The organism is Pseudescherichia sp. AS216, assembly GCF_037152055.1.
Taxonomy (GTDB): domain Bacteria; phylum Pseudomonadota; class Gammaproteobacteria; order Enterobacterales; family Enterobacteriaceae; genus Pseudescherichia.
Genome location: NZ_JBBCMV010000001.1, coordinates 453,672 through 511,342, shown reverse-complemented (window position 1 = coordinate 511,342; position 57,671 = coordinate 453,672). Strand labels below are relative to the sequence as shown.

The 57,671-nt window shown below is 57.4% G+C and carries 51 protein-coding genes (2 of these 51 cut by a window edge); 18 read left to right on the top strand and 33 right to left on the bottom strand.

Annotated features, from left to right (window positions below):
• The 3 genes from potF to rimK all read right to left on the bottom strand — a co-directional run.
• Nucleotides 1-378 carry the 5' end (the start) of a spermidine/putrescine ABC transporter substrate-binding protein PotF gene (gene potF, locus WFN61_RS02500; protein ID WP_222890012.1) on the bottom strand. 732 nt of this gene lie to the left of the window's left edge, so 378 of the gene's 1,110 nt are visible here — the first part of the coding sequence; its start codon is at nt 376-378; its stop codon lies beyond the left edge, outside the window.
• Nucleotides 379-727: 349 nt separating this feature from the next.
• A complete protein-coding gene (locus tag WFN61_RS02495; RefSeq protein WP_144813119.1) occupies nt 728-1,207 on the bottom strand; it encodes a YbjN domain-containing protein in 480 nt (159 codons plus the stop codon).
• Between the two features lie 87 nt (nt 1,208-1,294).
• A complete protein-coding gene (rimK, locus tag WFN61_RS02490) occupies nt 1,295-2,197 on the bottom strand; it encodes a 30S ribosomal protein S6--L-glutamate ligase (protein ID WP_144813123.1) in 903 nt (300 codons plus the stop codon).
• A gap of 209 nt (nt 2,198-2,406) precedes the next feature.
• On the opposite strand from rimK, the gene WFN61_RS02485 reads away from it, so the two are divergent.
• Nucleotides 2,407-2,676 (top strand): GrxA family glutaredoxin, encoded by a 270-nt coding sequence (locus tag WFN61_RS02485; protein ID WP_042395364.1) that lies wholly within the window; start codon nt 2,407-2,409, stop codon nt 2,674-2,676.
• A 15-nt stretch (nt 2,677-2,691) separates the two neighbouring features.
• On the opposite strand, the gene WFN61_RS02480 is transcribed toward WFN61_RS02485, so the two are convergent.
• Entirely contained in the window at nt 2,692-3,063 is a 372-nt protein-coding gene (locus tag WFN61_RS02480; RefSeq protein ID WP_144813126.1) for an inner membrane protein YbjM, read from the bottom strand.
• A 284-nt stretch (nt 3,064-3,347) separates the two neighbouring features.
• Between WFN61_RS02480 and WFN61_RS02475 the strand changes: the two genes are divergently transcribed.
• The 4 genes from WFN61_RS02475 to WFN61_RS02460 all read left to right on the top strand — a co-directional run bounded on the left by WFN61_RS02475 (nt 3,348) and on the right by WFN61_RS02460 (nt 9,238).
• A complete protein-coding gene (locus WFN61_RS02475) occupies nt 3,348-5,033 on the top strand; it encodes an aspartate:alanine antiporter (protein ID WP_144813130.1) in 1,686 nt (561 codons plus the stop codon).
• A gap of 530 nt (nt 5,034-5,563) precedes the next feature.
• Entirely contained in the window at nt 5,564-6,583 is a 1,020-nt protein-coding gene (locus WFN61_RS02470; protein ID WP_257757040.1) for a DUF4917 family protein, read from the top strand.
• A gap of 431 nt (nt 6,584-7,014) precedes the next feature.
• On the top strand, nt 7,015-7,668 hold the full coding sequence (locus WFN61_RS02465; protein WP_257757039.1) for a hypothetical protein: 654 nt from the start codon (nt 7,015-7,017) through the stop codon (nt 7,666-7,668).
• A 349-nt stretch (nt 7,669-8,017) separates the two neighbouring features.
• Complete coding sequence (locus WFN61_RS02460; protein ID WP_257757037.1) at nt 8,018-9,238, top strand: MFS transporter; 1,221 nt, start codon at nt 8,018-8,020, stop codon at nt 9,236-9,238.
• Here WFN61_RS02460 and WFN61_RS02455 read toward each other — a convergent pair.
• Complete coding sequence (locus tag WFN61_RS02455) at nt 9,201-10,433, bottom strand: MFS transporter (protein WP_312174342.1); 1,233 nt, start codon at nt 10,431-10,433, stop codon at nt 9,201-9,203. The two genes, WFN61_RS02460 and WFN61_RS02455, sit on opposite strands and share 38 nt — an antisense overlap.
• 173 nt (nt 10,434-10,606) lie before the next feature.
• On the opposite strand from WFN61_RS02455, the gene ybjG reads away from it, so the two are divergent.
• On the top strand, nt 10,607-11,215 hold the full coding sequence (ybjG, locus tag WFN61_RS02450; protein WP_144813144.1) for an undecaprenyl-diphosphate phosphatase: 609 nt from the start codon (nt 10,607-10,609) through the stop codon (nt 11,213-11,215).
• An 86-nt stretch (nt 11,216-11,301) separates the two neighbouring features.
• Complete coding sequence (deoR, locus tag WFN61_RS02445; RefSeq protein WP_144813146.1) at nt 11,302-12,060, top strand: DNA-binding transcriptional repressor DeoR; 759 nt, start codon at nt 11,302-11,304, stop codon at nt 12,058-12,060.
• Nucleotides 12,061-12,074: 14 nt separating this feature from the next.
• On the opposite strand, the gene dacC is transcribed toward deoR, so the two are convergent.
• A complete protein-coding gene (gene dacC / locus WFN61_RS02440) occupies nt 12,075-13,283 on the bottom strand; it encodes a serine-type D-Ala-D-Ala carboxypeptidase (protein WP_238083985.1) in 1,209 nt (402 codons plus the stop codon).
• A 259-nt stretch (nt 13,284-13,542) separates the two neighbouring features.
• On the opposite strand from dacC, the gene WFN61_RS02435 reads away from it, so the two are divergent.
• Nucleotides 13,543-14,169 carry a glutathione S-transferase family protein gene (locus tag WFN61_RS02435; protein ID WP_238083983.1) on the top strand — a complete coding sequence of 209 codons (627 nt, stop codon included), beginning with the start codon at nt 13,543-13,545 and terminating at the stop codon, nt 14,167-14,169.
• Nucleotides 14,170-14,177: 8 nt separating this feature from the next.
• Here WFN61_RS02435 and WFN61_RS02430 read toward each other — a convergent pair whose 3' ends face one another.
• The 6 genes from WFN61_RS02430 to WFN61_RS02405 form a co-directional block, all read right to left on the bottom strand.
• Nucleotides 14,178-15,299, bottom strand: coding sequence for a PQQ-dependent sugar dehydrogenase (locus WFN61_RS02430; RefSeq protein WP_312466305.1), 1,122 nt, complete (start codon nt 15,297-15,299; stop codon nt 14,178-14,180).
• A gap of 188 nt (nt 15,300-15,487) precedes the next feature.
• A complete protein-coding gene (locus tag WFN61_RS02425; RefSeq protein ID WP_312272651.1) occupies nt 15,488-16,261 on the bottom strand; it encodes a COG4705 family protein in 774 nt (257 codons plus the stop codon).
• Between the two features lie 167 nt (nt 16,262-16,428).
• Entirely contained in the window at nt 16,429-16,854 is a 426-nt protein-coding gene (gene arsC / locus WFN61_RS02420; RefSeq protein ID WP_238083980.1) for a glutaredoxin-dependent arsenate reductase, read from the bottom strand.
• 12 nt (nt 16,855-16,866) lie between these two features.
• Entirely contained in the window at nt 16,867-18,156 is a 1,290-nt protein-coding gene (locus WFN61_RS02415) for an arsenic transporter (protein ID WP_312235792.1), read from the bottom strand.
• A 44-nt stretch (nt 18,157-18,200) separates the two neighbouring features.
• The gene (locus WFN61_RS02410) at nt 18,201-18,521 is read right to left on the bottom strand and encodes a metalloregulator ArsR/SmtB family transcription factor (RefSeq protein WP_312272654.1); all 321 of its coding nucleotides are present in this window, start codon (nt 18,519-18,521) and stop codon (nt 18,201-18,203) included.
• Between the two features lie 161 nt (nt 18,522-18,682).
• Entirely contained in the window at nt 18,683-19,069 is a 387-nt protein-coding gene (locus tag WFN61_RS02405) for a biofilm formation regulator BssR (RefSeq protein ID WP_144813173.1), read from the bottom strand.
• Between the two features lie 211 nt (nt 19,070-19,280).
• Here WFN61_RS02405 and rimO point away from each other — a divergent pair, with 211 nt between their 5' ends.
• Nucleotides 19,281-20,600, top strand: a complete 1,320-nt coding sequence (gene rimO, locus WFN61_RS02400; protein WP_144813176.1) for a 30S ribosomal protein S12 methylthiotransferase RimO — start codon at nt 19,281-19,283, stop codon at nt 20,598-20,600.
• Nucleotides 20,601-20,692: 92 nt separating this feature from the next.
• On the opposite strand, the gene WFN61_RS02395 is transcribed toward rimO, so the two are convergent.
• The 11 genes from WFN61_RS02395 to gsiA all read right to left on the bottom strand — a co-directional run bounded on the left by WFN61_RS02395 (nt 20,693) and on the right by gsiA (nt 33,738).
• A complete protein-coding gene (locus WFN61_RS02395; RefSeq protein ID WP_257757033.1) occupies nt 20,693-21,703 on the bottom strand; it encodes an SIS domain-containing protein in 1,011 nt (336 codons plus the stop codon).
• A gap of 18 nt (nt 21,704-21,721) precedes the next feature.
• On the bottom strand, nt 21,722-22,783 hold the full coding sequence (locus WFN61_RS02390) for an SIS domain-containing protein (RefSeq protein ID WP_337038085.1): 1,062 nt from the start codon (nt 22,781-22,783) through the stop codon (nt 21,722-21,724).
• Nucleotides 22,784-22,810: 27 nt separating this feature from the next.
• Entirely contained in the window at nt 22,811-23,659 is an 849-nt protein-coding gene (locus WFN61_RS02385) for a PTS system mannose/fructose/sorbose family transporter subunit IID (RefSeq protein WP_257757032.1), read from the bottom strand.
• Nucleotides 23,637-24,416, bottom strand: a complete 780-nt coding sequence (locus WFN61_RS02380; protein WP_144813186.1) for a PTS mannose/fructose/sorbose/N-acetylgalactosamine transporter subunit IIC — start codon at nt 24,414-24,416, stop codon at nt 23,637-23,639. Before WFN61_RS02380 ends, WFN61_RS02385 begins: the two co-directional genes overlap by 23 nt.
• A gap of 16 nt (nt 24,417-24,432) precedes the next feature.
• Nucleotides 24,433-24,903, bottom strand: coding sequence for a PTS sugar transporter subunit IIB (locus WFN61_RS02375; RefSeq protein WP_337037468.1), 471 nt, complete (start codon nt 24,901-24,903; stop codon nt 24,433-24,435).
• Between the two features lie 15 nt (nt 24,904-24,918).
• Entirely contained in the window at nt 24,919-25,341 is a 423-nt protein-coding gene (locus WFN61_RS02370) for a PTS sugar transporter subunit IIA (protein ID WP_144813192.1), read from the bottom strand.
• Nucleotides 25,342-25,442: 101 nt separating this feature from the next.
• Nucleotides 25,443-28,205, bottom strand: coding sequence for a sigma 54-interacting transcriptional regulator (locus WFN61_RS02365; protein ID WP_337037465.1), 2,763 nt, complete (start codon nt 28,203-28,205; stop codon nt 25,443-25,445).
• Nucleotides 28,206-28,400: 195 nt separating this feature from the next.
• Nucleotides 28,401-29,312: a glutathione ABC transporter permease GsiD gene (gsiD, locus tag WFN61_RS02360; RefSeq protein WP_144813201.1), complete on the bottom strand. Its 912-nt coding sequence runs from the start codon at nt 29,310-29,312 to the stop codon at nt 28,401-28,403.
• A 2-nt stretch (nt 29,313-29,314) separates the two neighbouring features.
• Nucleotides 29,315-30,235: a glutathione ABC transporter permease GsiC gene (gene gsiC / locus WFN61_RS02355; RefSeq protein WP_144813204.1), complete on the bottom strand. Its 921-nt coding sequence runs from the start codon at nt 30,233-30,235 to the stop codon at nt 29,315-29,317.
• A gap of 50 nt (nt 30,236-30,285) precedes the next feature.
• On the bottom strand, nt 30,286-31,824 hold the full coding sequence (gene gsiB / locus WFN61_RS02350) for a glutathione ABC transporter substrate-binding protein GsiB (protein ID WP_144813208.1): 1,539 nt from the start codon (nt 31,822-31,824) through the stop codon (nt 30,286-30,288).
• A 33-nt stretch (nt 31,825-31,857) separates the two neighbouring features.
• On the bottom strand, nt 31,858-33,738 hold the full coding sequence (gsiA, locus tag WFN61_RS02345) for a glutathione ABC transporter ATP-binding protein GsiA (protein ID WP_312272659.1): 1,881 nt from the start codon (nt 33,736-33,738) through the stop codon (nt 31,858-31,860).
• Between the two features lie 202 nt (nt 33,739-33,940).
• On the opposite strand from gsiA, the gene moeA reads away from it, so the two are divergent.
• The gene (gene moeA, locus WFN61_RS02340; RefSeq protein WP_337037459.1) at nt 33,941-35,176 is read left to right on the top strand and encodes a molybdopterin molybdotransferase MoeA; all 1,236 of its coding nucleotides are present in this window, start codon (nt 33,941-33,943) and stop codon (nt 35,174-35,176) included.
• The gene (gene moeB / locus WFN61_RS02335; RefSeq protein ID WP_257757025.1) at nt 35,176-35,928 is read left to right on the top strand and encodes a molybdopterin-synthase adenylyltransferase MoeB; all 753 of its coding nucleotides are present in this window, start codon (nt 35,176-35,178) and stop codon (nt 35,926-35,928) included. The genes moeA and moeB overlap by 1 nt, the downstream gene beginning before the upstream one ends.
• A 3-nt stretch (nt 35,929-35,931) precedes the next feature.
• On the opposite strand, the gene fsa is transcribed toward moeB, so the two are convergent.
• Nucleotides 35,932-36,594, bottom strand: coding sequence for a fructose-6-phosphate aldolase (gene fsa, locus WFN61_RS02330; protein ID WP_312282230.1), 663 nt, complete (start codon nt 36,592-36,594; stop codon nt 35,932-35,934).
• 133 nt (nt 36,595-36,727) lie between these two features.
• Here fsa and WFN61_RS02325 point away from each other — a divergent pair, with 133 nt between their 5' ends.
• The 4 genes from WFN61_RS02325 (at nt 36,728) to WFN61_RS02310 (ending at nt 42,420) form a co-directional block, all read left to right on the top strand.
• Nucleotides 36,728-37,627, top strand: a complete 900-nt coding sequence (locus WFN61_RS02325; protein ID WP_312282231.1) for a glycyl-radical enzyme activating protein — start codon at nt 36,728-36,730, stop codon at nt 37,625-37,627.
• A 4-nt stretch (nt 37,628-37,631) separates the two neighbouring features.
• Nucleotides 37,632-40,064, top strand: coding sequence for a formate C-acetyltransferase/glycerol dehydratase family glycyl radical enzyme (locus tag WFN61_RS02320; RefSeq protein WP_337037457.1), 2,433 nt, complete (start codon nt 37,632-37,634; stop codon nt 40,062-40,064).
• Nucleotides 40,065-40,190: 126 nt separating this feature from the next.
• Nucleotides 40,191-41,006, top strand: coding sequence for a Cof-type HAD-IIB family hydrolase (locus WFN61_RS02315; protein WP_144813228.1), 816 nt, complete (start codon nt 40,191-40,193; stop codon nt 41,004-41,006).
• A 151-nt stretch (nt 41,007-41,157) separates the two neighbouring features.
• Nucleotides 41,158-42,420 (top strand): DUF1479 domain-containing protein, encoded by a 1,263-nt coding sequence (locus WFN61_RS02310; RefSeq protein WP_337037455.1) that lies wholly within the window; start codon nt 41,158-41,160, stop codon nt 42,418-42,420.
• A gap of 70 nt (nt 42,421-42,490) precedes the next feature.
• Here WFN61_RS02310 and WFN61_RS02305 read toward each other — a convergent pair whose 3' ends face one another.
• Both WFN61_RS02305 and WFN61_RS02300 read right to left on the bottom strand, forming a co-directional pair.
• Complete coding sequence (locus tag WFN61_RS02305) at nt 42,491-42,772, bottom strand: contact-dependent growth inhibition system immunity protein (RefSeq protein ID WP_257757020.1); 282 nt, start codon at nt 42,770-42,772, stop codon at nt 42,491-42,493.
• Nucleotides 42,773-42,836: 64 nt separating this feature from the next.
• On the bottom strand, nt 42,837-43,910 hold the full coding sequence (locus WFN61_RS02300) for a LacI family DNA-binding transcriptional regulator (protein ID WP_257757019.1): 1,074 nt from the start codon (nt 43,908-43,910) through the stop codon (nt 42,837-42,839).
• Between the two features lie 292 nt (nt 43,911-44,202).
• On the opposite strand from WFN61_RS02300, the gene WFN61_RS02295 reads away from it, so the two are divergent.
• Nucleotides 44,203-45,507 (top strand): MFS transporter, encoded by a 1,305-nt coding sequence (locus WFN61_RS02295; protein ID WP_257757018.1) that lies wholly within the window; start codon nt 44,203-44,205, stop codon nt 45,505-45,507.
• 15 nt (nt 45,508-45,522) lie between these two features.
• Complete coding sequence (locus WFN61_RS02290; protein ID WP_337037451.1) at nt 45,523-47,886, top strand: glycoside hydrolase family 31 protein; 2,364 nt, start codon at nt 45,523-45,525, stop codon at nt 47,884-47,886.
• A gap of 220 nt (nt 47,887-48,106) precedes the next feature.
• On the opposite strand, the gene WFN61_RS02285 is transcribed toward WFN61_RS02290, so the two are convergent.
• On the bottom strand, nt 48,107-49,699 hold the full coding sequence (locus WFN61_RS02285; RefSeq protein WP_144813238.1) for an ABC-F family ATPase: 1,593 nt from the start codon (nt 49,697-49,699) through the stop codon (nt 48,107-48,109).
• Nucleotides 49,700-49,915: 216 nt separating this feature from the next.
• Here WFN61_RS02285 and ldtB point away from each other — a divergent pair, with 216 nt between their 5' ends.
• Entirely contained in the window at nt 49,916-50,836 is a 921-nt protein-coding gene (ldtB, locus tag WFN61_RS02280; RefSeq protein WP_222889979.1) for a L,D-transpeptidase, read from the top strand.
• Nucleotides 50,837-50,891: 55 nt separating this feature from the next.
• Here ldtB and WFN61_RS02275 read toward each other — a convergent pair whose 3' ends face one another.
• The 6 genes from WFN61_RS02275 to mntR all read right to left on the bottom strand — a co-directional run.
• Nucleotides 50,892-51,932: an aldo/keto reductase gene (locus WFN61_RS02275; RefSeq protein WP_312282233.1), complete on the bottom strand. Its 1,041-nt coding sequence runs from the start codon at nt 51,930-51,932 to the stop codon at nt 50,892-50,894.
• Nucleotides 51,933-52,035: 103 nt separating this feature from the next.
• Entirely contained in the window at nt 52,036-53,562 is a 1,527-nt protein-coding gene (locus WFN61_RS02270; protein ID WP_222889977.1) for an efflux transporter outer membrane subunit, read from the bottom strand.
• 1 nt (nt 53,563) lies between these two features.
• Complete coding sequence (locus WFN61_RS02265) at nt 53,564-55,135, bottom strand: DHA2 family efflux MFS transporter permease subunit (RefSeq protein WP_042392313.1); 1,572 nt, start codon at nt 55,133-55,135, stop codon at nt 53,564-53,566.
• Complete coding sequence (locus WFN61_RS02260) at nt 55,132-56,274, bottom strand: HlyD family secretion protein (RefSeq protein ID WP_337037445.1); 1,143 nt, start codon at nt 56,272-56,274, stop codon at nt 55,132-55,134. The genes WFN61_RS02265 and WFN61_RS02260 overlap by 4 nt, the downstream gene beginning before the upstream one ends.
• Nucleotides 56,275-56,375: 101 nt before the next feature.
• Nucleotides 56,376-57,485 (bottom strand): anion transporter, encoded by a 1,110-nt coding sequence (locus tag WFN61_RS02255; protein ID WP_144813259.1) that lies wholly within the window; start codon nt 57,483-57,485, stop codon nt 56,376-56,378.
• On the bottom strand, nt 57,482-57,671 hold the 3' portion of the coding sequence (mntR, locus tag WFN61_RS02250; RefSeq protein ID WP_144813263.1) for a manganese-binding transcriptional regulator MntR. It continues 284 nt past the right edge of the window; only the last 190 of its 474 coding nucleotides appear in the window; its start codon lies beyond the right edge, outside the window — the gene reads right to left on this strand; the stop codon is at nt 57,482-57,484. The genes WFN61_RS02255 and mntR overlap by 4 nt, the downstream gene beginning before the upstream one ends.

The window sequence follows — 57,671 nt, the reverse complement described above, 5'->3', positions numbered from 1 at the left end:
CTCAGGATCGTGCTTGGCTACCATCTTCAGCACGTCTGGATCCATGTTTTTCCAGTTCGGCAGCTTGCTCTTATCCAGCGGCTGGAACACGCCTGCGGTCAGCTGGCGCTCCAGGAAGCTGGCGGAGGGGACGACCAGATCGAAGCCGGTGCTGCCCGCCATGAGTTTGCCTTCCAGCACTTCATTGGAGTCAAACACATCGTAAACAACTTTAATACCGGTCTCTTTTTCAAAGTTTGCCACCGTATCCGGGGCAATATAGTCAGACCAGTTATAGACGTGCAGCGTCTTCTGCTCGGCTGCCAGCGTGCCGGCGGAGACCGCCATCAGCGCGCCTGCTACCAGACCGGACAACCATTTTTTATTCAGGGTGGTCATATCTCATTCCTTCTGGAAAGTTCGTGAATAGACGAACTAAATGTACGCATTAAAGATATGCAAGAATCGTGCATACTTTATCACTCTGCACAGCATCGGGTATGAGACGCCACCCGGCAGACGCTGCAAGCTTTTTAAAGCAGCGCAAGAATAACTGTAGCCAGGGTTAGAGGCTATAGGTCAGGTTAAAAACCGGGTTTTATCAATTTTTTATTCACTATTTGTCTATACGATAGCCCGATAGCGCCATCATGGCGGTGAATAAAACTGGTGGGAGGCAGAAAATGCAGAATAAAAGCGGGGAAGAATGCAGCCGCTATGGCAGCGACTGCGCTAATGACGTCAGGCTTTAGTGAAGAAAATTGCGCACCGTTTCACCGACAGCGGCCTCGTCTTCCTCGGTATTAAACAGCAGCTGCTGCGCGCAGGCTTCGAGGATCACCATGGAGACCTGCTCCTCGCTGTGACGCATAAACCAGGCAAACTGCTTCAGATTCACGCCAGGGGCGGCGAACAGCGACTGGCACACTACCAGCTTCGGCAGATTATCATCCTGAATATCGAGGAAGGCTTTGATCGTCAGCGAGCTGGCGTTAATTGCAGAGAGATCGGCCGCCAGCGCCAGCAGCGCCGTGGGCTTGACCTCTGCCATCGCTGAGAAGAGAACAATATCATCAACCAGATCGATTTTGGCGTCGTAGATGCCGTCAAAGTTTTGCATATGCGGCAGGTGTAGCGCCTGGCAGGTGTCACACTCATAAAAACTAATGCCCAGCTCGTCAAGCCAATGACGCAAGGTGTCCAGACTGGGTACGACGAGTGAATCCATAATAGGGGGTGACCTCTGTAAAAAAATTTGCGGGCATAGCTTACGCAAAAAACGCCCTGTATACCATTTATACTGCCGGAAAAGCGCCTAGCCGCCCGTTTTCAGACAAAAGCCGGGGGTGGCCTGCTGCTCGATCCAGGCGATCATCCGCCCGGCGATGTCCACCCCTGTTGCCTTCTCGATGCCCTCCAGGCCCGGCGAGGCGTTCACTTCCATCACCAGCGGCCCGCGATCGGCGCGTAGAATATCGACCCCGGCTACCTCCAGCCCCAGCGTGCGCGCCGCCAGCAGGGCGATCTCCCGCTCGCGTAGGGTGATGTTGGCCTCCGTTGCCACGCCGCCGCGGTGCAGGTTAGAGCGGAAATCCCCCTCTTTCGCCCGCCGCTCGATAGCAGCCACCACCTCATCCCCTACTACGAGACAGCGAATATCGCACCCCTTCGCCTCTTTAATATACTCCTGCACCAGGATGTGAGCATTGAGACCGCGAAAGGCATCGATCACGCTCTCTGCCGCCTGGCGCGTCTCCGCCAGCACGACGCCGATACCCTGGGTTCCCTCGACCAGCTTGACCACCAGCGGCGCGCCGCCGACCATGTCGATAAGATCGCTGGTGTCATCCGGCGAATGGGCAATGCCGGTGATCGGCAGATCGATCCCCTGGCGCGCCAGCAGCTGCAGCGAGCGCAGCTTGTCTCTGGCACGGGTGATGGCTACGGACTCGTTGAGGGGATAGCTGCCGAGCATTTCAAACTGACGCAGCGCCGCCGTGCCGTAGAAGGTAATGGCCGATCCAATGCGCGGGATCACCGCATCAAAATAGGGGAGCTGGCGGCCCTGGTAGTGGATCGAGGAGGCTGCCGGGCTGATGTTCATATAACAGGAGAGCGGATCGAGGATCTCGAGGGTGTGGCCCCGCTGTACCGCCGCGTCACGCAGCCGTTTACACGAATAGAGCGTTCCATCCCGGGACAATATGGCAATTTTCACCCTGCACCTCTCTACAATAACGGTGTCGCAGCCGCATCACTATCATACACGCAGCGAGACGCAGGATGAACGGGATTTATCGCGTCGTCCTGGTTTGGCGAAACATAGCCTTTTGGCATCGAAACGACAGGTAAAACCTTCTTTCTATTACCGGAGGTAATCGGCATCATAGCCCTGGTCGCTGTCTGGTTTAACGTTAAGGAGAGAGTATGTTTGCTGTAATCTTTGGACGCCCCGGCTGTCCCTACTGCGTACGCGCAAAAGAACTTGCAGATAAACTGAGCACCGAGCGTGACGACTTTAGCTATCGCTATGTCGATATTCATGCGGAAGGGATCACCAAAGCCGATCTGGAAAAGACCGTTGGCAAACCGGTTGAAACCGTGCCGCAGATCTTCCTCGATCAGAAGCACATCGGTGGCTGCACCGACTTTGAAGCCTATGCCAAAGCGCATCTGGGCCTCTTTGCCGAGCAGTAAGCACGCCAGGGGGCGTTAGCTGCGCCCCCGTCTTCCCAACAGGCTGCGAATAAAGAGATAGCAGAGCGCCCCCAGCGCGCACCAGAACACCGCGCTAAATAGCCACGCCATCTCCTGCCAGACTGAACGTATCGGCGTGATAAAAAACAGCATCAGCACAAAGCAGACCGTTGCCCCCAGCATCGCCCCGACTACCGGCAGCACCACGCGACGCTTTGTCGAGACAAAGCTGGCTACCGCGCCGGGAATGATAAAAAAGAGCAGCCCCAGCTCAGGATGGCCAGCTTGCTGAAATGCCCCTCTCACGTTCAATATATGTGACAGGTAGACCACAATAAAAAGCAGGAAGCAGCAAAAAGCGCCCGCCCAACCACGTTTAGACTTCAAATAATCCTCCTGACATCGTCTCTATCGAACATTTCTTCGCCCCAAAGGAACGTCCGGTTTGATAAAGCAGTGTGGCAATCCCTGCCCAAAAAGCACCCACGCGAATGCACGATTCTTAGCTAGCCGTTGTTTATCAATACGATTAAACTACCGGCCTGATCTGTTTTGCGATTATTGTTTTGTTTTGCTGCAGCGCGACCTTCAGGCCCGCTGAGTTAAGGAAAACATTAGCGTAAATCACTATTTCTTTCAACAGCTTACTAGTAAACAAGAAGTTAGCCTCCGTGAATATAAACGTCGCAGATTTGTTAAATGGGAATTACATACTGTTATTATTTGTGGTGCTGGCGTTAGGCCTGTGCCTGGGAAAATTACGGTTAGGTTCAGTACAACTCGGTAATTCCATTGGCGTTTTAGTGGTTTCGCTATTATTAGGCCAGCAGCATTTCGCCATTAACACTGACGCCCTCAATCTCGGCTTTATGCTGTTTATTTTTTGCGTCGGCGTAGAAGCCGGGCCGAACTTTTTTTCGATTTTCTTTCGCGACGGCAAAAACTACCTGATGCTGGCGCTGGTGATGGTTGCCAGCGCGCTGCTGATTGCGCTGGGGCTGGGCAAACTGTTTGGCTGGGATATTGGCCTCACCGCCGGGATGCTGGCTGGCTCGATGACCTCTACGCCGGTGCTGGTGGGCGCGGGCGATACCCTGCGCCACTCCGGGATGGCCGGTGACCAGCTAAGTTCCGCTCTCGATAACCTGAGCCTCGGCTACGCCCTGACCTACCTTATTGGCCTGGTTAGCCTGATCTTCGGCGCGCGCTATATGCCGAAGCTACAGCATCAGGATCTACAGACCAGCGCCCAGCAGATTGCCCGCGAGCGCGGCCTCGACACCGACGCTAACCGCAAAGTGTACCTTCCGGTGATCCGCGCCTACCGCGTGGGGCCGGAGCTGGTGGCCTGGGCCGACGGTAAAAACCTGCGCGAGCTGGGCATCTACCGTCAGACCGGATGCTACATCGAGCGTATTCGCCGCAACGGCATTCTGGCCACCCCGGACGGCGATGCGGTTTTACAGATGGGAGATGAGATTTCGCTGGTGGGCTACCCTGACGCCCATGCCCGTCTCGACCCTAGCTTCCGTAACGGCAAAGAGGTGTTTGACCGCGACCTGCTCGACATGCGCATCGTCACCGAAGAGATCGTGGTGAAGAACCACAACGTGGTGGGCCGCCGTCTCGCCCAGCTCAAGCTCACCGACCACGGCTGCTTTTTAAACCGGGTGATCCGCAGCCAGATCGAGATGCCAATCGACGACAGCATCGTGCTCAACAAAGGCGACGTGTTGCAGGTCAGCGGCGACGCGCGACGGGTGAAAACCATCGCCGACCGCATCGGCTTTATCTCGATCCACAGCCAGGTCACCGACCTACTGGCGTTCTGTGCCTTCTTTATCGTCGGCCTGATGATCGGCATGATAACCTTCCAGTTCAGCTCATTTAGTTTTGGCATCGGCAACGCGGCAGGTCTGCTGTTCGCCGGGATCATGCTCGGTTTCCTGCGTGCCAACCACCCGACCTTTGGCTACATCCCGCAGGGGGCGCTGAACATGGTGAAGGAGTTTGGCCTGATGGTCTTTATGGCGGGCGTTGGCCTGAGCGCCGGGAGCGGTATCGGCCACGGTCTGGGCGCGGTGGGCGGACAGATGCTGGTGGCCGGGCTGCTGGTGAGCCTGGTGCCGGTGGTGATCTGCTTCCTGTTCGGCGCGTACGTGCTGCGCATGAACCGCGCTCTGCTCTTCGGCGCGATGATGGGGGCCCGTACCTGTGCCCCGGCAATGGAGATCATCAGCGACACCGCGCGGAGCAACATCCCCGCGCTCGGCTACGCGGGCACCTACGCCATCGCCAACGTGCTGCTTACCCTGGCCGGGACGCTGATCATCATTATCTGGCCTGGCCTCGGATAACTCTGAAGATAGGCGGTTGCGCAAAAAAATTTCTGGCACTACGCGAACTTTTTATAGAAGTGCCAGTCATAACTAGTGCCACTGCTTTTCTTTGATGTCCCCATTTTGTGGAGCCCATCAACCCCGCCATCTTTGGTTCAAGGTTGATGGGTTTTTTGTTTTTTGGGGATGGCGATTCTGACTAAATGTTTACACAGGTATCTTTGTTCTGCTTTGTTAAGCAAAACGTATAGCGGCCTACTAGCGCTAAAGCGATACCCAGTACGACATTGAGCATTTGCTAAAATCTTAAGATAGCCTGATTCATAGCAATGTATGCTATAGATTGTGCTTGTCTCACTACTTGTAACTTTTGACATTCACAAATTTAACAAAGGTAAATCCAATATTTTAACATAACTTATAAATAACTTACTGATATTTGTATTTAATAAGTTCCCTATACATATTGCTAAAAAGCTCGATTAGTGCATTAATGAATCCGTACCACATTAATACTTTTAGGGCAATTAAAATGTTAAGGGATCACGATGACTTTGTTATCATTTCAAGAAGCTATATTAAATTCTAGCAGCCAAAATAAAAGACATTTGTTACTGGGAAACGGATTTAGTATAGCATGCCGCCCAAATATTTTTCTTTATGGCAAATTATTTGAACAGGCTGATTTCTCAAATCTTTCACCGTCAATTACTCAGGTATTCAAAGAGTTAAGAACTGAAGATTTTGAAAAAGTCATTTCGGTTCTCTCTGATTCAGAAGTAGCACTTAGAGCCTATACAAACGATGAAAGTTTATTAGCTACTTTAAGAAATGATGCTTCCTCCTTACGCGAATTACTAGTGCAAACTCTTGCGGTTAGCCATCCTGGCTGGCCAGGTGAACTTACGGAATCAGAATATCAGCACTGTAAATCATTTTTAGAAAACTTTAATACTACATATACGCTTAATTATGACTTATTACTTTATTGGGTTTGTATGCATATATCGGAAGGAGAGCATCCAAGTTCAGATGATGGATTTCGCAAACCTGAAGATAATTATGATGCTTCATACGTCACATGGGAACCTGATAATAATAGAAATCAAAACCTGTGGTTTTTACATGGCGCTTTGCATCTTTATGACGCTGGTTACGAAATGCGGAAATTCACATGGAGCAATACTAGTATAAGATTGATAGAGCAGATTCGAGGTGCTTTGAATAAAAATCTTTTCCCAATATTTGTTTCAGAAGGTAAAAGCTCAGAGAAGCTAGAAAAAATCAGACATAATGATTATCTAGCAAAAGCTCTACGCAGTTTTAGTAGTATAAGTGGTTGTTTATTTATATATGGTCATTCGTTAGCAGACAATGATGAACATATACTTACTAAAATTGAAACTGGAAAATTACGCCAACTCTATATTGGGATTTATGGAGATCCAGGATCTCCGTCTAATATGCAGATAATTAATAGGGCAAAACGAATGAGCCTTAATAGAAGCAAAAAAAACCTTGAGGTTTTTTTCTTTGATGCTCAAAGTGCGAACGTTTGGTCATCTTGAGAAGACAAATTTTCATTTACCTAAAAATGGATTTTAATATAAGAAACAAAGGGGTTGTTAGGGCTCCCCTTATACAATATTGCTCGCAGAATAAATTGTTCATGTTTTATACATTAATCAAATTTTTTCTCTCGGAAAAAACATTCTAAGAACTTTTAATTATTGAATATAGATCTAGATATAATATAGTATTTTCTTCTCATCGCATCTCTTTAAAAATTACCACTTGATAAAGACTGGAACCAAAACTTATCTTTCCGTTAACATGAACATCTAAGATGCTCAATTACTTTACTGATTGTATTAACATTCGCGAATGTATTAATAATATACTTTAAATGCTATTTTTAAATCCGCGCTCTTATATTTGCTTCAACCCTCAATTCTATAGGGGTATGATCCGTTAAAAATTGCACAAGGAACAGTTGTTAATGGATGTATCACTAATAGCGAATGCTGTAGTAAAAGGTGTCGTATCCCTCCCCTGTGACTTTTATTTAGGGCTTGAAAGAACATTTCAGGATCTTAATCTTTCCGATGGAGGCTACCGAATACAGAGGCGTAACTTCAATGATGATAGACGGGTTTTACTAGCTATCAGAGCGTTAATCAGAGATAGAAATACCATCATTCAAGTCGCGAAAATTATTATCAACGACGTTCTAAGCCATCTGCCAGAACCAGCACTAAAAAAGATTCACGAAGCCCTTATTGCTAGCGCAACAACCATGAGCTCACGTACTGCTCTACAAATAAGTATTTCATCTTATCTCGGTGTGAAAGTACTGAGCGGCATGATGGCAACCTTTATGACTCGACTTGCAATAAAGGGCCTAACTGGGGTTATGTTTGGGGGCATTATTACTCAAGGGGTGATAGCACGAGCATGTGATGCTTCGCGAAGATTAAGTCTTGAAAACCCTCGACTTTGGAGGATCCTCTATATACATAATTATGATATGCTCTATTTTCTGCTCGAGAAACCTTTACAACATTTTATTGCAATGGGAGAAGTTTTACGTAAAAATCCAGAAAGAGCAGAGGAACTAGTACATGCTATCGAACATATTGAAATTAATCATTAAATTCACCTCGGAACTCTTCGGCACACTCATCCTAACTGCTACTATTTTTGGTATTTTTTATACTGCTTTCCTTAATGAAGGCATAATGCGAATAATAGGTCCCCTTATCGCATTGGCCGTGGGCATTGCTGCTTATGTTGTCATTATGCTTATTGCACAAAAATTAGCCAAAAATAGTGATAGCCCAAAATCCGATTGAGTTCAGTAATATGGGCTCGGTTCTAACCCGCCCGGCGGCACTGACGTTTGCCGGGCCTACGGGCTGGAACCTCCGACATCTCCCCTGCAATCCTCGCCAAATCTTGCTACTGTTAACCGACGCCAAAACCATAACGACAGATAAGACGCTATGACCTCCTCTTCTCGCTCTGCCCTTAATCATCGCCTCTGGGCTCTATTTACCTTCTTCTTTATCCCTGGCCTGCTGATGGCCTCCTGGGCATCGCGCACCCCGGCGATCCGCGACCTTCTGTCGGTTTCTACCGCCGAGATGGGCGCGGTGCTGTTTGGCCTCTCCATCGGCTCAATGAGCGGCATTCTCTCTTCCGCGTGGCTGGTCAAACGCTTCGGCACCCGCAACGTTATTCGCGCCTGCATGGCGCTGTCGGTCTGCGGCATGATGGCGCTAAGCCTCGCCCTGTGGTTTGCCTCGCCGTTGCTGTTTGCCATCGGGCTGGCACTGTTCGGCAGCAGCCTCGGGGCAGCCGAAGTGGCAATTAATATTGAAGGCGCGGTGGTGGAGCAGAAGATGAATAAAACCGTGCTGCCTATGATGCACGGCTTCTACAGCCTCGGCACGCTGGTGGGCGCGGGTATCGGTATGACGCTCACCGCCTGGGGTGTGACCGCCACGCTGCACGTTCTGCTGGCCGGGCTGGTGGCCATCGTGCCCATTCTGATCGCCATTACTGCTATCCCCGACGGCACCGGACGCAACGATGCCAGCGATACGCAGAAAAAGCAGAAAGGGCGTCCCTTCTATCGCGATACCCAGCTGCTGCTGATTGGTGTGGTGGTACTGGCTATGGCCTTTGCCGAAGGCTCCGCCAACGACTGGCTGCCGCTGCTGATGGTGGACGGCCACGGCTTTACCCCCACCTCCGGATCGCTGATCTACACCGGCTTCACCCTCGGCATGACCGTCGGACGCTTCACCGGGGGTTGGTTTATCGATCGCTATAGCCGCGTCACGGTGGTGCGGGCCAGTGCGATTATGGGCGGGCTGGGGATCGCGCTGATCATCTTCGTCGACAGCGCGTGGGTAGCTGGCGTCTCTGTTCTGCTGTGGGGGCTGGGGGCGTCCCTTGGCTTCCCGCTGACCATCTCTGCCGCCAGCGATACCGGGCCGGACGCCGCAACCCGCGTAAGCGTGGTGGCGACAACCGGGTACCTGGCGTTTCTGGTGGGGCCGCCGCTGCTGGGCTTCCTGGGCGAGCACTACGGCCTGCGCAGCGCCATGATGGTTGTGCTGGCGTTGATGGTGGTTGCAGTGATAGTGGCCCGGGCGGTTGCGAAACCGGGCCAGGATTGCACTAACCGTTCAGAGAGCGCCCCACCGACCGGTCCTTAAGGAAGATCACCATCAATCCCAGCCAGAGCAGGCCGTTGAGCAGGTTGAAGAGGCTAAACAGCCCTTCGCCACCGCTCAGGTAAGCGTGCTTGCTCAGCTCGATACCAACGGTAAATATCGCCATCTGTAACATGCCCATGGCGGCGGATACCGTTCCTTTGCTGATATCGCTGGCAAACAGCGTCAGGCGTACCAGCCCGGCGTTAGCGAGGCCGATCCCGAACGCGTAGAGGCTCAGTCCGGCGGTCATCCACAGGTAGGCGTGAGAGGAGACCATTGTCGCCACGGCTGCCAGCAGCAGTCCGGCAACAATTGGCCAGCCGCCCATGATGATCAGCGACCGCACGCTGCGCCGCGAAGTCAGCCGGGCCAGCACGAGGTTACCCGCAATCAGCGCGCCGAAGATCGGCACCTGCAGCAGGCCGTACTCATAGCTGCTCATCCCTTCGCCGCTGATAATAATGATCGGCGACTGGGCGATCCACGCCAGCAGCGGCAGGCTGACAAAGCCCGTCGCCAGCGCACCGGCGACGAAGCGACTATTTTTCAGCACCGCTTTATAATCCCGGCCCAGCTCTTTCAGGGAGAGCTTCTCCCCAAGACGGGTAGCGGTCTCCGGCATCGCCCGTTGCAGGCCAAAGAAAGCGATGGCCGCCAGCACTGCGAAAAGCACAAACATCCCCTCCCAGGGGGCAATGTTCACCCACGCGGCTCCCACCAGCGGGCCAAGCAGAGGGGCGATTAGCGCCACGTTCGCCATCAGGGCAGTGATTTTGATGCACACCGCCTCCTCAAACGACTCCTGGATGGCGGCATAGCCCACCGCGCCGATAAAGCAGAGGCTCACGCCCTGCAAGAAGCGCAGGAGAGTGAACTGCTCAATGTTCTGCGCCAGCAGAGTTGCCAGACAGGTGACAATAAACCACACCACCCCAGTGAGCATTACCGGACGGCGGCCAATGCGGTCCGACAGCGGCCCGAGCAGCCACTGTAAAAACATCCCCCCGGCCAGATAGGCGGTCATGGAGGTCGGCACCCACTCGATGCCAGCATGATACTGCGCAACCACGGCCAGCATCCCCGGCTGGATCATGTCGTTGCCGATATAGGTTGAGAACTCGTAGAGCACCAGGCACAGGGGAAACATCAGTGCCTGGCGGCCTAAACGGCCTCTGGAAGATGAACGATTTTGCATGTAGCCTCTTTATCCTTAAGATCGCGCAGAGTGTAGTGAAAACGTCGCCCTGGCGGTAGTGAATTCTCTGTGGCAGCGCACGTTTAATACGCTTTAAATGCTTAAGGTTTGTTTAAGGTACGCGCTGCACAATGGGTGCCCTCTTTTACGGTCAACAGGAGTGACGACACCCCATGCTGGAAAATCTCAACCACACGCTTTTTTACTGGCTGAACGCCACCCCTGATTCCCCGTCCTGGCTGATTGCCTTAGCGATATATATTGCCAAGGATCTGATTACCCTGCTGCCACTGCTGGTGATGGCGCTGTGGCTCTGGGGCCCGCACGCTCGGGTGAGCGCCCAGCGCCAGCTGGTGATCAAAACGGTAATGGCGCTGGTGGTAAGCATGAGCCTCTCCTGGTTGACAGGTCATCTTTTCCCCCACGAAAGACCCTTTGCCCAGAACGCGGGCTATAATTTTTTACATCACGCGGCGAACTACTCCTACCCCAGCGATCACGGTACGGTGGCGTTTACCTTCGCGCTGGCGTTTCTGTTCTGGCATCGGCTCTGGTCTGGCTGCGCGCTGCTGGCCATCGCGTTGAGCATCGCCTGGTCACGCGTCTATTTAGGCATTCACTGGCCGCTGGATATGCTGGGCGGATTATTGATTGCCCTCAGCGGCTGCCTGGCCGCGCAGATGCTCTGGCAGGTTTGCGGGAGGGGCGTGCTGCGGGCCCTGCACCTCGTCTACCGCCGCTGTTTTGCTCTGCCTATCCGTAAAGGCTGGGTGCGTGGGTGACTTAACCTGGCCGCGCAGGTAATATTGGACGCCCTGCCCCAGGCAGGGTTTTACTAATGTGCCAAGGATAATGCGCCAGGGGATTTATGGAAACGAAACGTGACGAAAGGATCGGCCAGCTGCTGCAGGCCCTGAAGCGGAGCGACAAGCTGCATCTGAAAGAGGCAGCAACGTTGCTTGGCGTGTCTGAAATGACCATTCGTCGCGATCTGAACGCCAAAAGCGCACCGGTGGTGCTGCTGGGGGGCTACCTGGTGCTGGAGCCGCGCACCGCCAGCCACTATCTGCTGAGCGATCAGAAAACGCGTCTGGTGGAGGAGAAGCGCCTCGCTGCCCGCCATGCGGCAACGCTGGTGCAGGCCCACCAGATGGTGTTTTTCGACTGCGGCACCACGACGCCGTGGATTATCGACGCCATCAGCGACGAGCTGCCCTTCACTGCCGTCTGCTACGCCCTGAATACCTTTCTCGCGCTCCAGGAGAAGCCGCTCTGCCGGACGATTCTCTGCGGCGGAGAGTTCCACGCCAGCAACGGCATCTTCAACCCGCTCAACTTTAAAGAGACGCTAAACAATCTCTGTCCGGATCTCGCCTTCTATTCCGCGGCGGGCGTCCATCCGGAGATGGGCGCAACCTGCTTTAACCTTGAGGAACTGCCGGTAAAGCACTGGGCGATGAGCCGGGCGCAGTATCACGTGCTGGTGGTCGATCACAGCAAGTTTGGCAAAGTGCGCCCGGCCTGCATGGGCGACCTGAGCCAGTTTGATGCTATCGCCAGCGACGTCCGCCCTGACGATAGCCTCAGCGCGCTGGCAAAAGCCCAGCATATCGCCCTGCTCTACTAAGGCAGGCGGCTGGCCTACGAGAACCAGCTGCCGAACCAGCCGTGGAGTTTCATCAGCACGAAATCCCACATCCGGCTCAAGAATCCGCCCTCTTCTACCGCCTCCATGACGATCAGCGGACGCTGCTCAATGGATTTACCGTTAAGTTGGAAATCGATAGCCCCCACCACCTGGCCTTTTTTCAGCGGCGCGGTGAGCTGCGGATCGTTTAATTTCCAGGTCGCCTTCAGGTTTTTCAGCTGCCCTTTGGGAATGGTGATTGAGCCTGCCTCGCCTGCGCCAAGCTTCGCCTCGCTGCTGTCGCCAAACCAAACGCGGGTAGTGGCGAACGTGGCATCCGGCTTGATAGGGGTCACGGTTTCAAAGAAGCGGAAGCCCCAGGTGAGCAGCTTCTCTGACTCGTTAAAGCGGATACGATCGGTTTTACTGCCCAGCACGACCGAGATGAGCCGCATATCCCCCTGCGTGGCCGAGGCTACCAGGTTGTAGCCCGCCCCTTCGGTGGTGCCGGTCTTCATACCATCGACGTTGATATTGGTGCTCCACAGCAGGCGGTTACGGTTCGGCTGGCGGATCTTGTTGAAGGTAAACTCTTTCTCTTTGTGAATGGCATACTCTTCCGGCACGTCGTGGATCAGCGCCTTGCCCAGCAGAGCCATATCGCGGGCGGTGCTGAACTGCCCCGGCGCGTCGAGGCCGTGCACCGTTTTAAAGGTGGTATTGGTCAGCCCCAGCCGCTGGGCGTAGTTGTTCATCAGGCCGACAAAGGCGTCCTGGCTCCCCGCCACGAAGTCGGCAATGGCGATGCTGGCATCGTTCCCCGACTGGATGATCACCCCTTTATTGAGATCCGCGACCGAGACCTGGTCGCCAGGCTTGAGGAACATCAGCGACGAGCCGCGCAGGGCCGGGTTGCCGGTCGCCCACGCATCTTTACCCACGGTGACCATATCAGTGAGGTGAATTTTTCCCGCCTTCAGCGCCTGGCCGGTGACGTAGCTGGTCATCAGCTTGGTCAAACTGGCCGGATCCAGCTTCTCATCGGCGTTACCTTCCGCCAGCACTTTGCCGCTGGCGTAATCCATCAGGATCCATGCCCGGGCATCAACCGCAGGGGCTGCCGGGGCCGCGACCTGCTCGGCGGCAAACAGCGAGGGAGAAAAAAGAACCACAAGCGCCGAGGCCGTAGCCAGGCTGCGGAGGGAAAGAGAAAAATGCGTCATAAAGGCCACCCGAGTATCCATTCTAAAAAACCGCGTTAGCTCACCGCTACGCGCTAAACGGTGAGTAGTAACGTACAAAAGCCGTGAAGAAAACCGCCAGCTGGTAAAGTTTTTTAAAGTTTACGCAAAATCACATTCCCATGCTGCTGCGAGTGGGATTTTTTTGTTATTCGTTGCCTGAATGTTCACTTTATCTCACTATGTCAGCCATAAGGTGCTGATAACAGCGCCCGGTTGCTGACGAGAAGAAGGAGTTTTTATGATCACGCTGTGGGGCAGAAACAACTCGACTAACGTTAAAAAAGTCTTATGGACCCTGGAAGAGCTGGAGCTGCCGTATACGCAAATTCTGGCGGGCCTGGAGCACGGTCTGAACCACAGCCCGGAGTATCTGGCGCTGAATCCCAATGGGCTGGTGCCGCTGTTCCGCGACGATGAGACCGATAGCGTGCTGTGGGAGTCAAATACCATCGTGCGCTTCCTGGCAGCGCAGTATGGCCTGGGACGACTGTGGATTGAGTCACCCGCCGCCCGTGCGCAAGCAGAGAAGTGGATGGACTGGGCCAATGGCACGCTCTCCCCGGCTCACCGGGTGCTATTGATGAACCTGGTGCGCACACCGGTGGAAAAACGCGATCCGGCAGTGATTGAGGCGGGCATTGCCGCCTGCGAGCCGCTGTTTGAGATTCTGGATAACGCCCTGGCGACCTCACCCTGGCTCTCCGGCGAGGAGTTTGGCCTCGGGGATATCGCCGTTGCGCCTTTCGTCTATAGCCTGTGGAACGTAGGCCTGACGTGGACGCCACGTCCGCATATCCAGCGCTGGTATGACGCCCTTAGCGAGCGCCCCGCCTTCCGCAAAGTCGTGATGATCCCGGTAACCTAACCCGGTCTTTATTGTGCCCCTGCCGGACTCACCTTTAACAGCTCGCCGTCGGACTCGTCGGTGAGCACATAGAGGTAGCCGTCGGGGCCAACCCGCACGTCGCGGATGCGCTGGTTGCGATCGCCCAGAATGCGCCCGTCCTCGGTGACCTTATCTCCGTTCACGCTCATGACAATGACGTCCTTGTCCTTCAGCGCGCCGATAAACAGCTTGTGCTGCCACTGTGGGAAGGTCGATGCGTTATAGAACGCCATGCCGCTGACCGCCGGGGAGTTTTTCCAGTAGAACGCAGGCTGCTCGGTTCCGGCCACAATCTCCCCCTTCGCCTCGGGGATCTTCATCCCGCTGTAGTTAATGCCCCAGGTCGCCAGCGGCCAGCCGTAGTTTTTACCTCTCTGCGGGATATTAATTTCGTCGCCGCCGCGCGGGCCGTGCTCGTTCAGCCATAGCGCGTCGGTCCATGGATTCATCGCCATCCCCTGTGGGTTACGGATGCCGTAGGACCAGATCTCCTTGCGCGCGTTGGCGTTGTTGGCAAAGGGGTTATCATCTGGTACAGCGCCTTCATCGGTCAGGCGCACCACTTTCCCTTGAAGCTTATCGAGATCCTGGGCGGTAGGACGCTGATTATTTTCTCCCAGCGCAATATAGAGGTAGCCCTTGCCGTCAAAGACCAGTCGTCCGCCAAAGTGGTTGCCGGTAGAGAGCTTAGGGGTCTGGCGGAAGACCACCTTAAACGCCTCCAGCCGGGAGAGATCGTCGCTTAAGCGTCCGTAGCCCACCGCCGTCCCGGCCCGGCCGTCATTACCCGCTTCGGCATAGCTCAACCACACCCGGCGCGACTGGGCAAAATCCGGGGCCAGCACAACGTCAAACAGGCCGCCCTGCCCGTTGGCCCACACTTTCGGTACGCCAGAGAGGGGATCGGATAGTCCGCTTCCCGCCTGCCAGTGGCGCAGCTGACCGCCACGCAGGGTGATAAGCATGCCTTTATCGTCGGGCAAAAAGGCCAGCGACCAGGGGTGATCGAGTTTAGTTTGTAGCACCTCGACCGCTACCGGCACAGGCGCGGCAAAAATCGAAGCGGAGAGAAACAGCGCGGGGATAGCAATTATAACGTTGCGACGCATGGGGCACTCCTTTTAGGGTCTCTGGCATAAAGGTTAGCCAGCACGAGGCCGCATGCATCGGGTTTTACAAAAGCTTTAAATTACCTGCCTGACGCTTAAGCAGGTGAATAACCTCAGGAAAGCAGAGCGAACTCTGCTTTCCTGTAAAGGTATTTACGCTGCCCCCGTTAAGGGCGAGCGATTATTGATTAATTCGTTGCCGCAGTTTTCATTGCCGGACGCTGCGGTATGAACCAGATAAACCCAATAATAATAAGCACCAGCGCCAGTGAGGCACCGTAGCGGCTAAGCGCCAGCCCACCCTCCGCCACCGGTTTATCCATAAAATCGCCTACGACCGCGCCCAAAGGACGGGTCAAAACAAAGGCAGCCCAGAAGAGCGCAGTGCGTGAAAGTGAGGTAAAGCGGCTGGCGGCCCAGATAATAGCCAGTGCCCCAACAAACAGCAGAATACCGCCGCCATAGCCCAGCCCTTCGCTATCTGCGGTCCAGTCACCTAATGCAGTTCCCAGCGTCTGTGAAAACATAATGGTGACCCAGTAAAAACTTTCTGTTCGTACGTTGTTTACGGAGCTCACGGCAATAGTGCCGCAGCATACACGCCATATAAGAAGAGAGAGTATCAGTAACGTACTCAGCAGCAACGTTCCGCCGAGGTAACCAATTCCCAATGAGCGATCGGCAAAGTCCGCCAGCGTCGTACCCACGGTAGTGGTGGCAATGACGGTAAACCAGTAGATCCACTTATTAAAACTGTCGCGTTTAATTTGCACCATGACAGCAATGAGAAAGATAACGGCAAAAATCAACGTACCGGTAAGGTAGCCCAGATCCATTGACATGGTCACTGCATCGCCACCGGTTTCACCCAGCGTGGTTGCTGCAATCTTGGTTAACCAAAACGCCAAGGTTACCGCAGGAACTTTACTCAGAGAAGAGGATTCTGTGAATTTATATGGCATAAAAATGCACTCCGCAAAAGCCCGGGATGGGCTAACGTAGCGCTCAGGTTAGTAGAATAGTCTTAAGACGGGATTAAGATACATGTCGATTCTTAATAAATTACGCCCCGTGAATATTTACTTAGCTGAATATACGTTTAGCCGCCGGACAATGTGAAGTGGCTAGATTATTTAACCCGTGTCCCCGTTTCGTTAATGACCTTTTCACCATCCTCTTTGGTAAAAGCGCCTTTCTGGCCTTCAGGCAGAATATCCAGCACCCTTTCTGAGGGGCGACAAAGACGTGTGCCAAGCGGCGTTACGACTATCGGTCGATTAATCAGAATCGGATACTGAAGCATAAAACCGATCAACTGCTCATCAGAAAATGCCTCTTCATCAAGGCCAAGTTGCTCATAAGGCTCAACGTTGGTACGCAATAAAGCACGTACCGTTATCCCCATATCTGAAATAAGGCTAATAAGCTTATCGCGGGTCGGTGGCGTATCAAGGTAGTAAATAATAGTCGGTTCAGTACCGCTGTTACGGATCATCTCCAGCGTGTTACGTGAGGTGCCGCAGGCCGGGTTGTGATAAATGGTAATATTGCTCATATCAGTATCTCATTAAACAGTGACAGAGAGCCGCCACGCCAGCGCGGCCAGCGTGACGAACAGTACGGGCAGGGTCATCATAATGCCGGTGCGGAAGTAATACCCCCAGGCGATGGTCATATTTTTCTGCGCCAGCACGTGCAGCCACAGCAGGGTCGCCAGGCTGCCAATCGGGGTAATTTTGGGGCCTAAATCGCAGCCAATGACGTTAGCGTAAATCATTGCCTCTTTGACGATGCCGGTCGCTGCGCTCCCGTCAATCGACAGGGCGCCAATCAACACCGTCGGCATATTGTTCATCACCGAAGAGAGGAACGCCGTCAGGAAGCCGGTACCGAGCGTAGCTGTCCATAAGCCCCTGTCTGCCATCTGGCTCAGCACGGCGGAGAGTGTAGCGGTGAGTCCCGCATTGCGCAGGCCATAGACCACCAGGTACATACCCAGCGAGAAAATCACGATCTGCCAGGGCGCCCCGCGTAATACTTTTCCTGTATCGATCGCATGCCCTCTTTTCGCCACTACAAACAGCACCGCCGCGCCGGCTGCCGCTATCGCGCTGACAGGGATCCCCAGAGGCTCCAGAACAAAGAAACCGATCAGAAGAAGCACCAGCACAATCCAGCCTGTCCTGAACGTCGCCGGATCCTTTATCGCACTGGCCGGTGCCTTCAGGAGTGAAACGTCATAGGTCGCCGGAATATCTTTCCTGAAAAAGAGATGCAGCATAACCAGCGTGGCCGCAATAGCAGCCAGGTCCACGGGGATCATGACAGAGGCGTACCGGGTGAAGCCCAGACCGAAGAAATCCGCCGAGACAATATTGACCAGATTCGAGACAATCAGCGGCAGACTGGCGGTATCCGCAATAAACCCCGCGGCCATCACAAAGGCCAGCGTGGTCTCTTTGCTGAACCCTAATGCGAGCAGCATCGCAATCACAATCGGCGTCAGGATCAGCGCTGCGCCATCGTTGGCAAACAGCGCGGCGACGGTAGCGCCCAGAAGAACAATCCAGCTAAACAGCAGCCGACCGCGCCCGTTACCCCAGCGGGCAACATGCAGTGCCGCCCATTCAAAGAAACCGGACTCATCCAGCAGCAGGCTGATAACGATCACCGCAATAAATGCCGCCGTCGCGTTCCAGACGATGTTCCAGACGACAGGGATATCATCAATGTGAATGACGCCGGTCGCCAGCGCCAGCGCGGCCCCAATGCTTGCGCTCCAGCCGATACTGAGGCCTCTGGGCTGCCAGATGACCAACACCAGCGTCAGCAAAAAAAGACTCCCTGCCAAAAGCATTCCAGACTCCATTATATATGGTTAGGTATATGTTATTGATGGTGTCAGCAGGCGGTGCAGGCCGATTTGGCCAGCCAGTGACGCACATCTTCCCGCAGACAGTGCCAGGAGGTGGCGATCGTCTCCGCCGCCCACGCCGGCATGTGGGGCGACAGACGATAGTGGATCCATTTGCCTTCACGCCGGTCAAGAACCAGCTCCGCCTCGCGGAGGATCGCCATGTGCCGCGAAATTTTAGGCTGGGACTGCGCGGTAACCGCACAGAGATCGCAGACGCACAGCTCGCCACACTCCCGCAGAAGCATGACAATAGCGAGGCGTGTCTCATCCGACAATATTTTGAAAAGCTGAACAGGCTGTAGCATCGATCGCTCCCTCTCTCGCAGAATACACATATGTTAAATCATATGTGTCGGATTGGAAATACCTCGCCGCCGCCCATTCGTTGACAGAGAAGACCGCGCCTGTTTTTAAAAGAGGTATCTTTAACCAGGGAGATAAGGGGGAGTTGCCTCCCCCCGGGGATTCAGGACTCCATTGCCAGCGGTGCTTGCTCGCTGAGGTTCTGAATACATACGTTGAGGGTTTTAAGACAGCGATCAAGCGTCTCTACGTTTACAGCAATATAGTTCGGGCAGTCATGGTGCCCACTCATTAAGCAGATACCCGCAGCGGAGAGTGCTCCCTCTGCCCGGCACAGCGCTTCACGTTCTCTGGCATCCGGCACGACATACGCATGTCGCTCCAGGCCGCGTATTTGTTTTGATAACTCAAAAAAGCTGTCACGCAGATAGTTGCTTTCGCTGACTGACATGTAACCCTTCGCCTTTCTGAGCTGGACGTACGCTGCAAGATCGATGCTGGCGTTTGCAAGTTTTCTCAGCAGGCTTCGTTTCTGTCTGTCAACGGTCATGCTAGATCCTCCCTTGTCGGCCTAATCACAAATTAAGCATAAGCTCATTTTTTGTGCAAAATTATGAGCTGGGTCAATATTTATCCAGCCTTTAACAATTTTTACAGTGCGACAACCTTCACAAAATCTAACCAATTGAGTTAGCAGTAGAGAGTCGCCGCAAACCCGTGTAAAATCGCCCGGTTTTTTCTTCTGTTTACTTTGTGAGCGTATGAGCATACAACAACCGCGTATTGGCTTTGTCTCCCTGGGCTGCCCGAAAAACCTGGTGGATTCCGAACGCATTCTTACCGAACTGCGCACCGAGGGTTATGATGTGGTGCCGCGTTACGACGATGCCGATATGGTGATCGTTAACACCTGCGGCTTTATCGATAGCGCCGTGCAGGAGTCGCTGGAGGCGATTGGCGAAGCCCTGAATGAGAACGGCAAGGTGATCGTCACCGGCTGTCTGGGGGCAAAAGTGGATCAGATCCGCGAAGTGCACCCGAAGGTGCTGGAGATCACCGGTCCGCACAGCTATGAGCAGGTTCTGGAGCACGTGCATCACTATGTGCCAAAACCAAAGCACAACCCGTTCCTGAGCCTGGTGCCGGAACAGGGCGTCAAGCTGACCCCGCGCCACTACGCCTACCTGAAAATTTCCGAAGGCTGCAACCACCGCTGCACCTTCTGCATTATTCCGTCCATGCGTGGCGATCTCGACAGCCGTCCGATTGGCGACGTGCTGGCCGAGGCCAAGCGTCTGGTTGACGCGGGCGTGAAAGAGCTGCTGGTGATCTCGCAGGACACCTCCGCCTACGGCGTTGACGTTAAGCACCGCACCGGCTTCTACAACGGCTCGCCGGTGAAAACCAGCATGGTCAGCCTGTGCGAAGAGCTGTCTAAGCTCGGCGTCTGGGTGCGTCTGCACTACGTCTACCCTTACCCGCACGTTGACGACGTCATCCCGCTGATGGCCGAAGGCAAGATCCTGCCGTATCTGGATATCCCGATGCAGCACGCCAGTCCGCGCATCCTCAAGTTGATGAAGCGCCCAGGCTCGGTGGATCGCCAGCTGGCCCGCATCAAGCAGTGGCGTGAAGTCTGCCCTGAGCTGACCCTGCGCTCGACCTTTATCGTCGGCTTCCCCGGTGAAACCGAGGAAGATTTCCAGATGCTGCTCGACTTCCTCGTTGAAGCCCGTCTGGACCGCGTGGGCTGCTTCAAATACAGCCCGGTGGAAGGTGCGACCGCTAACGAATTACCGGATCAGGTGCCGGAAGAGATAAAAGAAGAGCGCTGGAACCGCTTTATGCAGCTGCAGCAGCAGATCTCTGCCGAGCGTCTGCAGGAGAAGGTGGGCCGTGAGATCCTGGTGATTATCGATGAAGTCGATGAAGAAGGCGCGATTGGCCGCAGCATGGCCGATGCCCCGGAGATCGACGGCGCGGTCTACCTCAACGGCGAAACCAACGTGAAGCCGGGCGACGTTGTCCGCGTGAAGGTTGAAAACGCCGACGAATACGACCTGTGGGGTACCCGGGTTTAATCGACCCTGTGCATAACGCCTGATGGCGCTACGCTTATCAGGCCTACAAAACTCCAGGCCCGGCAAGCTTGCGCCGCCGGGCGTTCGTTCTATTAATACTCGAACTGCCGGTAGTAGCGGCGAATATCGAGACTGTGGCCGGTGTAGTGCTCAAAATGGGCCGCCAGCCGATCCACCAGCAGCGTCGACGCTACGCAAGGGGCAAGGATCCCGCGAAACGCATCATCAATCCCATCAAGGGCATAGTCACGCGGATCAATCACCACCAGATGGTCCGTGATCTTCGCTGCAAAACGCTCAACCCGCTCATCCAGCGCCCGACATTTCCCCTCCCCCTTCACCAGAAACAGCGGGACCTCTTTCTCCAGCAGCTCCAGCGTGCCGTGGAAAAACTCGGCCGAGGTGACGGATTTGGTGCGTTTCCACTGCATCTCCTCGAGAATACACATTGAGAAGAGATAGACTTCGCCCCACATCTCCGCGCCGCCAATCCACATCATATAGTCGCTGGTGTGGTATTTACGCGCGATGTCATCTGCCTGCGGATCAAACTTTATTTTCGCCTGTAACAGGTTCTCCGGTAATAACTCCAGCTGGCTGGCAAAACGGTCATAGTCTGCAAATTCACCGTTACGGTTAACCAGACGGAAAAAGAACCAGTAGAGCAGCATATACTCATATTCCACGCCGTTTTTGTGGCGCATCGGAATATGCCAGCCTGCCGCGCTGGCCAGCGGCGAGTCGCTGTTTTTGGTAATGGCAACAACGCGGATCCCCTGCGCCTTACACCATTCGGCAAGCTCTACGGACTCTTTGGTATCACCGGATTTAGAGAGCGTGACCACCACCGATTGCTTAGTTAATTTCTTATGCCCGGTATGAATTAACTCTGCGGCCTGCTCAAGGTAAACCGGCAGCGTGGTCATCTCTTTGGCAAAGGCATTAATGGCCATCATTGGTGCCAGAGAGCCCCCGACCGAGGCAAAAAATAGGGCATCATATTCCTGCTGAAATATCTCATCAGCGGCCTGCTCAGCCTGTTTACGCGCAGCAACGATCTCACGAGCACTCGTCAGGTACTCGTCCTGATTAAAACCCAACATATTTTATCTCCTGATTAATTAGATCTTACTTTTTAATACGCGGTCAAAGTCATCAAAAATACGTACCGAAAGATCGATCCCTTTGGCACACGCCGTACGCCAGGCCAGCACCTGCATCGGCACAATCAGCAGCAGCGAGGCGAGGTCGTGCTCAAGCGGGAAGTTAAGGGCCAGCGTCTGGGGATCCTGCGCCTCGCTCAGGGTTACCAGGAAGGCCTGGTTTACCGCCGGAGTCATGTAGTCCCGCAGCGCCCGCAGGCGTCTGTCTGGCGCATCCTCAATAAAAAACATCACGTGCTGGGCATTGGCTTCCAGATAGGGGCCGTGCATGTAGGCCTCCAGCTCAAAGCCGCTGGACGGCACGCGAACCGTTTCGGTGAACTTGGTCTCAAACTCTTTTGCCACGCCGGTCAACGCCCCGTAGCCGATAGCCACAAAACGTGTCCCGTTTTGCAAGGTGGCCTGATGGCGATCGAAAAACGCCTCCGTCTGGGCTATCGCCTGAGGAATGGCGGCGGCGAGCTGGCTTAGCTGATGCAGCGTAACCTGCGCCTCTTCGTCCGCAATCTGCTTTTTCGCCCGGGCGAGGGTAAGCGCAATCAGCAGCAGGTTCAGCACCGTGGCGCTGAAACCCCGGGTGACGAAACCCACCTGCTCGATGCCGGTATTGATATCCAGCACGTAATCGCTGCCCTTGCCGATGGGGCTTTGCGGATCTGAAGTCAGGGCAAATACCGGCAGCCCCGCCGCCTGAACCTTCTCCATCGCCGCCAGCGTCGAGGCACTCTTGCCGCTCTGGGATACAGCAATCACCAGATCGGTGTGCGGATCGACGGTTTCATAGTGGACAAAGTTATACGGCTCTTTGATCTCCACCCGCAGACCGTAGCGCCGCTCGAAAAGATCCCGCGCGCAGACGGCAGCGTTAAACGAGGAGCCGGTCGCCAGCAGCAGCAGGCGCTGCACCGGGCGCTCGCGGGCAAAGGCCTCAATCGCCGCCAGGCTATGCCGATGCTCGCGAAGGATCGTCTCCAGCGCCGTAGGCTCCTCTTCGATATAGGTCATCATGGTTGGTAACATAATGGTAGGTGACATAGGTTTCTCCAGTTAAAACAGGCCAATCCACGAGCCGAAAATGCCCACCAGCGCCATCCCACCGATAATAGTGAGCGGTTTTACCCTACGGCCCAGCAGCCAGTAGACGATGCCAAAGCTGATGAGCGGCAGCAGGCAGGGCATGACGTTGTTGATAATGTCCTGCACCTCGGTCTTTGCCTCTCCCGTGCCAAAGCTGATGGGGATAGTGATGTTGATCATCGAGGCGGTCATCGCCCCCACCACCATCAGCCCCATTATCGATGCGCCGTAGGTCAGGCTCTCCATCATGCCGCTCTGCTGAACGCGCTGAAGCACCCCGGTACCGAGCACGTAGCCCCAGCGGGTAAAGAACCAGCGCACCAGAATGTGCGGGACGTTAAACACCAGCAGAAAGAGGATCGGCCCGAGAATACTGCCCTGCAGCGCCAGGCTGGTGCCGATCCCCGTCGCGATCAGGCGTAGCGTCCCCCAGAAAAAGGAGTCGCCTAATCCCGCCAGCGGTCCCATCAGCGACGCCTTTACGTTATCAATCGCCCCGGCATCGATGGTTTTCTGCTGGCTGTTCTTCTCCTCCATCGCGGTGGTAATGCCCAGCAGCAGGGTGACGATGTGCGGCGTGGTGTTAAAGAACACCAGGTGACGCTTCAGGGCGATCCTGAGATCCTCTTTCTGCGGATAGAGCTTTTTCAGCACCGGAATGAGGGTGTAGACAAAGGCCAGGTTCATCTGCCGCTCGTAGTTCCAGGAGAACTCCATCTGGAAGGAGCGCCAAAAGACGCGGCGCAGATCCCGGGCGGTGATGACCTTCTCATCCTGCAGGTCAGGCAGGGTCTCTTCAGAAATCATCTTCGTCGTCATGGCTGACTCCTTGCTCTGTGGTGGCGCGAGGCGTGGTAAAGGCGGTGACGTTGACCATAATCACGGCCACAATAGCGCCGAGGATCGCAATGCCGGTGACCGGAATTTTCAGATAGGCCATCAGGACAAAGCCGAGGAAAAAGTAAGGCGCAACCTTTTTGTTGATCAGCAGCCGGGCCAGCATGGCAAAGCCCAGCGCCGGAATAATGCCCGTCGCCACGCTCAGGCCGTGCTTAATGAACTCCGGAATGGCGTCCAGCAGGGACTTGACCGCGCTGCTGCCCACCAGGAAGGAGACGGTCACCACCGTGGCCAGCATCAGCGACAGGCCAAACCCGGCGATCAGGTGCATCCGCTCTATGCCACGGGTATTGGCCTCGTCGGCATAGGCATCGGCCTTCTGGTTGAGCATGGGGATAAACATCCCGAGATAGACGTTTTTTAACACCAGCGTCAGGGTGGCGATGGGCAGTCCCAGCAGCAGCGCCGTTTCAGTCCCCGCGCCGGAGGTGATGGCGAACGCCACGCCCAGCACGCCACCGGTCACGACGTCCGGCGGAATGGATGCGCCCACGGAGAAGGAGCCGATAAAGGCCAGCTCCAGCGTCGCGCCCATGATAATGCCTGTCTGGACATCACCCAGCACCAGACCGGTTAATAAGCCGGTGACAATGGGCCGGGATATTAACGAGGTGCCCAGGGCATATTCCGACTGGGCGATAAACGCCACCAGTCCGAGTAAAAGTGCCTCTACCATAGTTAATCCTCAGGAATTACAAACATTCCGTTATGAGCTGCTTGCGATCGTTGGGGACCTGACGGATCTCAATTTCAACCCCCTGCCCCACCAGTTCATTGAGCCTGGTAATTTCGTCAGGCAGCAGATTCACCGCCTTCGAGATATTTCTGCTGCCCTCTTTGGCCTTTATTCCGCCGAGGTTGATACTTTTAATTTCCGGTATCTCGCGGGCCAGGCGCCAGGCATCCTCTATCGACTCCACGACGATAAACAGCGTATATTTGTCGGTAACGCCGCTTTTAATGGCTTCTATCGAGTCAGCGATATTCTTAATTACCAGCTTCACCGACGGCGGCTTCGCCAGCTTGATGGTGGTTTTACGCAGCTCGTCATTAGGGACGCTGTCATTGGCAATCAGAATGCAGTCTGCACCCACGTATTGTGTCCATGAGAACGCCACCTGGCCGTGCAATAAACGATGGTCTACCCGCACTAACGTAATCATCCTGTTTCCTCCCTCTTAGAAATCTTTATCCGCCTGCATTGCGCTGGAGATGGTGTAGTTACAGTATTGAATGCTCTCCCGGGAGCTTATTAACGCCTCCTCGATAAGCTTCCCGGTATCAGGCTCGTCGCTGGAAATAAGCAGATCGATCACCAGCGGCAGATTGAGGCCCGCCACCAGATGGAAACGGGGCCGCTGCAGAAAACGAACAAATTCGTTATTTACGCTGCCAGCGAAGATATCGGTAATGACCACCACTTCGTCTTCATCAGGGATCTGCTGCATTAACTCCGTGACCTGCTCGGTTAAATCCCGCTGCTCCTCAACGTAGGCGCAGAGCGTCGAAATATCCGCCTGTTTACCGAGGATCAGCTCAACAGAGTCGAGCACGCCCCGGGCAAGGGTGCCATGGCTGGCAAATATGTAGTGTCGTTTCATCCTGTCCTCGAAAATGCGTTCCACTACCGGAGGTATTGCAACCGGCGTGCCACGAAAAAGTGGCGCACGATAAAATGCGCCACGACAGGAGAGTGTGAGGGTTAAAACTCTTGATCTTGCTGAATAAATTCCGTTTCCAGCGTGAGAATATTATGGATGTAACAAAGTTCTACTGCGGGGATTTTGACACTATAACTGCTCTCAATGACACTAAAGGCCTGCTTAATATCGGCCAGCTCGCTTTCCGGACACTGCCGTCCCGAATAGCTGGCAGGAGAGGCATTACGGATCAGCCGCTCTATCAGGCAGCTAATGTGTACGTAGAGCGCCACCTTGCGGTCGTTGGGGATCTGGCAGCCAGCCAGATGCTCATAACGCAGGACAAACTGCTCCACCTGGTTGAGCACCTTGCTGGTGTCGAGAATAGTGACCGACTCAATCACCCGTCGCAGGGAGAAGTTCTTCAGCAGCAGGTTGTTGATCTCGTCGATCTGCTCAGGCGTAGCAATATCGCCAAAGATACGCATCAGCTGGCCGTGGCCGTCCCCGGCGATCAGCGAATCCAGCGAGATCCACGGCACGGCGGGCAGGTGCGGATCAAAGGTGCCGACCACGGCCAGCATCTCGTAGCGATTAAACGCCAGCGCGCTCTCCTGCCCGTTGCTGAGCGTGTCGTAGTCGCAGGCGATGACATCAATGCCCAACGTCTCCGGGATACTGGCCTTCAGCAGCGCGCAGAGATTGGTTGCCGCGCCAAGGCCGGTGACGCAGGTGGTGAGGATCACCCGGGGGCGATTGGCCTGCGGCCAGAAGATCTGATGCTCAACCGGCAGATCGCCGCTGACCTCGCGGGCGATATCCTCAATCATATCGCCGCGTAAAATCCGCTCGCCCACGTAGAGCGCCATGCTGGTGGAGACGTTATTGACAATCGCCACCGGCGTTGCGACCCGGCGCTGGAAATGGTGATGGATAGCGTTGAGCGATCCCATATCGACGAGGATGATGACGCCCGAGGCCAGGGTATTGCTCTCGATGTAGTCCATCACCTGACGGGCAATGGCCTCCGGGGTGACATCCAGCGGCATATCAAAGGATTCAAACAGGTGATTTTTTAACAGCCGATTGGCGACGTTAGCAATGCTGCTGGCAGTGGCGTAGCCGTGGGCGAGGATCACGGCGCGGGTAACGTGCGGCTGGCTGACGGCTCCGGACTGATGCAGCCATAGCACCAGCAGCAGCGCATCGATCCGCTGCGGTTCGATATCCAGCTTCTGCGCCAGCGCAGTAATGATCGCCTGGCAAAAGCGGTAGAGCAGCGGGTACTTCTGGGCGAGAAAATCGTCGAGGCTGCGGATCCGCTCCTGGCTCAGGCGAGAGGGCGTGCTCCGCGAGCGGTGCACCAGATAGTGGCTCAGGGCGTAGATGCAGTTGCCGTTAAACTGAATGTTGAACTGCTTCTCCAGGCGGTAGAACTCCTCGCGCACCTGCTGGGTGGTCAGGAGTAGCATCGGCGAGTCCGTGGCGTCGCGATTATCGAAAATAAGCCGGTCGAAAAGCCCCTCGATCGCCTCCCCCATGCGCTTGCGGGCCTCTTCCCAGTCCGCGTGGCCGCTCATCCACTGCTCGTAGAGCGCCAGCACCTGGCACTGGGCGTCGTAGATCACCCCTCGGGTGGGATCGCGGGAGCGCAGGAGCCACACCAGGCTGGTCTGCGGCTCGACAATTAAATTGTCCTCTGCCGCCAGCGGTTCGCCAGAGGCGGGGATGGCCGCGGCAATCTTCTCCGGCAGATGCTGAATGCCCACGACCAGCTCCTCGCCGCCCCGCTGCTTGGCCCACGATGCCGCCACCGTGTACTTCACGGCGTTCTTCAGCTCGCCGACGTTGCCCCGATAGACAAAGTGGTTCAGGACCTGCATCAGCCGCGGAGTTAACGCCAGACGCACCGCCAGCTTTTTCGCCTCCTGCCAGAAAAAGAGCAGGATCAGCGCCTCCTTCTCCTGCCGGGAGCGGCTTTGCAGATCGGGCAGCGTCACCAGAATGGGGATACGGCGTAAAAAGGTGGTTAAAAAGGTGCTGTGCAGCTCCTCGGTGGTGGCGAAAACCAGCCGCGTTGAAACCGGGCGGCCCTGTGCGGTCTCCCCGACCCGGTAGATCTCTTTGCGGTCGAGCCAGGTAAAGAGCTTCTCCTGCCCCTCGGCGTTGAGCCGGTGCACCTCGTCAAGGAAGAGCATACCGCCATTGGCCGCCTCAAAGGCCCCCTGGCGATCGGTCTGCGCTCCGGTAAACGCGCCTTTGGCATAGCCAAACAGGTTAGCCGCCAGCAGCTCTGGGTTGCTGGCATACTGGGCGCAGTTAAAGCTGATGAAAGGCGCATCGTCCGCCAGCAGCCCCTCGGAGATAGCAAACTCGTGCATCAGATTCGCCATATAGCTTTTGCCCGTGCCGCTGTCGCCGGTAATCAGCAGCGGCAGGCCGCCGTCCGGATAAAAGAGTGCAGTTTTAAGCTGCTCAATAGGCTTTTTTAGGCTCTCATCGTGACCGATAAGCAGCGAAAAGTGATCGGGGCGTTCCGGCTCGGGTCCGCCGTCGCCGAGCAGCTGGGCAACACTCTCATACTCATTGGCAGCGAGGGGAAAAAACTGCTGGCTGAAGGTTTTTTTATGCAGAAAGTAGACCGGGCGGGTGTTGATCTTCACCAGCACACCCTGGGCAACAAGCTGGTTCAGATAGTGGCTGGCGGTGTTTCTCTTCAGCGAAAAGCGCTGCGCCAGATAGCTGGCGGTAAACACCTCGCTCAGCTTTTCCGGATCGAAAAAGTCAGTTTGATTTGCCAAAAACGTCAGTAATTCATCGCGCATTGCTTTCCCCTTAATGCCTCGTTCTGCGGATATGATGCCCGCAAACCGAGACCGCCGGGGAAAGCAACGGCGTCGAATTTATGCTTTTGTGGGGATGCGCACAGAATGCCCGGTGACGCTTCGCTTACGCAGGCCTACAAACTCGCACCGTACCCAGCGTAGGCCGGGCAAGCGTAGCGCCGCCCGGCATTAACCTCAGCCCTTTATCTTCGGATCCAGCGCGTCCCGCAGGCCGTCGCCCAGCAGGTTAAAGGCCAGCACGGTGAGGAAGATCGCCAGGCTCGGGAAGAGCGCCACGTGCGGGGCGATAACCATATCCGCTCGCGCCTCGTTGAGCATCGCCCCCCACTCCGGGGTCGGCGGCTGCGCGCCTAAACCAAGAAACGAGAGGCTGGCAGCGGAGATAATCGAGGTGCCGATGCGCATGGTGAAGTAGACCACGATAGATGAGATGGTTCCCGGCAGAATGTGGCGGAACAGGATAGTGGCATCGCTTGCGCCAATGCTGCGCGCCGACTCGATAAAGGTCTGCTGCTTGAGCACCAGCGTGTTGCCGCGCACCAGCCGGGCAAAGGCCGGCACTGAGAAGACCGCTACGGCGATAATCACGTTAGACATGCCGCTGCCCATCACCGCCACCACCGCAATCGCCAGCAGAATGCCGGGAAAGGCAAACAGCACGTCGCAGATGCGCATGATAATGCGATCCCACCAGCCCTCGTAGTACCCCGCCAGCAGGCCGAGCACCGTGCCGATCGCAGCCCCAATCAGCACCGCCAGCACCCCAGCGGCCAGCGAGATCTGTGCCCCGACCAGCACGCGGCTAAAGATATCCCGCCCGAGCGAGTCAACGCCGAACCAGTGCACCATCGACGGCCCGTCGTTGAGCCGGTCGTAGTCGAAGTAGTTCTCGGCATCGAAGGGCACGATCCACGGCGCGAGCGCAGCGACGATAATCAGCAGCAGCACGAACAGCCCTGCGGCCATCGCCATCGGCTGACGGCGAAACCGCCGCCAGAACTCATGCCACGGGGTGCGGATACGCGCCGGCTTGATCCCCGGCATGGCATTTAATAGTGCCTGGCGACGCCAGTTTAAAAGTCGCATCCTTACTTGTACCTGATAGCCGGGTTAATGGCAGCATAGAGCATATCCACCACTAAGTTGATAAGAATAAACTCCAGCGAGAAGAGCAGCACTTCGGCCTGGATCACCGGATAGTCGCGCATCTCCACCGAGTCCACCAGCAGACGGCCAAGGCCGGGCCAGTTAAAGACTTTTTCGACCACAATCGAGCCGCCGAGCAGGAAGCCAAACTGCAGGCCCATCATGGTCACCACCGGGATCATGGCGTTGCGCAGGCCATGCTTGAGGATCACCCACTTCTCGCTCACCCCTTTGGCACGTGCGGTGCGCATGTAGTCCTCGTTGAGCACGTCAACAAAGGAGGCGCGGGTAAAGCGCGCCATCACCGCCGCCACCGCCGCGCCGAGGGTTACCGACGGCAGAACGTAGTGTCGCCAGCTATCCGCCCCCACCGTGGGCAGCCAGCCCAGCTCAACGGAGAAGACCTGCATCAGCAGCATGCCGAGGGCAAAGGCCGGAAACGAAATACCGGTCACCGCCAGCGCCATGCCGATGCGATCCGGCCAGCGGTTGCGCCAGACCGCGGCGACAATGCCCGCGGCGAGGCCGAACAGCATTGCCCAGACCATGCTGGCAATGGTGAGCCAGAAGGTGGGCATGAAACGGCTGGCGATCTCCTCTGCCACCGGACGTCGGGAGACCATCGACATGCCAAAGTCGCCCTGCAACACGTTGCTGATGTAGTGCCAGAACTGCTGCCACAGCGGCTGGTCAAGGCCCAGCTGCTGGCGCACCAGCGCCACCACCTGCGCATCGGCCTCGGGTCCGGCAATCAGCCGCGCTGGATCCCCCGGCAGCATATGCACGAACAGAAACACCAGCACGGCCACAATCAGCAGCGTGGGGATCAGGCCGAGCAGGCGTTTAAAAAAATAGTTAAGCATCTTCTACCCTGTTGCTGGCCCCCGCCGCGCTGGACGGAGGCCATGCACGACTATTTTAAGTCTGCGTCGTCAAAGCTAAAGCCGGTATCCGGCATGATATAAAAACCGCTTAGATCTTTATTGTGTGCGGAAACCAGTTTCTCTACCACCAGCGGCACCCACGGAGACTCTTTCCAGATGGTATCCTGCGCCGCCTTATAGTGCTGCGCCTTCTCCTCGTTGCTGGTGGTCTTCAGCGCGGCGGCGAGATCCTTATCAACCTGCGGATTGCTGTAGAACGCGGTGTTGAACAGGGTTGGCGGCCAGTTCTGCGAGGCGAACAGCGGCGACAGCGCCCAGTCCGCTTCGCCGGTCGACGCCGACCAGCCGGTGTAGAACATCCTCACGCCGCTCTCTTTCTGCCCCTTGCCCTCAACTTCGGCGGCACGCTGCCCGGCATCCATCGCCGTGACCTGCGCTTTGATGCCAACCTGGGCCAGCTGCTGCTGGGTAAACTGCAGCACCTTCTGGGCGGTACTGTGGTTATGGGAAGACCATAGCGTGGTGGTGAACCCGTTCGGGTAGCCCGCCTCTTTCAGCAGCGCCCGCGCCTTGGCCGGATCGTAGGGCCACGGCTGGTAGCTCTGGGCGTAGGCAATAGACGGCGGCACGATGCCGGTGGCCGGAGTGGCGTAGCCAGCAAAGGCGACCTTCACCAGCGCCTGGCGGTTGATGGCGTAGTTGATCGCCTCGCGCACCTTCGGATTATCAAACGGCTTCTGCGTTACGTTGAGGCTGATGTAGCGCTGCATGATTGACGGGCTGGCGACCAGCTCCAGCCTGGGGTTCTTCTTCAGTACGGCGGCCTGCTCGTAGGGGATCGGGAAGGCAAACTGCGCCTCGCCGGTCTGAAGCATCGCCGCGCGGGTATTGTTGTCCACCACCGGACGCCAGGTGATGGTATCCAGCTTCGGCAGCCCCTGCTGCCAGTAGCCAGCAAACTTCTTCACCTTCACAAAGTCAGTCTGGTTCCAGGTCTCCAGCGCGTACGGGCCGGTGCCCACCGGGTGGAAGCCAATCTCTTTGCCATACTTTTTCAGCGCGGCGGGAGAGATCATCGCCGTGGCCGGATGGGCGAGAATATTAATAAACGCCGAGAAGGGCTGCGTGAGGGTGATCTTCACCGTCGTGGGATCCACCGCCTCGGTTTTAGCGATATTTTTGTAGAGGTTATAGCGCTTTAGCCCGCTCTCTTTATTGCTGGCGCGGTCGAGGTTGGCCTTTACCGCCTCGGCGTTAAAGTCGGTGCCGTCCTGGAACTTGACGCCGCTGCGCAGCTTAATGGTATAAACCAGCCCGTCGTCAGAGACGGTGTAGCTCTCGGCAAGGACGTTTTGCAGCTTCATGTCTTTATCAAGACCAAACAGCCCCTGATAGAACGACTTCGCTACCGCCTGGGAGAGCGTGTCGTTTGCGTCATAGGGATCGAGCGTGGTGAAGTTCGACCCGACGGCCACCACCACGTCTTTGGCAGCGAAGGCGGGTGCCACGGCGAGCGCGGCGGCAACGCCTAGCGCCAGTCGCCATTTACGCGCAACAAATTGTGTCATCTTATTCTCCTGAAGTTCCCTGCCTGTTAACGATTAAAAACGAGATTGCGTGCTGCCGGGCGTCGAGCGGGCAACATAGTGGCCAGGCCCGACGCAGTGCAGCTCCACGCGGTGTGGATCCTCACCCGGCTTATAGATATTGCTGGGCATATCGTCAGAGAGCAGCACGCGCTGCGCCCGAGGATGCCCCGGCTCGGCCACCGGCACGGCGGCCATCAGCTTGCGCGTATAGGGGTGCTGCGGGTTTTCAAACACCGCCCGCCGGGGACCGATCTCCACGATCTGTCCAAGGTACATCACCGCTACCCGATGGCTGATACGCTCCACCACTGCCATATCGTGGGAGATAAACAGAAAGGCGATGCCCATCTCCCGCTGCAAATCGAGTAGCAGATTAATAATCTGCGCCTGGATTGAGACGTCCAGGGCGGAAACCGCCTCGTCGGCGACCACCACTTTGGGATCGAGAGCCAGCGCGCGGGCGATGCTGATGCGCTGCCGCTGGCCGCCGGAAAACTCATGGGGATAGCGCCAGGCGTGCTCGGGCTTGAGCCCCACCCGCTCCAGCAGCCAGGCCACCCGGCGCTGGGCATCTTCCACCCCCATCAGCCGATGCACGCGCAGCGGCTCCATAATCGAGTAACCCACCGTCTGGCGCGGATCGAGAGAGGCGTAGGGATCCTGGAAGATAAACTGGATATCCCGACGCAGCGGCTGCAGCTTGCTGTCCGGCAGGGTATCGATCCGCTTGCCCTCAAACAGGATAGACCCGCCCTGGGATTCCACCAGCCGCAGCAGCGCCCGGCCGGTGGTGGATTTTCCGCTGCCGGACTCCCCTACCAGCGCCAGCGTCTCGCCAGGCCAAAGGTCGAAGCTAACATGCTCTACGGCGCGTACCTCGCGGGTGACGCGGTTGAGAATACCGCTACGCAGACCGAAGCGGGTCACCAGGTCGCGCACCTGGAGGATCGGCTCGCCGTCAACCACCGTATCCTGCTCAATTTCAGCCTCGTGCTGGTCCGGATGCTCCTTGCTTACCAGCGGCAGGCGGCGAGGCAGATCGCTGCCGTTCATCGCCCCCAGTTTCGGCACGGCCGCCAGCAGCGCTTTGGTGTAGGCGTGCTGCGGGCTGTGGAACACGGTCTCCACGGGACCGGTCTCGACCGCCTCACCCTGGTACATCACCAGCACCCGGTCGGCGATATCCGCCACCACGCCCATATCGTGGGTGATAAAGATCACCCCCATTGCCATCTCTTTTTGCAGCACGTTAATGAGCTGTAGAATCTGCGCCTGAATTGTCACGTCCAGGGCAGTGGTCGGCTCGTCGGCGATCAGCACCGCAGGACGGCAGGAGAGCGCCATGGCGATCATCACCCGCTGGCGCATGCCGCCGGAGAGCTGGTGCGGGTAGCGGGCGAGGATCGCGTCGGCCTCCGGAATGCGCACCTGCTCCAGCATCCGTTTCGCCTCGGTGAGCGCCGCTTCGCGCCCCAGCTTCTGATGCAGGCGGATCGATTCGGCGATCTGCTCCCCCACGGTAAACACCGGGTTGAGAGAGGTCATCGGCTCCTGGAAAATCATCGCGATATCGGCCCCGCGCACGCCGCGCATCTGCGCCTGGCTTAAGGCGTTGAGATCCACTATCTGGCGATTGCGCCGCTGGAGCCGCATCCCATCGCACTGCACGCTGGCTCCGCTCTGCTGCTCCAGCAGACGCAGCAGCGCCAGGGCGGTGACCGATTTGCCCGAGCCGGACTCCCCGACGATCGCCAGCGTCTCGCCGCGTTGCAGGCTGAACGACAGATCGCGCACCGCCTGCGTCACCTGGCCTTCGTTTTCGAAACGAATGTTCAGGTTGCTGACCTCCAGCACGGGGCTATTTTCAGTTTGCTGAATTTGCGGCTTAGTCATTATCTTTTGCTCGGCTGGCAGCTTTTTCTATAAATATCATTATCGTCGCCGCAGTTTCATACGAATTTTGACTATAGAAAGTCGAAACGATGATGTAAAGCGCGCGCGCGGCAATGGCACATAATGGGTACATACAGTCTGGCCCGGTTTTCTGCCATAATGGCGCATTGATTTCCCAGATTGCCCTCCCAGGAGTGAACTCATGGACCATACCGCCGGGCTGATCCCGCTTGACGCGGCGCTCGCTCAGATGCTGTCGCACATTACCCCCCTCACCGACTACGAAACGCTGCCCCTGCACGCCAGCTTTGGCCGGGTGACGGCGCGAGAGATTGTCTCCCCGCTTAACGTCCCGGGCTTCGATAACGCCGCGATGGATGGCTACGCCGTGCGTCTTGATGCGCTACGGGCTGGCGTGCCGCAGCCGGTGGCGGGCAAAGCCTTTGCCGGGCAGCCGTTCCACGGCGAGTGGCCTGCGGGGAGCTGCATCCGCATTATGACCGGTGCGCCCATTCCGCCGGGCTGCGATGCGGTGGTGATGCAGGAGGAGACCGAACAGAGCGACGCCGGGGTGCTGTTTACCGGTGACGTGCGTCCTGGACAGCACATTCGCCGCGCCGGGGAGGATATTACCCAGGGTGCCGTGGTCTATGCGCCGGGCACCACTCTGACGGTGGCGGAGCTGCCGGTGCTGGCCTCCCTCGGCATTCCCGAGGTTGAGGTCGTGCGCAAAGTGCGGGTGGCCCTCTTCTCCACCGGCGATGAGCTTCAACTGCCGGGTCAGCCGCTGGGCGATGGCCAGATCTACGACACTAACCGGCTGGCAGTGCACATCATGCTGGAGCAGCTCGGCTGCGAGGTGATCAACCTCGGCATCATTCCGGACGACCCCGCCCGGCTGCGCGAGGCGTTTATTGCCGCTGACCAGCAGGCCGACGTGGTGATCAGCTCCGGCGGCGTCTCGGTGGGCGAAGCGGACTACACCAAAACCCTGCTGGAAGAGCTGGGGGAGATCGCCTTCTGGAAGCTGGCGATTAAGCCAGGCAAGCCGTTTGCCTTCGGCAAGCTCCGCCGCGCCTGGTTCTGCGGCCTGCCGGGTAACCCGGTCTCGGCGGCGCTCACCTTCTACCAGCTGGTTCAGCCCCTGCTGGCCCGCCTGAGCGGCAAGCCTGGCAGCCCCCTGCCGCCGCGCCTGCGGGTCCGGGCCGCTACCCGGCTGAAGAAAACGCCGGGGCGTCTCGACTTCCAGCGCGGTATCGTTGAGCGCGACGCCGAGGGGAATTTACAGGTGAGCACGACCGGTCACCAGGGTTCCCACATCTTCAGCTCCTTTAGCCAGGGCAACTGCTTTATCGTGCTGGAGCGCGAGCGCGGCAGCGTCGAGCCAGGGGAGTGGGTAGAGATCGAGCCGTTTAACCATCTGTTTGGGGGGCTGTGATGGCCGTCGAGCTGAGCGATAGCGAGATGCTGCGCTACAACCGGCAGATTGTCCTGCGCGGCTTCGATTTTGACGGGCAGGAGGCGCTGAAAGCCTCCCGCGTGCTGGTGGTGGGCCTGGGCGGACTCGGCTGCGCCGCTGCCCAGTACCTGACGGCGGCGGGCATCGGTCACCTGACGCTGCTGGACTTCGACACCGTGTCGCTGTCGAATTTGCAGCGCCAGACCCTGCATAGCGACGCAACCATTGGTCAGCCGAAGGTCGTCTCGGCGCGGGCGTCGCTGGCGCGGATCAATCCGCTGGTGAGCTTCACCACGCTCAATGCGCAATTAGAAGGCGAGGCGCTGCACGCCCAGATTGCCGCCCACGATCTGGTTCTGGACTGCACCGATAACGTCGAGATCCGCAACCAGCTTAATGCTGGCTGCTTCAAGACCAGGGTGCCGCTGGTGTCCGGGGCCGCGATCCGCATGGAGGGGCAGATTAGCGTCTTTACCTGGCAGGAGGGAGAGCCATGCTACCGCTGCCTGAGCCGCCTGTTTGGCGATACGGCGCTGACCTGCGTTGAGGCGGGGGTGATGGCGCCGCTGGTCGGGGTCATTGGCGCACTGCAGGCGATGGAGGCGATCAAGGTGCTGACGAGGTTTGGCCAGAGCGCCGCCGGGAAAATTGTCCTGTACGACGCCATGACCTGTCAGTTCCGCGAGATGAAGTTAATGCGCAACCCGCAGTGCGAGGTGTGTGGCGGATAACGGTTAAATACCTGTCCGGCCAAACGCCGTCTGCCACTCCTGCTCAAACTTAACGATGGCCGCCTCTACCGCAGGGGCAGCGATAAACTGCTCCGCCACGTCCAGCGGCAGGGTAATCGCCTCGCAGCCCGCCAGCAGGCAATCCAGCGCCTGGCGCGGGGTCTTGAAGCTCGCCGCCAGCACCTTTGATCCCGGCGCGTGCAGGGTCAGCAGACGCTGTAGATCCGTCACCGTTTGAATACCGTCTCCGCCCTGAGCATCCACGCGGTTAACATAGGGTGCCACATACTCGGCTCCGGCCAGCGCGCTCAGCAGGCCCTGTCCCGCGCCGTACACCGCCGTCCCCAGCGTCGGGATCCCCTCGGCTTTCAGCAGCTTGATCGCCGCCAGCCCTTCCGCGCTTACCGGCACCTTCACCACGATATCGGCGATGATAGCGCGCAGTTTATGCGCCTCGGCCACCATCTCTTCGGCGTTGTTCGCTAATACCTGGGCAAAGAGCCGCCCTTTTCCACCCAGGGCATCATGCAGGGCCGGCAGCAGCGCCACCAGCGGCAGGTTGCCTTTCGCCACGATGCTCGGGTTGGTAGTGACCCCGGCCAGCGGGAAGCTGCGGGCCAGCCGTTTTACTGCCGCCACATCGGCGGTGTCCAGGTACAGTTCCATATGAACTCCTCAAAGTGAGAGATTAAGCATGGTTTAGAACTTAACTAATTCAACCTGCCAATATGTTGACCCGCGTCAAAATAACTTTCATTCGAAAGTAATTTAATCTGCATATGAAACATGAGGGCAGGTTATGATTTTCAATATTCAGCGCTACTCTACCCACGACGGCCCCGGCATTCGCACCGTCGTCTTCCTGAAAGGCTGCTCGCTGGCCTGTCGCTGGTGCCAAAACCCGGAGAGCCGCGCCCAGACGCGGGAGGTACTTTTTGATGCCCGCCTCTGTCTTGCCGGATGCGATCTCTGCCAGCAGGTCGCACCGGGCATAATTGACCGGGCGCTCAATGGCCTGCTGATCCATCGGGAAAAGCTCAGTGAGGCGCATCTTGCTGCGCTGGAAAGCTGCTGCCCCACCCAGGCCCTGACCGTCTGCGGCGAAAACCAACCGGTAGAGGAGATTATGGCCATCGTGCTGCGGGATAAACCCTTTTACCAGCGCAGCGGGGGCGGGATCACGCTTTCCGGTGGCGAACCCTTTATGCAGCCGGCGCTCAGTGCCGCGCTGCTGAAGTCCAGCGTTGAGCACGGCATTCACACGGCGGTTGAAACCTGCCTGCACGTGCCCTGGCGCTACATCGAACCTTCCCTGCCCTATACCGATCTCTTTCTTGCCGATCTCAAGCACGTCGACAGCAGGGTGTTTAAGACCTGGACCGACGGCTCGGCCAGGCGCGTGCTGGAGAACCTAAAACGGCTGGCGGCGCGGGGTAAGCAGCTGATTATCCGTGTGCCGCTGATCCCCGGCTTTAACGCTGATGAGGCCTCCATCGCGGCGATTACCCGCTTTGCCGCCCACGAGCTTAACGTCGAGGAGATCCACTTTCTGCCCTATCACACGCTGGGCATCAACAAATATCACCTGCTGAATCAGCCCTATACCGCGCCCGATAAGCCGCTCGACGCGCCGGGCCTGCTGGCCTTCGCCGAAGCGTCCGCCCGCGAGTATGGCCTGACCGCAACCCTACGAGGATAATGCCATGACCGAATTACGTCTTGATACGCTGACCCGCCGCATTCAGGCGCATAAAGATGCGCTGGTGCACATTGTTAAGCCCCCGGTCTGTACCGAGCGCGCCCGGCACTATACCGAGGCCTACCGGCAGCATCTCGATAAGCCCATTGCGGTGCGCCGAGCGCTGGCCCTCTCCCACCATCTTGCCGAGCGCACCATCTGGATTAAGCATGATGAGCTGATTATCGGCAACCAGGCAAGCGAGCTCCGCGCCGCGCCTATCTTCCCGGAATACACCGTCTCGTGGATCGAAAAGGAGATTGACGGCCTGGCCGATCGCCCTGGCGCGGGCTTTGCGGTGAGCGAAGAGAACAAGCGCGTGCTGCATGAGATCTGCCCGTGGTGGCGCGGCCAGACGGTACAGGATCGCTGCTACGGCATGTTTACCGATGAGCAGAAAGCCCTGCTGGCGACCGGTATTATCAAGGCCGAGGGCAATATGACCTCCGGCGATGCACACCTGGCGGTCAACTATCCGCTGCTGCTGGAGAAAGGGCTGGACGGTCTGCGCGCAAAGGTAGCCGAGCGTCGGTCGCGCATCAATCTCACCGTGCTGGAGGATCTGCACGGGGAGCAGTTCCTGAAGGCGATAGAGATAGTCCTGCATGCGGTCAGCGACCATATCAGCCGCTTTGCCGCCCTCGCCCGTGAGATGGCCAACGCCGAGCCGCGCGTCAGCCGCCGGGATGAGCTGCTGCAAATAGCCGAGAACTGCGACATCATCGCCCATCGTCCACCGGAAACCTACTGGCAGGCGTTACAGCTCTGCTACTTCATCCAGCTGATTTTGCAGATCGAATCCAACGGCCATTCGGTTTCGTTTGGCCGCATGGATCAGTATCTCTATCCTTACTACCGCCGCGACGTCGAGCTGAATCAGACCCTCTCCCGGGAACAGGCCATCGAGCTGCTGCACGGCTGCTGGCTGAAGCTGCTGGAGGTGAACAAGATCCGCTCCGGATCGCATTCGAAGGCGTCAGCCGGGAGCCCGCTGTATCAGAACGTGACCATCGGCGGCCAGAAATGGGTAGACGGTAAAGCGCTGGATGCGGTCAACCCGCTCTCGTATGCCATTCTTGAATCCTGTGGACGCCTGCGCTCGACTCAGCCCAACCTGAGCGTGCGCTACCACGCCGGAATGAGCAACGATTTCCTCGACGCCTGCGTACAGGTGATCCGCTGCGGTTTCGGCATGCCCGCCTTTAATAACGATGAAATTGTTATTCCTGAGTTTATTAAGCTGGGGATTACGCCGGAGGATGCCTGGGACTACGCGGCGATTGGCTGTATCGAAACCGCCGTGGGCGGCAAGTGGGGCTACCGCTGCACCGGGATGAGCTTTATCAACTTCGCCCGGGTGATGCTCGCCGCGCTGGAGGGAGGACGCGACGCCACCAGCGGCAAGGTGTTCCTGCCTCAGGAGAAGGCGCTATCGAAAGGTAACTTCGCCGACTTCAGCGAGGTCATGGCAGCCTGGGACGCGCAGATCCGCTACTACACCCGCAAATCCATTGAGATCGAATACGTGGTGGACACTATGCTGGAGGAGAACGTCCACGACATTCTCTGCTCGGCGCTGGTGGACGACTGCATTGAGCGGGCAAAGAGCATTAAACAGGGCGGCGCGAAGTACGACTGGGTATCGGGATTACAGGTAGGGATCGCCAACCTCGGCAACAGCCTGGCGGCAGTGAAAAAGCTGGTCTTTGACCAGGGCGTTATCGGCCAGCAGCAGCTCGCCGAGGCGCTGGCGGATGACTTTGATGGGCTGACCCACGAACAGCTGCGCCAGCGCTTAATCAACGGCGCACCAAAGTACGGCAACGACGATGACAGCGTCGATCTGCTGCTGAATCGCGCCTACGAAACCTATATTAACGAGCTGAAGCAGTATCACAATCCACGCTACGGACGCGGCCCCATCGGCGGCAACTACTACGCGGGCACCTCGTCCATCTCGGCTAACGTGCCGTTTGGCGCGGCAACGATGGCGACGCCAGACGGACGCAAAGCCATGACCCCGCTGGCGGAGGGAGCGAGCCCGGCATCCGGGACGGATCGGTTCGGCCCCACGGCGGTGATCAACTCCGTCGGCAAGTTGCCGGTGGGATCGATTCTCGGCGGCGTGCTGCTTAACCAGAAGCTCAACCCAACCACGCTGGAAAACGACAGCGATCGGCAGAAGCTGATGATGCTGCTGCGCACCTTCTTCGAGGTGCATAAAGGGTGGCATATTCAGTACAACATCGTCTCCCGCGAGACGCTGCTGGCGGCGAAAGCGCACCCTGATCGGTATCGTGATCTGGTGGTGCGCGTGGCGGGCTACTCGGCATTCTTTACCGCCCTGTCGCCGGATGCGCAGGATGATATTATCGCCCGTACCGAGCACACGTTGTAACCAGCAACGCCCGGCGGCGCAAGCTTGCCGGGCCTACTGTCAACTTTCATATGAAATTAAATGTGTGCATTTGCTCACATCATTACTAGAATGCTCCTGAATGTTTTTACCCTGGGAGCATAACGTATGACCGTAAAAGTTATCGTCACTGATATGGACGGAACTTTCCTTGATGATGCCAAAGCCTACGACCGCAGCCGTTTCCTCAGCCAGTTCCGTGAGCTTCAGGCGCGCGGCATTGAGTTTGTGGTCGCCAGCGGCAACCAGTTCTACCAGCTCATCTCCTTCTTTCCGGAAATCAAAGACGACATCTCTTTCGTCGCCGAAAACGGCGCGCTGGTCTACGAGCATGGCAAAGAGATCTTCCATGGCGAGCTGACCCGCCACGAGTACCAGATCGTGCTGGGCGAGCTGCTCAAGAGCGAAGGCCTGAACTTTGTCGCCTGCGGTCTGGAGAGCGCCTACGTCAGCAAAAACGCGCCGCCGGAGTTTGTTGAGCTGATGTCGCACCACTATCACCGTCTGAAGCAGGTGGATGATTATCGCGAGATCGACGACAAGATGTTTAAGTTCTCCCTCAACCTGCCGGACAGCGAGATCCCGCAGCTGGTGGACGCCCTGCACGTCTCCCTCGACGGCATAATGAAACCGGTCACCAGCGGCTTCGGCTTTGTGGATCTGATCATTCCCGGCCTGCACAAGGCCAACGGTATTACTCGCCTGCTCAAGCGCTGGCAGCTTTCGCCCAGCGACTGCGTCACCATCGGCGACAGCGGCAACGATGCTGAGATGCTGCGCATGGCGAAATTCTCTTTTGCGATGGGCAACGCTGGCGAGGCCATTAAAGCGATTGCCAACTTCCAGACCGACAATAACAACCAGCAGGGCGCGCTGAACGTGATCCAGGCTGTGCTCGACGCCACCCCACCCTTTAACGCCTAAGCTCCTCTACGCCAGCACGCTCGCGGCTGGCGTTAGCCTCTTCTCTCTTTTGTGCAGCCCATCATCTTTTTAAACTTGCATTAACTTTTTTTTAACTTAAATTAGCATATGTAAGTTAATTACTTTCGAATGAAAGACACGAGAGGGTTATATGACTGAAATGTATGCAAGCGAAACGCTGCCTGCCGACCACAAGGCGGCGATTCGTCAGGTAAAACAGGCCCTGCGAGCGCAGATTGGTGACGTGCAGGCTGTCTTTAACCGCCTTGAGGAGCGCATTGCCGCTCAGGTAGCCGAGATCAACGCCCTGAAAGCGAAAGGCGAAACGGTCTGGCCGGTGATCCCTTTTGAAGATGTGAAGAACGGTCATGTTAGCGAGGCGCAGCGTGCGGCGATCAAGCGCCGGGGCTGTGCGGTGATTAAGGGCCACTTCCCGCGCGAGCAGGCGATGGGCTGGGATCAATCTATGCTGGCCTACCTTGATCAGAACCGTTTCGACGACGTCTATAGAGGGCCGGGGGATAGCTTCTTTGGTACGCTTGAGGCCTCACGCCCGGAGATCTATCCCATCTACTGGTCGCAGGCGCAGATGCAGGCCCGCCAGAGCAGCGAGATGGTGCAGGTGCAGTCCCTGCTAAACCGCCTCTGGACCTTTGAGAGCGACGGCAAGCAGTGGTTCGATCCGGATGTTAGCGTGATCTATCCGGACCGCATTCGTCGTCGTCCACCGGGTACGACCTCAAAAGGGCTGGGCGCGCATACCGATTCCGGGGCGCTGGAGCGTTGGCTGCTGCCCGCCTACCAGCAGGTTTTCGCCTCGGTGTTTAATGGCGATATCGACAGCTACGATCCGTGGCACGCTGCGCACCGTACCGAAGTGGAAGAGTACACCGTGGATAACACCACCAAGTGTTCGGTGTTCCGCACCTTCCAGGGCTGGACGGCGCTGTCGGATATGCTGCCGGGCCAGGGTTTGCTGCACGTGGTACCGATCCCCGAGGCGATGGCCTATGTTCTGCTGCGCCCGCTGCTGGACGACGTGCCGGAGGATGAGCTGTGCGGCGTTGCGCCTGGGCGTGTGCTGCCTGTCTCTGAGAAGTGGCACCCGCTGCTGATCGAGGCGCTAACCAGCATTCCGGCGCTGGAGGCCGGGGACTCGGTGTGGTGGCACTGTGACGTTATCCACTCTGTGGCACCGGTAGAGAACCAGCAGGGCTGGGGCAATGTGATGTATATTCCCGCCGCGCCGCTGTGCGAGAAGAACCTCGCCTATGCCCAGAAGGTCAAGGTGGCATTAGAGAACGGCGCGTCGCCGGGGGACTTCCCGCGTGAGGATTATGAAGCGACGTGGGAGAACCGCTTTACGGTGGCGGATTTAAACGAGCACGGCAAGCGCGCGTTGGGCATGGCTTAGCTCCTGTACGCTACGGCGGTACGACGCTGTCCCGGTCGTATCCGCCTTTACGCAGAGGTTTCATGGCTTTTCATGCGTTGTTTATCCCTTCAAGGATGCGCAATAACAATCCTTTCCCCTCTTCTGGTGCAAAAGAATTTATGTAGCGCGCCCTGAACTCAGACTCGATTGTTTTTTCATCGTAGGCAAGAAAAGCTAATACCTCTTTTTTTAAATCAGCCCGGTCATTCGCTGCCAGCTCGCTGGTATAAATATCAATAGCATCATCTATAGATTCAGCGCCGGTAATATAATCAAAATCCTGATTGAGCGTGCCTTCGATCAGGATATCGAGATTGGTCGTTAAAAGCATAAGTTATACCTCTGGGAAGGTAGCTTTCCATACGTAGAACAATAGTCTGAATCAGTTTGATGGCTTAAACGTCGTAAAGTCCTTCCTCCTCGATGGTGGTACGGCGCTGGCCCGGCCGTATCCGCCGTACCGATTCCCGCACCACCAGCGTGCCGTTAATCAATAGCGATCCAGTCGCCGCCTGTGGGCGAATAAGCCGTTGCTGTAAAAGCTGTACTGCTTCAACCCCCAGCTCGTCACGGGGGACATGCACCGCCGTCAGCGGCACATCCTGTATTGCAGCCAGATTAAAGGCATCAATACTCATTACCGATACATCCTGCGGCACGCGCAGGCCCCGGCGCTGTAGTGCCCGCACGGTTCCCTCCGCCATAAAATCCCCCCCTACCAGGAAGGCCGTCGGGGTGTTTTTATGTGCCGGATTATCCAGCCACTCCGCAACCCGTATCTCAGCCTCGTTAGCGCTAAAGCGAGGAACAGTAATAAGATCCCGTTGGTTATGAAACTTCAGGTTTCGCCGCTGCCAGGCCTCTTTGATCCCAGCCAGGCGCAGATCCATTGTGTAGCGGCGCAGGCAGAGAACGTTCACCACCTTGCAATGGCCAAGATCAAACAGATAATCAGCCGCAAATTCACCTATTGCACGGTGGTCTGGTGCCACGGTTGGCAGACGCATCCGCCTGTCACGGCAGTTGATTAACACGCAGGGTTTGGCTAAATCCGCTGCCAGCTCATGAATATGCGGATCGTCAATGCCCAGCAGAATTGCCGCCTGGGTCTCCGGGGTATTCATTCGCGTAATAAAGGCATTGGCATCACTGCCCAGCTCCTCTAACGCGCAGTAGCGTAGCCTGACCTCATGCGCGCTGACCGCTTTGCTAATGCTCTGGATCACCCGGTAATAAAAAATATCGGAGCGCTCATCGAACGCGCGCTGTGGAGCGAAAATAACCAGGTTGTTGAGCAGTAGTCGGCCCGCCGCCATTCCCTCCATAACGCCCAGCTCACGGGCGCAGGCCAGTACGGCATGGCGTGCTGCTTCACTGGTGTTCGCCTTCCCGGCTAATACCCTCGACACGGTACTGGTCGACAGGTTAGTTCGGCACGCGATTTCACTGATTTTGAGCTTTTTATCCATTTTGTGATCTGGCTCCGTTTGCCTCATGAGAAAATTTTCATGAGTTTAAAACCTGATGAACAGCCGTTACGCTCCAATAGTGCCGCATAATTCTGCACATTGATGAGAATCCTTGCACAAAATCTGCTATGGCTCTCCGTTTTTCTCTCCTAACGTAAACCTGTCGTACAACTTCCATACTAGTTGTATACAAAATCCAGGCAAAAAATAGACATTCTCAGACGGGCCATTTCGGTATAACACCCCTCATGGCGCGTCATAACGTCCCTACAGAACGTGTGCGGAGAAACAGATGAGCCAGGGAATTAACAACAATGATGGGGTGGTAACAAAGCGCCACCGGGTAATCAAAAAACTACGCTGGTGGATGCTGATCCTGTTCTTGCTCGGCGTCACCGTGAACTATATCACCCGCAATTCGCTGGGCATTATCGCCCCAGAACTGAAAGATAGCCTCGGCGTTACCACCGAACAGTATTCGTGGATCGTCGGCGCATTCCAGCTAGCCTATACCCTCTTCCAGCCCCTCTGCGGCTGGCTGATTGACGTTATTGGCCTCAAGCTGGGCTTTATGATCTGTGCCACCCTGTGGGCAATCGCCTGTATCGCCCACGCCGGGGCGGGTAACTGGCTCCATCTGGCAATACTGCGTTTCTTTATGGGCGGCGCGGAAGCGGCGGCAACCCCGGCAAATGCCAAAACCATTGGCGAATGGTTTCCAAAATCAGAGCGGCCTATCGCTGCCGGTTGGGCTGGCGTTGGCTTTTCAATCGGCGCGATGCTGGCCCCACCCATTATCTATTTTGCCCACGCCTCTTTCGGCTGGCAGGGGGCGTTTATGTTTACCGGGGTGCTGGCCCTGCTGTGGGTCGTGCTGTGGTGGATCTTCTACAACAGCCCGGAAAAACACCCGAATCTGGATCGCGAGGAGCTGGCCTGGATCAAGCGGGATAATGAACCTCCAGCCATCAGGCTCCCTTTTTTAACCGCCCTGAAAACCGTGTCAAAAAACAGGCGTTTTTATGGTATTGCCATCCCGGCCTTTATGGCAGAGCCAGCCTGGGCGGTCATGAGCTTCTGGGTGCCGCTCTATCTGGCGAAAGAGCATGGAATGGATCTTAAGCAGATCGCTATGTTCGCCTGGCTACCGTTTCTCGCCGCCGATCTCGGCAGCATCGCCAGCGGCTACCTGACCAAACTCTACACCCGCTGGTTTGGCTGCGTGCGCATTAACGCTATCGTTGCCAGCTCGGTCACCGGCGCGTTCCTGATGATTTCGCTGGCTATCGTCACCCTGACCCGCGATCCCTACATCATCATTGGCCTGATCTCGATAGGTGGCTTCGGCCATCAGATCATCTCCTGCATGCTCAGCGCGCTGGTGGTGGAGTCGTTCGATAAGGGGCAGATGGCCACCGTTAACGGTATGCGCGGCTCCGCCGCTTGGATCGCCAGCTTTCTCTTCTCCCTGCTTATCGGGGTGACCGCCGACAAGATCGGCTTCAACCCGCTGTTCGTTGCGATGGGCTTTTTTGACCTGATTGGTGCCCTTTTCCTCGTCACCTTTATTGCTGAACGTCGCGCAAAGCGCACCTGAGAGTGGATATAAATTATGAAGACGCTTAAAAACTGGGTTTTTAACACGCAGTCGGCCCATCACGTGGAACTGACCATCGACGGCCAGCACACGCTGTGCCTCTACGTTCTGGAAGAGGATCTGTTCCGCGTGCTGGTTAAACGCAAAGGCGAGCTGGCGCTGGACCGCACCTGGAGTATCGCCCCGGGGCAGGACGTGCCGTGGGAAGGCCGCTCCCGCGACGATCTGAGCGGTTTCACCCTCCCCGCGTGGACGCTGGAGCAGCGAGACGAGCAGTTAACTATCGCCAGCGAACAGCTGCGCGTGACCGTTCACCAGCCGCTGTGGTTGGAGTGGCACTACCGTAACGCGGAAGGCGAGTGGCAGGCGCTGGTCAGCGACCGGCCGACCAGCGCCTATCTGCTGAACGCTCACGGCGACGGCGTGGCCCACTATCAAAGCCGCCGTAAAGATGAGCGCGTCTATGGCCTTGGCGAAAAAGCGGGCACTCTGCAACGCACCGGCAAGCGCTATGAAATGCGCAACCTTGATGCTATGGGCTACAACGCGGTGAGTACCGACCCGCTGTACAAGCACGTTCCGTTTACCCTCACCCGCCGCGACGATATCAGCTATGGCCTGTTTTATGACAATCTGAGCAGCTGCTGGCTCGATCTCGGTAACGAAATTGATAACTACCACACGCCCTATCGCCGTTGGCAGGCCGAGGCGGGCGATATTGATTACTACCTGTTTACTGGAAAACGGGCGCTCGACGTGACCAAAGCGTTTGTGCGCCTGACCGGCAAAACCCTGTTTGGACCAAAATGGAGCCTGGGCTACAGCGGTTCGACCATGCACTACACCGATGCGCCGGACGCGCAGCAACAGCTGATGAACTTTATCCGTCTCTGTAACGAGCACGCTATTCCATGTGACTCGTTCCAGCTATCGTCCGGCTACACCTCAATTAACGGCAAACGCTACGTTTTTAACTGGAACTACGACAAGGTGCCGCAGCCGAAGGCGATGAGCCAGGCGTTTCACGATGCCGGGCTAAAGCTTGCCGCCAACATTAAGCCGTGCCTGCTTCAGGATCATCCCCGCTATAGCGAGGTCGCCGAGCGCGGCCTGTTTATTCGCGATTCCGAAGCCGATGCCCCAGAGCGTTCGAGCTTTTGGGATGACGAAGGCTCGCACCTCGACTTCACTAATCCGCAAACCGTTGCCTGGTGGCAGGAGGGGGTAACCTGCCAGCTGCTGGAAATGGGTATTGACTCAACGTGGAACGACAATAACGAGTTCGAGGTCTGGGACGGCGAAGCGCGCTGCCACGGCTTTGGCCGGGAAATTGCGATCAAGCATATTCGCCCGGTAATGCCACTGCTGATGATGCGCGCCTCGCTGGAGGCGCAGCAGCGCTTTGCCCCGCATAAGCGCCCGTATCTTATCTCCCGCTCTGGCTGCGCCGGGATGCAGCGCTATGTGCAAACCTGGAGCGGGGACAATCGCACCAGCTGGGAGACGCTGCGCTATAACACGCGGATGGGGCTGGGGATGAGCCTGTCGGGGTTATATAACGTCGGCCACGACGTGGGCGGTTTCTCTGGGGATAAGCCAGATGCAGAGCTGTTTGTCCGCTGGGTACAAAACGGCGTGATGCATCCGCGCTTTACTATCCATTCGTGGAATGATGACCATACGGTGAATGAACCGTGGATGTATTCAGGGGTGACGCCAGCCATTCGCAGCGCTATCGAACTGCGTTATCGTCTGCTGCCCTATCTCTATACCCTGCTGTGGCAGGCACATGCTGACGATGAGCCGATGCTGCGCCCGACTTTCCTCGATCACGAGCATGACGAACAGACCTTCGAGGAGTGTGACGATTTTCTGCTGGGACGCGATCTTCTGGTTGCCAGTGTGGTAGAGCCTGGCGCGCGCGAACGCCGTGTCTGGCTACCGGCAAATGAATACGGCTGGTACGATTTCTATACCCACGAATGGTTTTCCGGCGGTCAGTGGATCGTTCGCGACGCGCCGCTGGAGAAGTTACCCCTCCTGGTACGAGCCGGGGCAGGCCTGCCGCTCAGCGAGCGCATCACCCACGTGAGCGCCGAAAAAGATAACGCACGTGAGCTGAAGCTGTTTCCGCTGAAAGGCGTTGGCAGTACTTGCGGCCTGCTGTTTGAAGATGATGGTGAGAGCTGGGGCTACCAGAGTGGCAATGCGCTGTGGATAGAGTGGCAGATGGTGTGCGATGCGGCAACGATTAACCTGAAGGTCAAGGCGCATGGGGACTACCGTCCGACATGGAAAGTGCTAAAGGTGTCACTACCGGCAGGAGAAAAACGTAGGCTGCTGGTGAATGGTGTTGAAGGGGATGCGTGGATGATCTGAACAATGCCGGGCGGCGGCTCCGCCTTGCCCGGCCTACAAAACATGGCTCGTAGGCCCGGTAAGCGCCAGCGCCACCGGGCATTCTCATAGCCCAATTTCCCTAAGTATTTCGCGTTACAGGAAGGCGGCAAACCTGTAAATCCCCGGGAGCTTACATAGGTAAGTGACCGGGGTGAGCAGGTGCAGCCAACACACCTGTAGCGTGAAAGACGACGGGAAATTAATCTATGCCTTTACTACGCAGATAGTCTTCGTAGTTCCCGCTGAAGTCTACGACGCGTTCAGGGGTGATCTCAATCACGCGGGTCGCCAGGGAGCTCACGAACTCACGATCGTGGGAGACGAAGACCAGCGTGCCCGGATACATCTCCAGCGCCATGTTCAGCGACTCGATCGATTCCATGTCCAGGTGGTTGGTCGGTTCATCCATTACGAGAATGTTCGGCTTCTGCATCATCAGCTTGCCAAAGAGCATACGCCCCTTCTCGCCCCCGGAGAGCACCTTCGCTGGCTTCTTGATATCGTCCTGGCTAAAGAGCAGACGACCCAGGAAGCTGCGCACCACCTGCTCATCGTCCCCCTCCTGCTTCCACTGGCTCATCCAGTCGAAGACGGTGAGATCGTTATCAAAGTCGGCGGCGTGATCCTGCGCGTAGTAGCCAATTTTGGCGTTTTCTGACCACTTCACGGTGCCGCTATCCGGCTGCAGATCGCCCACCAGCGTTTTCAGCAGGGTGGTTTTACCCACGCCGTTGGCACCGAGAATAGCAATCTTCTCGCCCACTTCCAGCAGCAGGTTGAAATTCTTAAACAGCGGGCCGTTATCGAAGCCTTTGGTGAGGGCTTCCACTTCCAGCGCATTACGGAACAGCTTCTTATCCTGCTCAAAACGAATGAACGGGTTCTGACGGCTGGAGGCTTTTACCTCATCCAGCTTGATCTTATCGATCTGACGCGCACGGGAGGTCGCCTGACGAGACTTCGAGGCGTTGGCGCTAAAGCGGCTGACGAAGGATTGCAGGTCAGCGATCTGCGCTTTCTTCTTGGCGTTGTCGGCCAGCAGGCGTTCACGCGCCTGGGTCGCCGCGGTCATGTACTCGTCGTAGTTGCCCGCATAAACGCGCAGCTCGCCGTAGTCCAGATCCGCCATATGGGTGCAGACCATGTTCAGGAAGTGACGGTCATGCGAGATGATGATCATGGTGCTGTTACGCTCGTTCAGCACCTGCTCCAGCCAGCGAATGGTATCGATATCCAGGTTGTTGGTCGGTTCATCGAGCAGGAGAATGTCCGGATCGGAGAACAGCGCCTGGGCCAGCAGCACACGCAGCTTCCAGCCGGGAGCCACTTCGCTCATCGGGCCGTAGTGCTGCTCTACCGGAATACCGACGCCGAGCAGCAGCTCGCCCGCACGGGACTCGGCGGAGTAGCCGTCCATCTCGCCGTACAGCACTTCGAGATCGGCCACTTTATAGCCATCCTCTTCGCTCATCTCGGCCAGGCCGTAGATGCGATCGCGCTCCTGCTTCACTTCCCATAGCTCGCCGTGACCCATGATCACCGTGTCGAGCACGCTGAACTCTTCAAAGGCGAACTGATCCTGACGCAGCTTACCGATACGCTCGTTCGGATCGAGAGAGACGTTGCCCAGCGTCGGCTCAAGGTCGCCGCCGAGGATCTTCATAAAGGTGGATTTTCCGCTACCGTTCGCCCCAATCAGGCCGTAACGATTGCCGCCGCCAAACTTGACGGAGATATTTTCAAACAGCGGCTTACTGCCAAACTGCATGGTGACGTTGCTGGTAACTAACACGGTGTTATCCTGAAAATGTGTGACAAACTCTGCATTATGCCACAATTCCGAATCGAAATCGCGCAGGTGTGAACAGTTGCTACAATAGGGTGAGAGAAAAAAATGTGATTTCGTACACATCTCAATTCCATGCGCGTGGGAATGCACATATAATGCGCTCCCATCCTTTTGAGCATTCTTAACTAAACGGCCTGTGGCACAGAAACCTCGCATACCATGAATATGAAATTAACAACAATTTTAGCGGCGGCTTTCGCTGTAGTAGGGTTTTGCAAATCCGCGTCTGCTGTAACCTATCCGCTGCCGACTGATGGTAGCCGTCTGATTGGCCAGAACCAGGTCATCACCCTGCCAGAGAACAACAGCCAGCCGCTGGAGTACTACGCGGCCCAGTACCAGATGGGGCTGTCTAACCTGATGGAAGCTAACCCAGGTATTGACCCCTATCTGCCGAAGGGCGGTAGCGTGATGAACATTCCTCAGCAGCTGATCCTGCCGGACACCGTGCATGAAGGCATTGTGATCAACAGCGCCGAGATGCGCCTCTACTACTACCCGAAAGGCACCAACACCGTGATCGTACTGCCGATCGGTATCGGTCAGCTGGGTAAAGACACCCCGATCAACTGGACTACCAAGGTTGAGCGCAAGAAAGCCGGCCCGACCTGGACGCCAACGGCGAAGATGCACCAGGAGTACATTGCCGCCGGTAACCCGCTGCCAGCCGTGGTGCCTGCCGGTCCGGATAACCCGATGGGCCTCTATGCCCTGTACATTGGCCGCCTGTATGCTATTCACGGCACCAACGCTAACTTCGGCATCGGCCTGCGCGTGAGCCACGGCTGCGTGCGTCTGCGTAACGACGACATCAAGTTCCTGTTCCAGAACGTGCCGGTCGGTACCCGCGTACAGTTTATCGATGAGCCGGTAAAAGCGACCACTGAGCCAGACGGTAGCCGCTATATCGAGGTTCACAACCCGCTCTCTACCACCGAAGCGCAGTTTGACGGCAAAGAGATTGTGCCGATCGCGCTGACCAAGAGCGTGCAGAGCATCACCAGCCAGCCGGACGCCGACCAGAGCGTCGTTGAGCAGGCGATTCAGAACCGTTCCGGGATGCCGGTTCGTCTGAACTAAGATTTTCAGCAGTCAGTAAAAAGCCCGGCAATCGCCGGGCTTTTTTATTTTGCGTTTATTGTTGTGCCAGCTGGTTACGGCGATATTCCCCCTGCCGCTCCAGCATCCAGCCTGGATACTCACGCGGCAGCGCGCTGACCGCATCCAGCTGTTTCAATTCCTCTTCGCTCAGGCGGATCTCCGTCGCGGCAATGTTATCCGCCAGCTGATCCGGACGTTTAGCGCCGATAATCACGCTGCTGACCACCGGCTGATGCAGCAGCCACGCCAGGGCGATCTGCGCTACCGACACGCCTTTGCTGTCGGCAATGTTACGCATCACGTCTACGCAGTCGAAGGCGCGCTCTTTCTCTACCGGCGGGAAGTCAAATTCTAGTCGGCGCCCGCCCGCTTCTCCGCTGCCGCTGCGGTCATACTTGCCGCTCAGCAGGCCACCCGCCAGCGGGCTCCAGACCATCAGCCCCACGCCTTCGCTTTGCAGCATTGGCACCAGCTCACGCTCAAGGTCGCGCCCGGCGATGGTGTAGTAAGCCTGTAGCGAGGCGAAACGGGCCAGCCCCAGGCGCTCGGAGATGCCCAGCGCCTTCATAATCTGCCACGCCGCCCAGTTGGAGACGCCGATATAGCGGACATGGCCGTGCTGAACCAGGTTATCAAGGGCGTAGAGCGTCTCTTCAATGGGCGTGGCCGGATCGAAGCCGTGCAGCTGGTAGAGGTCGATATGATCCAGCTGGAGTCGGCGCAGGCTCTCTTTGACGCTGCCGATAATATGGTAGCGGGAGCTACCGCGCGAGTTGACTCCGCCGGTGCCGGTTTCACCGAACACCTTGGTCGCCACCACCACGTCTTCGCGAGGGATCTTGAGGTTTTTCAGCGCCTGGCCGGTGATCTCTTCCGAACGCCCTTCCGAGTAAACGTTGGCGGTATCGATAAAGTTGATGCCCGCCGCGAGGGCGTCGCCCACCAGCCGCTCAGCGTCGTTCTGCCGCAGCTGACCAATCTTGCCCCACATGCCGCCTTCGCCGCCGAAGGTCATGGTGCCCAGGCACAGCTCGGAGACAAAGAGACCGGTATTGCCAAGTTTTTGATAACGCATAGAACGCTCCTTTGGGTGTCGATGAGTGTTCAGTAGTTATACTCCGATGCGCCGGATCGCGAATGTGAGGATCCTGCGCGTTTCTTGCCCAATCCTCTGAACTTTATCCTCGCGTCGCTTCACCAAAGACCGGATAGTCCGGCAGCTGCACGGTCTGGTACGGCTCCCAGCCGCCTCCCAGCGCCTTGTAGAGCGCCACCAGGTCGAGGCTACTCTGCACCCGCGCCTGGGCACGCTGCTGCTCGGCCTGCGCCAGCTGGCGCTGGGCATCAAGTACGTCAATGAAGGTGGCGATCCCCTGGCGGTAGCTGTCGCTGGCGAGATCGAACGCGCTCTGCAACGCCTCAATGGTTTTGCTCAGCCCGGCTTCGCGCTGCTGATCGGTGCGGTAGCTGACCAGCGCGTTCTCTACATCGCCCAGCGCGCTCAGCACCGTCTGGCGATAGTTGAGCGCCACTGCGCCCTGCTGCGCTCGCGCCAGCTTGACGCTGGAGACCAGCCTTCCGCCCTGGAAGATGGGAATCGACACCTGCGGCCCGAAACTGTAGAAGTGGCTGCTCCAGTCGGTTAGCCAGTCGGTTTCGCTGTTGCGCAGGCCAAACTGGCCGCTCAGGGTCAGGCTCGGGAAGAGCTGAGCCACCGAGACGCCGATCTGCGCGGTGGCCGCGTGCAGGTTGGCCTCGGCTTCACGCACGTCCGGTCGACGGCGGGCCAGCGTTGAAGGAATGCCGGTCTGGATAATATCCGGCAGCTTCGGCAGGGGCTGCACCGACCGTAGCTCTGCATTCAGCGCACCGGGTGGCTTGCCGATCAGAATGGCCAGGGCGTTCATCGCCTGCTGCTCCTGGGCCTGGTACTGTGGCAGCTGCGCCTCCAGGCTGCCGAGCTGTGCACGGGCGTTCTCTACGTCCAGCTGCGGCGACAGACCGCCACGCTGGCGACTCTCGGTCAGGCTAAGCGTCTCCTTTGCGGTGTCGATCTGGGTATTCATGGTGGCAAGGATACTCTGCGCCCCGCGCAGCTGGAGCCACGCGCGCGCCACTTCCGCCTCCAGTGACACCAGCGCGTCGTTACGCTGTTCGATAGCCGCCTGCTGCTGAGCGTTGGCCGCCTCGACCTGGCGGCGCACCTTGCCCCACAGATCCAGCTCCCACTGGGCGTCGAAGCTGCCCTGGTAGAGATTCACCGGCTGGGTGAGCACCCCAAGGGCGTTGTTTATCTCGGGATCGACGTCCTGCAGCTGACCATAAACATCGTGGGATTTCAGCTCGCCCTCCAGCCCCAGCTGCTGCCGGGTGGCCTGAAGGTTGCCGTTTACCGCTGGCAGGAAGGCCCCGCCCGCCTGGTTGATCTGCTCGCGTGCGCCAGCAATGCGCAGCACGGTCTGCTGCAGGGAGAGGTTGCCGGCGATCGCCCGCTCGATCAGACTGTTGAGCTGCGGCGAGTTAAAGGTGGTCCACCAGCGTGGATTTACCGCCTGGCTGGAGGTTTGCGACGGCACGGTTTTATCCCCGGCGTCGTTCCAGTGACTTACCGCAGGCGGAACGGGTTGCTGGTAGTCCGGCCCCACGGCGCAGCCCGCCAGCAGCAGGGTGAGTAACGACAGCGTCGGGGTATGTATCCTGTGCATGTTAATGTGCTCCTGCGCTGCCTTCGCTCTTGATCGGCGAAAGCAGAAGACAAAACGGAATCAGTAAAAACGCCACGGCGCTGAGGATGGTAAAGACATCAACGTAGGCGAGAAAGCGCGACTGCTCAATCATGGTTCGATACATCTGCCCGGTTGCCAGCCCGAGCGGATCTCCCGGCAGCGTTGTGAAGTTGCGGATCGCCTCGGCGGTCTCGCGCACCGCCAGCTGGAACTGCTCGCTAAAGGGGGTGGTATGGGCGCTTAAATAGGCGCTGTGCACCTGGGCACGTTCGGTAATGGCGGCGGTTGAGAGCGAAATTCCGATCGATCCGGCGACGTTACGGAACATGGTAAACAGCGCGGCGGCGTCGGCGTTGAGCTGGCGCGGAATGGTGACAAAGGCGATGGTGGTAAGCGGCACAAACAGAAAGCCGAGACCAATCGACTGCGCGCTGCGGAACAGCACCAGGGTTTCAAAATCAACGTCCGGGGTCAGATTGCGTGACCAGAAGAAGGCCACCGCCAGGCAGGTAAAGCCGAAGGCGATGATCCACCGGGTCTGCACCACCGGCATCAGCTTCAGCACCAGCGGGATGGTGAGTACGATCAGCACCGCCCCCGGCGAGAGCACCAGCCCGGACCAGGTCGCGGTGTAGCCGAGATCCTGCTGCGCCAGCTGGGGGATCACCACCGAGCTGCCGTAGAGGATCATTGCCATCCCTGCCATCAGCAGGCTGGAGACGGCAAAGTTTTTATCTTTCATGCAGTGCAGATCCACCACCGGCTTTTTAGCGTACATCAGCCAGTAGATGGCCCCGATAATGCCAATCAGGGTCAGCACGGCAAAGGTGCGGATAAAACCCGAGGCGAACCAGTCGTCGTCTTCGCCACGGTCCAGCATCACCTGCAAGCAGCCCAGACCCAGGGCAATCAGGCCGATGCCGGTCCAGTCGATGGTCAGCTTCTCTTCCGATTTGCGCTCCCAGGGCGGATCTTCCAGCAGCTGGTAGATCGCCAGCACGGTGACGATCCCCACCGGGATGTTGATGAAGAAGACCCAGCGCCAGGAGTAGTTGTCGGTGATCCAGCCCCCGAGGGTCGGGCCGAGCACCGGGGCAACGATGATCGCAATTGACGACAGGCCAAAGGCCTTGCCGCGATCCTCCGGCTTAAAGTAGTCCAGCAGCACCGACTGCTGGGTCGGCTGTAGCCCCCCGCCGAAGAAGCCCTGCAGGATGCGGAACAGGATAATCTCCCACAGCTCGGTGGCGATACCGCACAGGAACGAGCAGACGGTGAACATCACGATGCAGATGAGGAAGAAGCGCTTGCGGCCAAAGACGCGGCTCAGGAAGGCCGAGATCGGCAGCACGATGCCGTTCGCCACCAGGTAGCTGGTGAGTACCCAGGTGGATTCGCTGTAGCTCGCCGACAGCGAGCCGGCAACATGGGGCAGCGCCACGTTGATGATGGTGGTATCGAGGATCTCCATAAACACCGCGAGGGTGACGACAATCGCCACCGCCCACGGGTTACTGGCAGGACGCCAGCTCTCATGGCTGTGATCGGTCATTCCAGCGTCACCTTCGGCTCCACGGAGAGGCCCAGCGGCAGCGGCGGCTGGTTCGCGTCAAGGCCCTTATCAATGACGATCTTCACCGGCACGCGCTGGACGATCTTCACGAAGTTACCGGTGGCGTTTTCCGACGGGAAGGCGGAGAAGCGCGAGCCGCTCCCCTGCTGGATACTGTCGATATGCCCCTCCAGCTCAAGATCCGGGTAGGCATCAACGCCGATAGTGACTTTATTACCGGGGCGCATCCGCTCCAGCTGCGACTCTTTGAAGTTCGCCACCACCCAAATATCAGGCGAGACCAGCGAGAAGAGCGCCGTGCCCGCCTGCACCAGGGTGCCGGTCTGCACGTTACGTTTGGTGACGAAGCCATCAAAGGGGGCGCGCACTTCGGTATAGGAGAGGTTAAGGTTCGCCGTCTCCAGCTGGGCGCGGGCCTGCTCAACCTGCTGCTCACGCGCTTCGACGTTGGTCTCCTGCTGGCGGATCTGCAGGTTAATCTGGCTTGCTACCTCAAGCTGGGCATTGGCGCTGGCCAGCTGGGCCTGAGCGCTGCGCAGCTGGGCGTTGGCGCTGTCGATATTTTGTTGGGTGGTCGCCCGCGGGTCGACACCGCGCTGGCGACGATAGGCGGCTTCGGCGTTGGCTAAGTCAGCCTTGGCCTTAAGCACCTGCGCCTGCGCTTCATCACGCTGAGAGGGATACTGCACCTTTGAGAGCGCCAGCTGGGCCTGAGCCTGATGAAGCTGGGCGGTAGCCAGCCCAAGCTGAGCCTGAGCCTGATCGCGCTGGGCGGTGGCGTCCCGGGGATCGATCAGCACCAGCAGATCGCCCTTCTTCACGCGCTGGTTATCCTTAACCCGCAGCTCGGTGACGTAGCCCGCCACCTTGGGCGCGACGGTAACCGCATCGCCTTCGGTAAAGGCGTCGTCGGTGGTCTCCTGGTTGCGGGTCATTAACCACCACACCAGCGCGACGATCACCATCACCACAACGACTACCCCCAGTATAATAAGCGGCTTCTTACCGGGCCGCTTACGTTCCTTGTTTTGAGTATCGTTTTGAGTATCGTTTTGATCTTTCCGATCGGAATTGTTCTCTTCCTGAGCTGCGTCAGGATTCTTTTCGTTATCAGCCATAGCGTTGCAACTGTCCTGTCGATGAACGGCGCGACACGTGCGCCGTTATCTAAAGTTAGGAGGTTGCTATACATTTGCCAGGAAAAACTGACAAATTCGCATTAACTGATAATAAGTAACCCATACCCCACCAGCGCGGCCCAGATCAGCAGCGGAATAGAGTAGAGATGGAAGCGCCACCAGATGCGGCGATTGTTGGCCATGCGCAGGGCGATCAGGTTCGCCAGCGAGCCGGGCAGCAGGCCGAAACCGCCGACGTTGACTGCCCAGGCCAGCAGCTGAGTGGGCGGGACGTAGTTCAACAGCAGAATGGTCGCCGGCACGTTGCTGATGACCTGCGACAGGCCGATAGCCGTGAGCCACAGGGCGGGCTGAGAGAGGTGCTCTACGCCGTTGAGCGATCCCTGGAGAGCGGGAAGCTGCACCAGCAGGTGGACGTCGATAAACATCGCCATAAATACCAGCAGCAGCGTCCAGTCCACGCTCTTCAGCACCTTAAAGGCCACGACCGCAAAGCCTGCGGCGACGATCAGAGCACCCCAGCCCTCATGCTTTAGCTCCAGCGAGATGAGGAACACTACATACAGCGCCAGGCAGGTCCAGAGCAGGCGCGGCTGCCATGACGGGGCCTGGCTGCCGCTGTGGTAGTTCAGGGCTTTATTAGGGAAAAAGAGCCAGCAGAGCAGCAGCAGGGTCGCCATCATGACCAGCGCCAGCAGCGCCATCTGCCCGGTAAAGGCAGCAAATGAGAGGCCGGATCGCCCCCACAGCAGAATATTTTGCGGATTACCGATAGGGGTTAGCAGCGACCCGGCGTTTACCGCCAGCGCTTCAAAGATGATTAGCCGGTTAACCGGGATTTCGCACAGCTTTCTGAGCGTCAGCGTGAGCGGCACAACTATAAACAGCGCCACGTCGTTGGTCAGGAAGGTGGAAAGCAGCGCGGCCGCCAGGGCCATAAACATGGCCAGCCGCCGCTCGGTGGCGAAGCGCCGGACCATTCGACGCCCCACGACGTCAAAGTAGCCGCTCTGCTCCACCCCTTTGGTAAGCATCATCAGTCCGCTTAGCGTCAGAATGGTGTGCCAGTCGATCGCCCTGGGCCACGCGGCCGGATGAAAGGGAACGAAAAAGCTCAGGGTAATGCCGATCAGGATCAGCAGCTGGAAAAAGCGATCGCGCGCCAGCGCGCGCACGAACGGCAGGGTCATTCCGCAGGATGCTCCTGCTGAAGGGTAAAGAGGCGAAAGCGTTCCAGCGTCTCCTCGCTAACGTGGTGCTCCATGCCTTCGGCGTCACGGCGCGCGGTCTCCGGGCTTACGCCCAGCACGAGAAGAAAGCTCTCGACGATCTGGTGCCGCTCCCGGCTCTCCTGAGCCAGCTTCTCCCCCTCCGGA

What these genes read in the sequence shown, in the direction of transcription:
- WFN61_RS02495 (WP_144813119.1), bottom strand. Translation starts at nt 1,207, where the DNA reads ATGGATTCACTCGTCGTACCCAGTCTGGACACCTTGCGTCATTGGCTT.
- WFN61_RS02485 (WP_042395364.1), top strand. Translation starts at nt 2,407, where the DNA reads ATGTTTGCTGTAATCTTTGGACGCCCCGGCTGTCCCTACTGCGTACGC.
- WFN61_RS02470 (WP_257757040.1), top strand. Translation starts at nt 5,564, where the DNA reads ATGACTTTGTTATCATTTCAAGAAGCTATATTAAATTCTAGCAGCCAA.
- WFN61_RS02465 (WP_257757039.1), top strand. Translation starts at nt 7,015, where the DNA reads ATGGATGTATCACTAATAGCGAATGCTGTAGTAAAAGGTGTCGTATCC.
- WFN61_RS02460 (WP_257757037.1), top strand. Translation starts at nt 8,018, where the DNA reads ATGACCTCCTCTTCTCGCTCTGCCCTTAATCATCGCCTCTGGGCTCTA.
- WFN61_RS02455 (WP_312174342.1), bottom strand. Translation starts at nt 10,433, where the DNA reads ATGCAAAATCGTTCATCTTCCAGAGGCCGTTTAGGCCGCCAGGCACTG.
- ybjG (WP_144813144.1), top strand. Translation starts at nt 10,607, where the DNA reads ATGCTGGAAAATCTCAACCACACGCTTTTTTACTGGCTGAACGCCACC.
- deoR (WP_144813146.1), top strand. Translation starts at nt 11,302, where the DNA reads ATGGAAACGAAACGTGACGAAAGGATCGGCCAGCTGCTGCAGGCCCTG.
- dacC (WP_238083985.1), bottom strand. Translation starts at nt 13,283, where the DNA reads ATGACGCATTTTTCTCTTTCCCTCCGCAGCCTGGCTACGGCCTCGGCG.
- WFN61_RS02435 (WP_238083983.1), top strand. Translation starts at nt 13,543, where the DNA reads ATGATCACGCTGTGGGGCAGAAACAACTCGACTAACGTTAAAAAAGTC.
- WFN61_RS02430 (WP_312466305.1), bottom strand. Translation starts at nt 15,299, where the DNA reads ATGCGTCGCAACGTTATAATTGCTATCCCCGCGCTGTTTCTCTCCGCT.
- WFN61_RS02425 (WP_312272651.1), bottom strand. Translation starts at nt 16,261, where the DNA reads ATGCCATATAAATTCACAGAATCCTCTTCTCTGAGTAAAGTTCCTGCG.
- arsC (WP_238083980.1), bottom strand. Translation starts at nt 16,854, where the DNA reads ATGAGCAATATTACCATTTATCACAACCCGGCCTGCGGCACCTCACGT.
- WFN61_RS02415 (WP_312235792.1), bottom strand. Translation starts at nt 18,156, where the DNA reads ATGCTTTTGGCAGGGAGTCTTTTTTTGCTGACGCTGGTGTTGGTCATC.
- WFN61_RS02410 (WP_312272654.1), bottom strand. Translation starts at nt 18,521, where the DNA reads ATGCTACAGCCTGTTCAGCTTTTCAAAATATTGTCGGATGAGACACGC.
- WFN61_RS02405 (WP_144813173.1), bottom strand. Translation starts at nt 19,069, where the DNA reads ATGACCGTTGACAGACAGAAACGAAGCCTGCTGAGAAAACTTGCAAAC.
- rimO (WP_144813176.1), top strand. Translation starts at nt 19,281, where the DNA reads ATGAGCATACAACAACCGCGTATTGGCTTTGTCTCCCTGGGCTGCCCG.
- WFN61_RS02395 (WP_257757033.1), bottom strand. Translation starts at nt 21,703, where the DNA reads ATGTTGGGTTTTAATCAGGACGAGTACCTGACGAGTGCTCGTGAGATC.
- WFN61_RS02390 (WP_337038085.1), bottom strand. Translation starts at nt 22,783, where the DNA reads ATGTTACCAACCATGATGACCTATATCGAAGAGGAGCCTACGGCGCTG.
- WFN61_RS02385 (WP_257757032.1), bottom strand. Translation starts at nt 23,659, where the DNA reads ATGACGACGAAGATGATTTCTGAAGAGACCCTGCCTGACCTGCAGGAT.
- WFN61_RS02380 (WP_144813186.1), bottom strand. Translation starts at nt 24,416, where the DNA reads ATGGTAGAGGCACTTTTACTCGGACTGGTGGCGTTTATCGCCCAGTCG.
- WFN61_RS02375 (WP_337037468.1), bottom strand. Translation starts at nt 24,903, where the DNA reads ATGATTACGTTAGTGCGGGTAGACCATCGTTTATTGCACGGCCAGGTG.
- WFN61_RS02370 (WP_144813192.1), bottom strand. Translation starts at nt 25,341, where the DNA reads ATGAAACGACACTACATATTTGCCAGCCATGGCACCCTTGCCCGGGGC.
- WFN61_RS02365 (WP_337037465.1), bottom strand. Translation starts at nt 28,205, where the DNA reads ATGCGCGATGAATTACTGACGTTTTTGGCAAATCAAACTGACTTTTTC.
- gsiD (WP_144813201.1), bottom strand. Translation starts at nt 29,312, where the DNA reads ATGCGACTTTTAAACTGGCGTCGCCAGGCACTATTAAATGCCATGCCG.
- gsiC (WP_144813204.1), bottom strand. Translation starts at nt 30,235, where the DNA reads ATGCTTAACTATTTTTTTAAACGCCTGCTCGGCCTGATCCCCACGCTG.
- gsiB (WP_144813208.1), bottom strand. Translation starts at nt 31,824, where the DNA reads ATGACACAATTTGTTGCGCGTAAATGGCGACTGGCGCTAGGCGTTGCC.
- gsiA (WP_312272659.1), bottom strand. Translation starts at nt 33,738, where the DNA reads ATGACTAAGCCGCAAATTCAGCAAACTGAAAATAGCCCCGTGCTGGAG.
- moeA (WP_337037459.1), top strand. Translation starts at nt 33,941, where the DNA reads ATGGACCATACCGCCGGGCTGATCCCGCTTGACGCGGCGCTCGCTCAG.
- moeB (WP_257757025.1), top strand. Translation starts at nt 35,176, where the DNA reads ATGGCCGTCGAGCTGAGCGATAGCGAGATGCTGCGCTACAACCGGCAG.
- fsa (WP_312282230.1), bottom strand. Translation starts at nt 36,594, where the DNA reads ATGGAACTGTACCTGGACACCGCCGATGTGGCGGCAGTAAAACGGCTG.
- WFN61_RS02325 (WP_312282231.1), top strand. Translation starts at nt 36,728, where the DNA reads ATGATTTTCAATATTCAGCGCTACTCTACCCACGACGGCCCCGGCATT.
- WFN61_RS02320 (WP_337037457.1), top strand. Translation starts at nt 37,632, where the DNA reads ATGACCGAATTACGTCTTGATACGCTGACCCGCCGCATTCAGGCGCAT.
- WFN61_RS02315 (WP_144813228.1), top strand. Translation starts at nt 40,191, where the DNA reads ATGACCGTAAAAGTTATCGTCACTGATATGGACGGAACTTTCCTTGAT.
- WFN61_RS02310 (WP_337037455.1), top strand. Translation starts at nt 41,158, where the DNA reads ATGACTGAAATGTATGCAAGCGAAACGCTGCCTGCCGACCACAAGGCG.
- WFN61_RS02305 (WP_257757020.1), bottom strand. Translation starts at nt 42,772, where the DNA reads ATGCTTTTAACGACCAATCTCGATATCCTGATCGAAGGCACGCTCAAT.
- WFN61_RS02300 (WP_257757019.1), bottom strand. Translation starts at nt 43,910, where the DNA reads ATGGATAAAAAGCTCAAAATCAGTGAAATCGCGTGCCGAACTAACCTG.
- WFN61_RS02295 (WP_257757018.1), top strand. Translation starts at nt 44,203, where the DNA reads ATGAGCCAGGGAATTAACAACAATGATGGGGTGGTAACAAAGCGCCAC.
- WFN61_RS02290 (WP_337037451.1), top strand. Translation starts at nt 45,523, where the DNA reads ATGAAGACGCTTAAAAACTGGGTTTTTAACACGCAGTCGGCCCATCAC.
- ldtB (WP_222889979.1), top strand. Translation starts at nt 49,916, where the DNA reads ATGAATATGAAATTAACAACAATTTTAGCGGCGGCTTTCGCTGTAGTA.
- WFN61_RS02275 (WP_312282233.1), bottom strand. Translation starts at nt 51,932, where the DNA reads ATGCGTTATCAAAAACTTGGCAATACCGGTCTCTTTGTCTCCGAGCTG.
- WFN61_RS02270 (WP_222889977.1), bottom strand. Translation starts at nt 53,562, where the DNA reads ATGCACAGGATACATACCCCGACGCTGTCGTTACTCACCCTGCTGCTG.
- WFN61_RS02265 (WP_042392313.1), bottom strand. Translation starts at nt 55,135, where the DNA reads ATGACCGATCACAGCCATGAGAGCTGGCGTCCTGCCAGTAACCCGTGG.
- WFN61_RS02260 (WP_337037445.1), bottom strand. Translation starts at nt 56,274, where the DNA reads ATGGCTGATAACGAAAAGAATCCTGACGCAGCTCAGGAAGAGAACAAT.
- WFN61_RS02255 (WP_144813259.1), bottom strand. Translation starts at nt 57,485, where the DNA reads ATGACCCTGCCGTTCGTGCGCGCGCTGGCGCGCGATCGCTTTTTCCAG.